Annotated in this window: 63 protein-coding genes (2 of these 63 only partly in view); 25 read left to right on the forward strand and 38 right to left on the reverse strand. The window is 64.7% G+C overall.

Going from position 1 to position 54014, the window contains the following annotated elements; translation table 11 throughout:
• On the reverse strand, positions 1 to 549 hold the 5' portion of the coding sequence (gene hemF, locus PD284_RS09530) for an oxygen-dependent coproporphyrinogen oxidase (protein WP_274627965.1). Its footprint begins 366 nt before the window's first position; only the first 549 of its 915 coding nucleotides appear in the window; the start codon lies at positions 547 to 549; the stop codon falls past the left edge of the window.
• Between the two features lie 105 nt (positions 550 to 654).
• Between hemF and PD284_RS09535 the strand changes: the two genes are divergently transcribed.
• Entirely contained in the window at positions 655 to 912 is a 258-nt protein-coding gene (locus tag PD284_RS09535; protein WP_274627966.1) for a hypothetical protein, read from the forward strand.
• A gap of 65 nt (positions 913 to 977) precedes the next feature.
• Here the strand turns inward: PD284_RS09535 and PD284_RS09540 are convergent, their stop codons facing one another.
• From PD284_RS09540 to PD284_RS09550, 3 genes are all read right to left on the reverse strand, one after another.
• Positions 978 to 1676: a L,D-transpeptidase gene (locus PD284_RS09540; protein ID WP_274627967.1), complete on the reverse strand. Its 699-nt coding sequence runs from the start codon at positions 1674 to 1676 to the stop codon at positions 978 to 980.
• A 255-nt stretch (positions 1677 to 1931) separates the two neighbouring features.
• Complete coding sequence (gene soxR, locus PD284_RS09545; protein ID WP_274627968.1) at positions 1932 to 2390, reverse strand: redox-sensitive transcriptional activator SoxR; 459 nt, start codon at positions 2388 to 2390, stop codon at positions 1932 to 1934.
• A 163-nt stretch (positions 2391 to 2553) separates the two neighbouring features.
• Positions 2554 to 3012, reverse strand: a complete 459-nt coding sequence (locus PD284_RS09550) for a tRNA (cytidine(34)-2'-O)-methyltransferase (RefSeq protein WP_274627969.1) — start codon at positions 3010 to 3012, stop codon at positions 2554 to 2556.
• Positions 3013 to 3302: 290 nt separating this feature from the next.
• Between PD284_RS09550 and PD284_RS09555 the strand changes: the two genes are divergently transcribed.
• The 4 genes from PD284_RS09555 (at position 3303) to PD284_RS09570 (ending at position 7942) form a co-directional block, all read left to right on the forward strand.
• The gene (locus PD284_RS09555; RefSeq protein WP_274627970.1) at positions 3303 to 3722 is read left to right on the forward strand and encodes a hypothetical protein; all 420 of its coding nucleotides are present in this window, start codon (positions 3303 to 3305) and stop codon (positions 3720 to 3722) included.
• 35 nt (positions 3723 to 3757) lie between these two features.
• Positions 3758 to 5641, forward strand: a complete 1884-nt coding sequence (locus PD284_RS09560; protein ID WP_274627971.1) for an ABC transporter ATP-binding protein — start codon at positions 3758 to 3760, stop codon at positions 5639 to 5641.
• A gap of 83 nt (positions 5642 to 5724) precedes the next feature.
• The gene (locus PD284_RS09565; protein ID WP_274627972.1) at positions 5725 to 7596 is read left to right on the forward strand and encodes an ABC transporter ATP-binding protein; all 1872 of its coding nucleotides are present in this window, start codon (positions 5725 to 5727) and stop codon (positions 7594 to 7596) included.
• A 34-nt stretch (positions 7597 to 7630) separates the two neighbouring features.
• The gene (locus tag PD284_RS09570; RefSeq protein ID WP_274627973.1) at positions 7631 to 7942 is read left to right on the forward strand and encodes a DUF6665 family protein; all 312 of its coding nucleotides are present in this window, start codon (positions 7631 to 7633) and stop codon (positions 7940 to 7942) included.
• Between the two features lie 48 nt (positions 7943 to 7990).
• Here PD284_RS09570 and PD284_RS09575 read toward each other — a convergent pair whose 3' ends face one another.
• Positions 7991 to 8410 (reverse strand): type II toxin-antitoxin system VapC family toxin, encoded by a 420-nt coding sequence (locus PD284_RS09575; protein ID WP_338036643.1) that lies wholly within the window; start codon positions 8408 to 8410, stop codon positions 7991 to 7993.
• Entirely contained in the window at positions 8407 to 8706 is a 300-nt protein-coding gene (locus PD284_RS09580) for a type II toxin-antitoxin system prevent-host-death family antitoxin (RefSeq protein WP_274627974.1), read from the reverse strand. The genes PD284_RS09575 and PD284_RS09580 overlap by 4 nt, the downstream gene beginning before the upstream one ends.
• 235 nt (positions 8707 to 8941) lie before the next feature.
• On the opposite strand from PD284_RS09580, the gene petA reads away from it, so the two are divergent.
• The 4 genes from petA (at position 8942) to PD284_RS09600 (ending at position 12393) form a co-directional block, all read left to right on the forward strand.
• On the forward strand, positions 8942 to 9526 hold the full coding sequence (gene petA, locus PD284_RS09585) for a ubiquinol-cytochrome c reductase iron-sulfur subunit (RefSeq protein WP_274627975.1): 585 nt from the start codon (positions 8942 to 8944) through the stop codon (positions 9524 to 9526).
• 13 nt (positions 9527 to 9539) lie between these two features.
• Positions 9540 to 10832, forward strand: coding sequence for a cytochrome b (locus tag PD284_RS09590; RefSeq protein WP_274627976.1), 1293 nt, complete (start codon positions 9540 to 9542; stop codon positions 10830 to 10832).
• A 28-nt stretch (positions 10833 to 10860) separates the two neighbouring features.
• Positions 10861 to 11721, forward strand: coding sequence for a cytochrome c1 (locus PD284_RS09595; RefSeq protein ID WP_274627977.1), 861 nt, complete (start codon positions 10861 to 10863; stop codon positions 11719 to 11721).
• Between the two features lie 126 nt (positions 11722 to 11847).
• Positions 11848 to 12393, forward strand: coding sequence for an adenine phosphoribosyltransferase (locus tag PD284_RS09600; protein WP_274627978.1), 546 nt, complete (start codon positions 11848 to 11850; stop codon positions 12391 to 12393).
• A 28-nt stretch (positions 12394 to 12421) separates the two neighbouring features.
• Here PD284_RS09600 and PD284_RS09605 read toward each other — a convergent pair whose 3' ends face one another.
• From PD284_RS09605 to PD284_RS09645, 9 genes are all read right to left on the reverse strand, one after another.
• Complete coding sequence (locus tag PD284_RS09605) at positions 12422 to 12889, reverse strand: MaoC family dehydratase (RefSeq protein ID WP_274627979.1); 468 nt, start codon at positions 12887 to 12889, stop codon at positions 12422 to 12424.
• Positions 12886 to 13344, reverse strand: a complete 459-nt coding sequence (locus tag PD284_RS09610) for a MaoC family dehydratase (RefSeq protein WP_274627980.1) — start codon at positions 13342 to 13344, stop codon at positions 12886 to 12888. The genes PD284_RS09605 and PD284_RS09610 overlap by 4 nt, the downstream gene beginning before the upstream one ends.
• A 52-nt stretch (positions 13345 to 13396) precedes the next feature.
• The gene (gene corA / locus PD284_RS09615; RefSeq protein WP_274627981.1) at positions 13397 to 14371 is read right to left on the reverse strand and encodes a magnesium/cobalt transporter CorA; all 975 of its coding nucleotides are present in this window, start codon (positions 14369 to 14371) and stop codon (positions 13397 to 13399) included.
• A gap of 209 nt (positions 14372 to 14580) precedes the next feature.
• Entirely contained in the window at positions 14581 to 15684 is a 1104-nt protein-coding gene (gene ychF, locus PD284_RS09620; RefSeq protein WP_274627982.1) for a redox-regulated ATPase YchF, read from the reverse strand.
• Between the two features lie 11 nt (positions 15685 to 15695).
• Positions 15696 to 16145: a PIN domain-containing protein gene (locus PD284_RS09625; RefSeq protein WP_274627983.1), complete on the reverse strand. Its 450-nt coding sequence runs from the start codon at positions 16143 to 16145 to the stop codon at positions 15696 to 15698.
• Entirely contained in the window at positions 16132 to 16389 is a 258-nt protein-coding gene (locus PD284_RS09630; protein WP_274627984.1) for a hypothetical protein, read from the reverse strand. Before PD284_RS09630 ends, PD284_RS09625 begins: the two co-directional genes overlap by 14 nt.
• 139 nt (positions 16390 to 16528) lie before the next feature.
• Positions 16529 to 17251 (reverse strand): aminoacyl-tRNA hydrolase, encoded by a 723-nt coding sequence (gene pth / locus PD284_RS09635; protein ID WP_274627985.1) that lies wholly within the window; start codon positions 17249 to 17251, stop codon positions 16529 to 16531.
• Positions 17252 to 17275: 24 nt separating this feature from the next.
• A complete protein-coding gene (locus PD284_RS09640; RefSeq protein ID WP_274627986.1) occupies positions 17276 to 17911 on the reverse strand; it encodes a 50S ribosomal protein L25/general stress protein Ctc in 636 nt (211 codons plus the stop codon).
• A 230-nt stretch (positions 17912 to 18141) separates the two neighbouring features.
• Positions 18142 to 19920, reverse strand: a complete 1779-nt coding sequence (locus PD284_RS09645; protein WP_274627987.1) for a DEAD/DEAH box helicase — start codon at positions 19918 to 19920, stop codon at positions 18142 to 18144.
• 238 nt (positions 19921 to 20158) lie between these two features.
• On the opposite strand from PD284_RS09645, the gene PD284_RS09650 reads away from it, so the two are divergent.
• Entirely contained in the window at positions 20159 to 20923 is a 765-nt protein-coding gene (locus tag PD284_RS09650) for a sulfite exporter TauE/SafE family protein (RefSeq protein ID WP_274627988.1), read from the forward strand.
• Between the two features lie 103 nt (positions 20924 to 21026).
• Here the strand turns inward: PD284_RS09650 and PD284_RS09655 are convergent, their stop codons facing one another.
• The 5 genes from PD284_RS09655 to PD284_RS09675 are packed head-to-tail and all read right to left on the reverse strand — an operon-like array spanning position 21027 to position 26248.
• Complete coding sequence (locus PD284_RS09655; protein ID WP_274627989.1) at positions 21027 to 21818, reverse strand: ABC transporter ATP-binding protein; 792 nt, start codon at positions 21816 to 21818, stop codon at positions 21027 to 21029.
• Positions 21815 to 22687: an ABC transporter ATP-binding protein gene (locus PD284_RS09660; RefSeq protein WP_411956189.1), complete on the reverse strand. Its 873-nt coding sequence runs from the start codon at positions 22685 to 22687 to the stop codon at positions 21815 to 21817. The genes PD284_RS09655 and PD284_RS09660 overlap by 4 nt, the downstream gene beginning before the upstream one ends.
• Positions 22684 to 23589 (reverse strand): nickel transporter permease, encoded by a 906-nt coding sequence (nikC, locus tag PD284_RS09665; protein WP_274627990.1) that lies wholly within the window; start codon positions 23587 to 23589, stop codon positions 22684 to 22686. The genes PD284_RS09660 and nikC overlap by 4 nt, the downstream gene beginning before the upstream one ends.
• Complete coding sequence (locus tag PD284_RS09670) at positions 23589 to 24653, reverse strand: ABC transporter permease (protein ID WP_274627991.1); 1065 nt, start codon at positions 24651 to 24653, stop codon at positions 23589 to 23591. The genes nikC and PD284_RS09670 overlap by 1 nt, the downstream gene beginning before the upstream one ends.
• The gene (locus tag PD284_RS09675) at positions 24650 to 26248 is read right to left on the reverse strand and encodes an ABC transporter substrate-binding protein (RefSeq protein ID WP_274627992.1); all 1599 of its coding nucleotides are present in this window, start codon (positions 26246 to 26248) and stop codon (positions 24650 to 24652) included. Before PD284_RS09675 ends, PD284_RS09670 begins: the two co-directional genes overlap by 4 nt.
• A 743-nt stretch (positions 26249 to 26991) precedes the next feature.
• Between PD284_RS09675 and PD284_RS09680 the strand changes: the two genes are divergently transcribed.
• Genes PD284_RS09680 through PD284_RS09690 form a run of 3 tightly spaced genes read left to right on the forward strand, consistent with a single transcriptional unit; the run spans position 26992 to position 29503 of the window.
• A complete protein-coding gene (locus tag PD284_RS09680; RefSeq protein WP_274630593.1) occupies positions 26992 to 28026 on the forward strand; it encodes a methionine ABC transporter ATP-binding protein in 1035 nt (344 codons plus the stop codon).
• Positions 28016 to 28684, forward strand: a complete 669-nt coding sequence (locus PD284_RS09685; protein WP_274627993.1) for a methionine ABC transporter permease — start codon at positions 28016 to 28018, stop codon at positions 28682 to 28684. The genes PD284_RS09680 and PD284_RS09685 overlap by 11 nt, the downstream gene beginning before the upstream one ends.
• 42 nt (positions 28685 to 28726) lie before the next feature.
• Positions 28727 to 29503: a MetQ/NlpA family ABC transporter substrate-binding protein gene (locus tag PD284_RS09690; protein ID WP_274627994.1), complete on the forward strand. Its 777-nt coding sequence runs from the start codon at positions 28727 to 28729 to the stop codon at positions 29501 to 29503.
• 208 nt (positions 29504 to 29711) lie between these two features.
• Here PD284_RS09690 and PD284_RS09695 read toward each other — a convergent pair whose 3' ends face one another.
• Entirely contained in the window at positions 29712 to 29945 is a 234-nt protein-coding gene (locus tag PD284_RS09695; RefSeq protein ID WP_274627995.1) for a hypothetical protein, read from the reverse strand.
• Positions 29946 to 30267: 322 nt separating this feature from the next.
• Here PD284_RS09695 and PD284_RS09700 point away from each other — a divergent pair, with 322 nt between their 5' ends.
• The 3 genes from PD284_RS09700 to PD284_RS09715 all read left to right on the forward strand — a co-directional run bounded on the left by PD284_RS09700 (position 30268) and on the right by PD284_RS09715 (position 33480).
• Complete coding sequence (locus tag PD284_RS09700) at positions 30268 to 31023, forward strand: chromate resistance protein ChrB domain-containing protein (RefSeq protein WP_274627996.1); 756 nt, start codon at positions 30268 to 30270, stop codon at positions 31021 to 31023.
• Position 31024: 1 nt separating this feature from the next.
• Positions 31025 to 32326, forward strand: a complete 1302-nt coding sequence (gene chrA / locus PD284_RS09705; protein WP_274627997.1) for a chromate efflux transporter — start codon at positions 31025 to 31027, stop codon at positions 32324 to 32326.
• Between the two features lie 467 nt (positions 32327 to 32793).
• Positions 32794 to 33480: a hypothetical protein gene (locus PD284_RS09715; RefSeq protein WP_274627998.1), complete on the forward strand. Its 687-nt coding sequence runs from the start codon at positions 32794 to 32796 to the stop codon at positions 33478 to 33480.
• A 151-nt stretch (positions 33481 to 33631) separates the two neighbouring features.
• Here PD284_RS09715 and PD284_RS09720 read toward each other — a convergent pair whose 3' ends face one another.
• The 6 genes from PD284_RS09720 to lgt form a co-directional block, all read right to left on the reverse strand.
• The gene (locus PD284_RS09720) at positions 33632 to 34564 is read right to left on the reverse strand and encodes a ribose-phosphate pyrophosphokinase (RefSeq protein ID WP_274627999.1); all 933 of its coding nucleotides are present in this window, start codon (positions 34562 to 34564) and stop codon (positions 33632 to 33634) included.
• Positions 34565 to 34668: 104 nt separating this feature from the next.
• Entirely contained in the window at positions 34669 to 35226 is a 558-nt protein-coding gene (locus PD284_RS09725; RefSeq protein ID WP_338036644.1) for a hypothetical protein, read from the reverse strand.
• Between the two features lie 76 nt (positions 35227 to 35302).
• Positions 35303 to 36454 (reverse strand): M24 family metallopeptidase, encoded by a 1152-nt coding sequence (locus PD284_RS09730; RefSeq protein WP_274628001.1) that lies wholly within the window; start codon positions 36452 to 36454, stop codon positions 35303 to 35305.
• Entirely contained in the window at positions 36454 to 37248 is a 795-nt protein-coding gene (gene pgeF, locus PD284_RS09735; protein WP_274628002.1) for a peptidoglycan editing factor PgeF, read from the reverse strand. Before pgeF ends, PD284_RS09730 begins: the two co-directional genes overlap by 1 nt.
• A gap of 102 nt (positions 37249 to 37350) precedes the next feature.
• Positions 37351 to 38442, reverse strand: a complete 1092-nt coding sequence (locus PD284_RS09740) for a class I SAM-dependent methyltransferase (protein ID WP_274628003.1) — start codon at positions 38440 to 38442, stop codon at positions 37351 to 37353.
• Complete coding sequence (lgt, locus tag PD284_RS09745) at positions 38439 to 39320, reverse strand: prolipoprotein diacylglyceryl transferase (RefSeq protein ID WP_411956190.1); 882 nt, start codon at positions 39318 to 39320, stop codon at positions 38439 to 38441. Before lgt ends, PD284_RS09740 begins: the two co-directional genes overlap by 4 nt.
• Positions 39321 to 39537: 217 nt before the next feature.
• Between lgt and PD284_RS09750 the strand changes: the two genes are divergently transcribed.
• The 4 genes from PD284_RS09750 (at position 39538) to PD284_RS09765 (ending at position 42264) form a co-directional block, all read left to right on the forward strand.
• Complete coding sequence (locus tag PD284_RS09750) at positions 39538 to 40494, forward strand: CapA family protein (protein WP_274628005.1); 957 nt, start codon at positions 39538 to 39540, stop codon at positions 40492 to 40494.
• A 360-nt stretch (positions 40495 to 40854) separates the two neighbouring features.
• Positions 40855 to 41067 carry a cold-shock protein gene (locus tag PD284_RS09755; protein WP_274628006.1) on the forward strand — a complete coding sequence of 71 codons (213 nt, stop codon included), beginning with the start codon at positions 40855 to 40857 and terminating at the stop codon, positions 41065 to 41067.
• Between the two features lie 405 nt (positions 41068 to 41472).
• Complete coding sequence (locus tag PD284_RS09760; protein ID WP_274628007.1) at positions 41473 to 41685, forward strand: cold-shock protein; 213 nt, start codon at positions 41473 to 41475, stop codon at positions 41683 to 41685.
• A gap of 171 nt (positions 41686 to 41856) precedes the next feature.
• Complete coding sequence (locus PD284_RS09765) at positions 41857 to 42264, forward strand: BA14K family protein (RefSeq protein ID WP_274628008.1); 408 nt, start codon at positions 41857 to 41859, stop codon at positions 42262 to 42264.
• A gap of 42 nt (positions 42265 to 42306) precedes the next feature.
• On the opposite strand, the gene PD284_RS09770 is transcribed toward PD284_RS09765, so the two are convergent.
• The 3 genes from PD284_RS09770 to PD284_RS09780 all read right to left on the reverse strand — a co-directional run bounded on the left by PD284_RS09770 (position 42307) and on the right by PD284_RS09780 (position 44413).
• On the reverse strand, positions 42307 to 42948 hold the full coding sequence (locus PD284_RS09770; protein WP_274628009.1) for an MBL fold metallo-hydrolase: 642 nt from the start codon (positions 42946 to 42948) through the stop codon (positions 42307 to 42309).
• 115 nt (positions 42949 to 43063) lie between these two features.
• Positions 43064 to 43378, reverse strand: a complete 315-nt coding sequence (locus PD284_RS09775) for a hypothetical protein (RefSeq protein WP_274628010.1) — start codon at positions 43376 to 43378, stop codon at positions 43064 to 43066.
• 141 nt (positions 43379 to 43519) lie between these two features.
• Positions 43520 to 44413, reverse strand: coding sequence for a branched-chain amino acid aminotransferase (locus tag PD284_RS09780; protein ID WP_274628011.1), 894 nt, complete (start codon positions 44411 to 44413; stop codon positions 43520 to 43522).
• Between the two features lie 237 nt (positions 44414 to 44650).
• Between PD284_RS09780 and PD284_RS09785 the strand changes: the two genes are divergently transcribed.
• The 3 genes from PD284_RS09785 (at position 44651) to PD284_RS09795 (ending at position 47349) form a co-directional block, all read left to right on the forward strand.
• Complete coding sequence (locus PD284_RS09785; RefSeq protein ID WP_274628012.1) at positions 44651 to 45184, forward strand: MarR family winged helix-turn-helix transcriptional regulator; 534 nt, start codon at positions 44651 to 44653, stop codon at positions 45182 to 45184.
• A complete protein-coding gene (locus PD284_RS09790; RefSeq protein ID WP_274628013.1) occupies positions 45171 to 45890 on the forward strand; it encodes a response regulator in 720 nt (239 codons plus the stop codon). Before PD284_RS09785 ends, PD284_RS09790 begins: the two co-directional genes overlap by 14 nt.
• A 127-nt stretch (positions 45891 to 46017) precedes the next feature.
• Positions 46018 to 47349, forward strand: a complete 1332-nt coding sequence (locus PD284_RS09795; protein ID WP_274630594.1) for an ATP-binding protein — start codon at positions 46018 to 46020, stop codon at positions 47347 to 47349.
• Between the two features lie 96 nt (positions 47350 to 47445).
• On the opposite strand, the gene PD284_RS09800 is transcribed toward PD284_RS09795, so the two are convergent.
• The 8 genes from PD284_RS09800 to PD284_RS09835 all read right to left on the reverse strand — a co-directional run bounded on the left by PD284_RS09800 (position 47446) and on the right by PD284_RS09835 (position 53087).
• Positions 47446 to 47730, reverse strand: coding sequence for a hypothetical protein (locus tag PD284_RS09800; protein ID WP_274628014.1), 285 nt, complete (start codon positions 47728 to 47730; stop codon positions 47446 to 47448).
• Positions 47731 to 47892: 162 nt separating this feature from the next.
• Positions 47893 to 48291 (reverse strand): (R)-mandelonitrile lyase, encoded by a 399-nt coding sequence (locus PD284_RS09805; RefSeq protein WP_274628015.1) that lies wholly within the window; start codon positions 48289 to 48291, stop codon positions 47893 to 47895.
• A gap of 382 nt (positions 48292 to 48673) precedes the next feature.
• Positions 48674 to 50560 carry an MFS transporter gene (locus tag PD284_RS09810; RefSeq protein ID WP_274628016.1) on the reverse strand — a complete coding sequence of 629 codons (1887 nt, stop codon included), beginning with the start codon at positions 50558 to 50560 and terminating at the stop codon, positions 48674 to 48676.
• A gap of 177 nt (positions 50561 to 50737) precedes the next feature.
• Positions 50738 to 50908, reverse strand: a complete 171-nt coding sequence (locus PD284_RS09815) for a hypothetical protein (protein WP_274628017.1) — start codon at positions 50906 to 50908, stop codon at positions 50738 to 50740.
• A 115-nt stretch (positions 50909 to 51023) separates the two neighbouring features.
• Entirely contained in the window at positions 51024 to 51386 is a 363-nt protein-coding gene (locus PD284_RS09820; protein WP_274628018.1) for a hypothetical protein, read from the reverse strand.
• 178 nt (positions 51387 to 51564) lie between these two features.
• Positions 51565 to 51924: a tRNA-binding protein gene (locus PD284_RS09825; RefSeq protein ID WP_274628019.1), complete on the reverse strand. Its 360-nt coding sequence runs from the start codon at positions 51922 to 51924 to the stop codon at positions 51565 to 51567.
• Positions 51925 to 51930: 6 nt separating this feature from the next.
• Complete coding sequence (locus PD284_RS09830; protein WP_274628020.1) at positions 51931 to 52431, reverse strand: type III secretion system chaperone family protein; 501 nt, start codon at positions 52429 to 52431, stop codon at positions 51931 to 51933.
• Positions 52432 to 52754: 323 nt separating this feature from the next.
• Complete coding sequence (locus PD284_RS09835) at positions 52755 to 53087, reverse strand: accessory factor UbiK family protein (RefSeq protein ID WP_274628021.1); 333 nt, start codon at positions 53085 to 53087, stop codon at positions 52755 to 52757.
• A gap of 226 nt (positions 53088 to 53313) precedes the next feature.
• Between PD284_RS09835 and PD284_RS09840 the strand changes: the two genes are divergently transcribed.
• Together PD284_RS09840 and uvrB are read left to right on the forward strand one after the other, a co-directional pair.
• Complete coding sequence (locus tag PD284_RS09840) at positions 53314 to 53847, forward strand: Kazal-type serine protease inhibitor domain-containing protein (protein WP_274628022.1); 534 nt, start codon at positions 53314 to 53316, stop codon at positions 53845 to 53847.
• A 148-nt stretch (positions 53848 to 53995) separates the two neighbouring features.
• On the forward strand, positions 53996 to 54014 hold the 5' portion of the coding sequence (gene uvrB / locus PD284_RS09845) for an excinuclease ABC subunit UvrB (protein WP_274628023.1). It continues 3155 nt past the right edge of the window; the window shows 19 of its 3174 coding nt (coding positions 1–19); the start codon lies at positions 53996 to 53998; the stop codon falls past the right edge of the window.

Genomic DNA, 54014 nt, shown 5'->3' on the forward strand with positions numbered 1-54014 from the left:
GGCAATTGCCGCGTGGCGCTCGCAGGCGAAGTGCATGGCCTTGTGGAAGTCACGGGTGTCGGCGTCCTCCTGCGTGCGCCGGCGGTCGAGCACCGGTGTCAGGTCGGCGCCGCCGCCGAACCACCAGCGCGACGTGACCACCATGCGCGTGTTCATGTGGACTGCGGGGACGTTCGGGTTCCACGGGTGCGCGATCAGCGAGATGCCGGACGCCCAGAAGCGCGGATCCTCTTCGCCGCCGGGCATCTGCTTGCGGAACTCGGGCGAGAACTCGCCGTAGACGGTGGAGGTATGGACGCCGACCTTTTCGAAGACGCGTCCGTGCATCATCGACATGAGCCCGCCGCCGCCCCGACCCTCGTCGCGCTGCCATTCGGTCTGCTCGAACCTGCCCGGGGTCCAGCTCGACTGCGGGCCGGCGAGCGAATCTTCCAGTTCCTCGAAGTTCTTGCAGATGCGGTCGCGAAGGTTCTCGAACCAGGCGCGGGCCGTCGCCTTGCGTTCCTCGATGTCTGCCGGCAATCCCGCCGGAATTTCAGGACGTTCCATTTCACTCCGCCATTTTGGCCGCCAATCTGGGCCACATACGAAAAGACTCGCTTTCCCGCGCGCGATCCCTAATCTTCAGGGGTGCAGGGTCAAGGAGTTCTTTTCGTGTCGACGCCGGCGAGACCGCCGCTGAACGCCCTCAGGAAGCGCCTCGAGCGCTCCCGCGCCCAGCGTCAGGGAAGGGGGCACGACGGATTCCTGCGGGAAACCTTCGTGCTGCCCCGGTCGGATGCGCGCAAGAAGGCGCGCGAGTGGTTCGATCGCTGGCCCAAGCAGGCCTACTGGACCGAGATCGAAAGCTGGTTCGAGCGGCCGGGCGACGTCATCGAGTTCACCATCAGGAGACTTCCGGCCGCCGACTGAGGCGACGCCGATTTGCCTTCAGGCGCCGGCGCCAGAGCGGCGCCAATGGGCAGCGGATTCCCCGCTCAGACCACCACAAGCGGCGTCTTGCTCGGAACGCGCTCGTAGAGGTGCATGACGTCCTGGTTGAACATCCGCACGCAGCCGGCGGAAGCCGACTTGCCGATCGACCTCCACTCCGGCGATCCGTGGATGCGATAGAGCGTGTCCTCGCCGTTCTGGAAGATGTAGAGCGCCCGCGAGCCGAGCGGGTTGGTCAGGCCGGGAGGCATGCCATGACGCCACTTCTCCAGCTTCGGGTCCCGCTTGATCATGGAATCGGGCGGCGTCCAGGTCGGCCACTTGCGCTTCCACTGAACGACGGCGCGTCCCTTCCAGTCGTAGCCTGCACGGCCCAGTCCGACGCCGTAGCGCATCGCCTTGCCGTTCTTCAGCACCCAGTAGAGGAACTTCTCCTGCGTGTTCACGACGATGGTGCCGGCCGGCTCGCCCGTCGGGTCGTCGACGATCTGACGCCAGAACTTCCGATCCACCTGCTGGTAGGGAACCGCCGGCAGCGCGTAGCCGCCGTCCTCGACCGCCGCGTAGCTCTCGGCGTAGTTCATCTCGTGAACTTCGGACTCCGGAGGCGGAGCAGGCCTGATGGGTTTCGGCAGGGTCCCGTTGAGGGCGGTGCTGGGGGTCTGGGTGCAGGCTGAGACTGCGGCAGCGCCGAGAAGCGACGTTCCAATCAGGAACGTACGGCGCGAAAGGACATTCGGCATTTTATGGAGTGCTTTTCCAGGAATTCTTTAAGTTCTGCGGGAGGGCGGCGGTGGCCGCTGCAGGAGGGCTTGTTCAGTCGAACTGTGACGCAGGCGCGTCTAAATTGAGGCAAAAATAAGGCTGTCCGCTCGCTGTTGCAAAAGCGTCACGCCTGCAAGTTCGGGCAGGCCGAGGCCGGTTTCAGCGCCGACACCGCAGCCGCGCTGGCTCCGGTACAGCCGGGATGAGCGGGCCCGCGGCGCCCTCACGGCAGATCACTTGTTGGTGACACCTCGGTCCTCGACGCGGAGCCGGTGTGGCCCCGCGCCTGCTTCGGCCAGGCGGTCCTGCGGATTGCGGAGGTTGCACTTGTCGATCGACAGGCAGCCGCAACCGATGCAGTCGTTCAGGCCGTCACGCAGGCGCTCGAGCTGGCTGATGCGGCGATCGAGGCTGTCGCGCCATCGCATTGAAAGCAGACTCCAATCCTTGCGGTTCGGCGTGCGACCTTCCGGCAGCGCCCGCAGCGCGTCGCCGATCTCGGCGAGCGAAATGCCCATCTCCTGCGCGACCTTGATTATCGCCACCCGCCGAAGCACGTCGCTGCCATAGCTGCGCTGGTTGCCGGCCGTCCGATCACTGCGGATCAGCCCCTTGGTTTCGTAGAAATGCAGCGTCGAAACCGCGACCCCGCTGCGGCGCGCGACATATCCCACGCTCAAACCGTGACGCATGGAGGCGACTCCGCTTGACCTCAAGATTACTTGAGGTTTTATCAATCCATCCGTTCAACTGCAATCAGGGAGCGGATCGATGAGACGTTTGGCCGGAACCAGAGTGGTGGTGCGCCCTGACGGGCTGGTGGAGATCGTCCGCGAACCTTGGCTGCGCAGCGGCTCAACCGATCTGCCTGAGCGCCTCGCCTACGACCATCGCGGCGGCGAGCGCGATGTTCAGGCTGCGGCCGCCGCCGCGCATCGGGATCAGCAGGCGCGCATCCGAAATGTCGTGGACTGCCTGCGGGACGCCTGCCGATTCGCGGCCGAGCAGCAGGACGTCGCCATCCTCGAAGCGGAAGTCGGTGTAGGGCTGCGCCGCCTTGGTCGACATGAGCACCAACCGGCGGCCTTCCGCGCGCCGTTGCTGCTCGAAGCGCGCGAAGTCGACGTGCCGGGTCAGTGCCGCCATTTCGAGATAGTCCATGCCGGCGCGCTTGAGCGATCTGTCGCTGATGTCGAAGCCCGCCGGCTCGATCAGGTCCACGGCCAGTCCCAGGCAAGCGGCCATACGGAGGATGGTGCCGGTGTTGCCGGCGATGTCGGGCTGGTACAGCGCGATTCTGATGCCAGACTGCATTCCTGGTCCCATTCCTTGGCGTTGCGCATTGGCAACATTGTCAGGAGAGTGCGACAAAGTTGCACGCTGCGGGTAGCCAAGTTCGTCGAAGCCGTCTATAGAGCGCGCCGTGTCAACTCGAACCGACGGAGGCGGATATGGAATTCATGATGACCGTAGATATCCACCGCCCCAACCAGGCCCTCTGGGCCTGACCGCGGTTTCGGTTCGACGCTTCCTCTGACAGTCTAGAGCAACCTCGTCTCGATTCCGCCGGAAAACATTTTTCCGTCTCCGAAGGAATCACGACGATGCAACACCATCAAGGATCGCGCCGCGATCCGCTTCTTATCCAGTTCGACAGGCATTCCGAGTTGAGCACGCTGCACGAGGCGAAGCTCGCCGCATGGGCTTTCGCCATCGGCGAGGGAGCTTCGCCAGCCAGCCCCGGTCGTCGCCTGCACCGCGGCATGCTGCCGGACGTGCTTCCACCGGACAAGCCGCCGGGCGCGCGGCGGCCGTCGCTCCTGATGCGGCTTGCGCGGGCGTCGGCGCGCCTCTTCGTCGCCGTCGAGGCGCCTGCGGCTCCTGTCACTGCGTTGTCAGCAGAGGCTGAGGGAGCCGCCGGTGAGCGCGCGGCAAGCATGTACAAGGGCCGGACGAACGCTGAAGAGGCCGCTGGCGTCCATGCGGCCGAGATCGAACAGCCCATCGGTTTGCGCGCGGCCTGACCGGCCGCGCGTTCCATCCTATATTGAGACCTGACATGATACTGAAATGGTTTGAAAAACGGCTGGAGCCGTTCCCTGCCGAAGAGCCGGTGGAGCCGCCGAAGACGCTCATCGCCTTCTGCATGCATTACACGCGCGGGGCCTGGCCTTACGTGGCGATGGACGCGGTGCTGGTCGCAGCGATCGCCATCACCGAGGTGTGGATGTTCGGCTTCCTGGGCTCGATCGTCGACTGGCTGTCGGCCCAGAACCGGGCGACCTTCCTGCAGACCGAGGGCTGGAAGCTCGGCGGCATGGCTGCGGTCGTCATGATCGTGCTGCCGCTGACGGTGTTCCTGCAGTCGCTGATCCACACCCAGACGCTGATGGGCAACTATCCGATGCGGATACGCTGGCAGGTGCACCGCTACCTGCTCAAGCAGTCGATGACCTTCTACCAGGACGAGTTCGCCGGACGCATCGCCACCAAGCTGATGCAGACCGCGCTCGCCGTGCGCGAATGCGTGATGAAGCTGATCGACGTGCTGAACTACGTCATTGTGTATTTTCTCGGCATGCTGTTCATCGTCGGCTCGGCGGACTGGCGGCTGGCGACGCCGCTGGTGGTGTGGCTGGTGGCCTACGCGATCCTGCTCAGCATCTTCATCCCGCGCCTGGGACGCGTTGCCGAGGAGCAGTCCGACGCCCGCTCGATGATGACCGGGCGCGTCGTCGACAGCTACACGAACATCCAGACCGTCAAGCTGTTCTCGCACGGCAAACGCGAGGCGTCCTATGCGAAGGAGGGCATGACCACCTTCATGGACACGGTCTACCGTTCCATGCGGCTGGTGACGCTTCTCTACGCATGCCTCTATCTGCTCAACTCCCTGCTTCTGCTGTCGGTCGCCGGCCTGTCGATCTGGTTCTGGATGAACGAGATCGTGACTATCGGCGCGGTCGCCGTGGTCATCGGCCTCGTGCTGCGCCTGTGGGGCATGTCGCAGTGGATAATGTGGGAGATGTCGGCGCTGTTCGAGAACATCGGCACGGTGCAGGACGGCATCAGCTCGATCTCGTTGCCGCGGCTGGTCGAGGACCGGCCTGGCGCTACAGAACTCGACGTGCCGCACGGTCAGATCGCCTTCGAGGACGTGGCCTTCCACTACGGCAAGCAGAAGGGGGTCATCGAGGAACTGTCGCTCAAGGTGAAGCCGGGCGAGAAGGTTGGCATCGTCGGACGTTCCGGCGCCGGCAAGTCGACGCTGGTCAACCTGCTGCTGCGCTTCTACGACCTGGAGAGCGGCAGAATCCTCATCGACGGGCAGGACATTTCCGCCGTGACGCAGGATTCGCTGCGGGCTCATATTGGCATGGTCACCCAGGACACGTCGCTGCTGCACCGCTCCGTGCGCGACAACATCGTCTATGGCCGCCCCGATGCCGACGACGCCATGATGATCGAGGCGGCGCGCCGGGCCGAGGCGCTCGACTTCATCGCCACGCTGGTCGATGCAAAGGGACGCAAGGGCTTTGATGCGCATGTCGGGGAGCGCGGCGTCAAACTGTCCGGCGGCCAGCGCCAGCGCATCGCGATTGCGCGGGTGATGCTGAAGGACGCCCCTATCCTGATCCTGGACGAGGCGACCTCGGCTCTGGATTCAGAGGTGGAGGCGGCGATCCAGGAGAACCTCTACCGGCTGATGGAGGGCAAGACGGTCATCGCCATCGCGCACCGGCTCTCGACCATCGCGGCGATGGACAGGCTCGTGGTCATGGACAAGGGCAGGATCGTCGAGGAAGGGTCGCACGACGAACTGGTGGCGCAGGGCGGGATCTACGCCCAGCTGTGGCAGCGCCAGTCAGGCGGCTTCCTGCTCGACGAACCGGATGCCGTGGGAGCCAACGACCAGACCATGAAGGAGCAGGCGGCGGAATGATGAGTGCCGCGCGCCGTCTGTCACGCCACTACAAGCCCGCCGCCTTGCGCAGGCCATAGAACGCCATTTCCAGAATGAAGCCGATGAACAACGACAGTTCCTTCCGCGATCGCCTCTGGCAGACCTTCGAAGGTTCGATCGATCCCTTCCAGGACACCGACCGCGCCGTGCTTCCGGACAACGCCTGGCAGTTCATCTTTTATTTCGCGCGCCAGGCGAAGTGGCCCTTCTTCCTCTTGCTGGTCGTCGGCGGCCTCGCGGGCGCCATCGACGCGGCCATGTACTGGGCCGTCGGCTGGCTCGTCGACCTGCTCGACCGCTCGAACCCGGCAACGCTCTTCCAGGAACACTGGCCGGCGCTGCTCGGTCTTGTCCTGCTGGTCCTGGTGGCGCGCACGGTGGTCATGATCGCCTCGGCCGTGCTCGAGCAGCAGATCATCGTGCCGGGCTTCTACTCGATGGTGCGCTGGCAGTCCTTCAGGCGCGTCATCGAGCAGCCCTATGGCTTCTACCAGAACGATTTCGCAGGCCGGATCGCCACCAAGATCATGCAGGGCGGCGAGGCGGTCGGCGACTTCATCGTGAACATCGTCCAGACGATGTGGTCGTTCCTGACCTTCATCGTCCTGGCCATCACCATCCTGGTGTCGCTGGACCCGCTGATGGGGGCCGTGGTCGGGCTCTGGTTCTGTGGCTATCTCGCCATCATCCGCTTCCTCTTGCCCGAAATGCGACGGGCCGGGCGCGAAACCGCCGACCAGCGCTCCATCTTCAATGGCAGGCTTGTCGACGCCTTCACCAACATCATGGCGGTAAAGCTGTTCGACAGCGGTCGGCGCGAGCACACCTACATCCGCGACGGAATGGAGAATTTCCTCCTGGCGGTGCTGCGGCTGACGCGGGCGATCACCACCGTGCGCTCGGCGGTCGCCCTGCTGAACGGCGTGATGATGAGCGCCGTCGGCGGCCTTGCCGTGCTGGCGTGGGCGAACGGCGAAATAACGACCGGCGCCATCGCGGCGGCGCTCGGGCTGGTGTTCCGCCTCAATCAGATGTCGGGCTGGATGATGTTCAACATCAACGGTCTCGTGCGCAACTACGCCACGGTGCAGGACGCCACGCGCACCATCTCGGTGACGCCGGCGATAGCCGATGCGCCGGACGCCGCCGTCATGCCGCGGGCCACGGGCGACATCCGCTTCGAGAACGTCTCCTTCAACTACGACAAGGGCAGCGGCGTCATCGACAATCTGAACCTGCACATCCGACCCGGAGAGCGCGTGGCGCTGGTCGGCCCGTCCGGGGCCGGCAAGACGACTGTCGTCAATCTGATGCTCCGCCTGTTCGACGTTGAGAAGGGGCGGATCCTCATCGACGGCCGCGACGTGCGCGAGGTGACGCAGGCTTCCCTGCGGGCGCAGTTCGGCGTCGTCAGCCAGGAGGCGATGCTGATGCATCGCTCGATCCGCGACAATATCGGCTATGGCAGGGCAGGGGCGTCGGACGCGGACATCGTCGACGCTGCAAGGCGGGCGGCGGCGCACGATTTCATCGTCGAGGTCACCGACCCACGCGGCCGCAAGGGATATGACGCGCATGTCGGCGAGCGCGGCGTAAAACTCTCGGGCGGCCAGCGCCAGCGCGTCGCCATCGCCCGCATGATGGTCAAGAACGCGCCCATCCTTATCCTCGACGAGGCGACGTCCGCCCTCGATTCGGAAGTGGAGGCCGCCATCCAGGAGAACCTCGCCCAGCTGATGGAGGGCAAGACGGTGATCGCCATCGCCCACCGCCTTTCGACCATCGCCGCGCTCGACCGGCTGATCGTCCTCGACGAAGGCAAGATCGTCGAGGAGGGCACGCATGATGAACTCATCGCGCGCGGCGGTCTCTACGCTCAGCTCTGGAAGCGTCAGTCGGGCGGCTTCCTGGCCGATCGGCTGGCGGCGGAGTAGGCTCCCATGCGGATAGCAGCGAGCAGCGTGAAGAATGTCCCTGCGCCCACCTGACCTGACCGGCGGCCGGTCCGCCGAAAGCGGTCTCGACTTGCTCGGCTACGAGATGATGGCCGAGAAGGCGTCGGCGCTCGGCCGGGCCGGCAGGCAGGTCGAGATCTGCCTGGAGAAACTGCGGGCGCATGACCGCGGCTCGGAAGGGCGCACGGCGGCCCTGAAGGATGCGGCAGAGGCGGTCTATGCCTATTTCATCCAGCGCGAGCTTTGTGGCCTGCGCCGGCACCAGGACGTGATTCGCGACTACGGAATTCCAAATGAGGTTCTGGCACGGCTCGGTGCGAAGTGAGCTCAGCCGAATCTGTTCGCGCCGCCCATCCGCTCGTCAACGCTATGCTTACGTTTCCACCCAGGGGTTGAGCAGTTTCACGCCCGTGCCTTCGAAATCGCGGGTGTTGCGGGTGACGACGGTCAGGTCGTGTGCCAGGGCCGTAGCGGCGATGTAGGCGTCACGGTCGGAGCGGGGATTGGGGACATGCAGCGCCGCGCATCGGAGTGCAACGCGCACGTCTATCGGTATGACCCTGCCTTCGAAGCCCGGCAGTACGCGTTCGTCAATCCATGTGCGCAGCATGTGGCCCTGCAGCTTGTCGTGCCGCAGCGCTCGCAAGACGCCAATTTCGAGCTCGAGGACCGACACGCAGGAGCAAGCCAGCAGGGCTTCGTCCTGACCGTCTATCCATTGCGATACGTTCTCGTTGGCGCGCTCCGGCCGACGCAGTTCCGATATGACGTTCGTGTCGAGCAGGAACATCATTCGGAATCGGGAACTTTCAGAGAGAAACCACTCAGCCTCGGAGGTTCCCAGTCGAAGTCTGCCTCCGGCCGGAGGTCCGCCAGCGCCCGCGCCAAGCTCTTGCGCTTCGGCGCTTCAGCCGGCGCCTGCAACGCCTCAAGCCGGTCATACTCATCCTTGGTCAGAAGAACATGACTGGGTTTGCCGCGATCGGTGATGAAGACCGGACCCTGCTTGGCCGCGCGCTTGGCCCGAGCCGTGTCCTGATTGAACTCGCGGCTGGACATGGTCGTGACCGGTGCGCGGACGACGTTCATTGCACAGTCTCGCTTCTCAACAATGTAGACACGTTGCTACATTTTCGGGAAGCCGTCAAATCACAAACCCTTGCACATCCCCCGCGACAATCTGCCCACGCCGATCCTGCCGTCTGGACAAGCATAGGCTTCCTGCATAGAAACCACACGCAATGCCGGTAATTTCGCCAGCCTGATCGCCAGCGTGTCGGGACGGGGTATGTGAGCGGGGACAATGCTCGTGGCCGGCGATCGCATGAGGAAGGATCGACGTTCCGTGAGCGCAGACGATACGATTGAACCCAACCGCCGGGACTTCCTGTACGTGACGACCGGCATGGCTGCCGTCGTCGGTGCAGGAGCCGTGGCTTGGCCCTTTATCGACCAGATGCGCCCAGACGCGTCGACGCTCGCCGCGTCCTCGATCGAGGTCGACGTGGCGGCGCTCGAGCCGGGCATGTCCATGGTCGTCAAGTGGCGCGGCAAGCCCGTGTTCATCCGCAACCGCACGCCGCAGGAAGTCGAGGCCGCCAAGCAGGTCCCGATGTCCGAACTCAAGGACCCTCTGGCGCGTAACGCCAACCTTCCATCCGACGCCGAGGCGACCGACACCGACCGTTCGGCTGGCGAGGGCAAGGAAAACTACATCGTGATGGTGGGCGTGTGCACGCATCTGGGCTGCGTGCCGCTCGGCCAGCAAGGCGACTTCGGCGGCTGGTTCTGCCCGTGCCACGGCTCGCACTACGATACCGCTGGACGCATCCGCAAAGGACCCGCGCCCGAAAACCTGCCGGTGCCGACGCTGACGTTCCTGTCGGACACCAAGATCAAGATCGGCTGAGGGGGACAGACTTATGGCCGGTGGACATTCTACCTACACCCCGAAGACCGGAATCGAACGCTGGTTCGACGCGCGCCTGCCGCTGCCGCGGCTGGTGTACGACTCCTTCGTCGCCTATCCGGTGCCGCGCAACCTGAACTACGCCTACACCTTCGGCGGCATCCTCGCGATCATGCTTGTGTTGCAGATGCTGACCGGCATCGTGCTGGCGATGCACTATGCGTCCGACACGACGCTGGCCTTCACGTCGGTCGAGAAGATCATGCGTGACGTCAACTCCGGCTGGCTGCTGCGCTACCTGCATTCCAACGGCGCATCGTTCTTCTTCATCGCCGTCTACATCCACATCTTCCGCGGTCTCTACTACGGCTCCTACAAGGCGCCGCGCGAGCTGCTCTGGATCCTCGGCTGCATCATCTACCTGCTGATGATGGCGACCGGCTTCATGGGCTACGTGCTGCCGTGGGGCCAGATGTCCGGCTGGGGCGCGACCGTCATCACCGGGTTCTTCACCGCGATCCCGCTGGTGGGCACCTGGATCCAGGAGCTTCTGCTCGGTGGCTTCGCCGTCGACAACCCGACGCTCAACCGCTTCTTCTCGCTGCACTACCTGCTGCCGTTCATGATCGCCGGCGTCGTCGTGCTGCACGTCTGGGCGCTGCACGTGACCGGCCAGACCAACCCGACCGGCATCGAAGTGAAGTCGAAGACCGACACGCTGCCCTTCACGCCCTATGCGACCATCAAGGACGCGTTCGGCATGATCGTGTTCCTGGCCGTGTTCGCCTACTTCGTCTTCTACATCCCGAACTTCCTGGGTCACCCGGACAACTACATCCAGTTCGACTCGCTGAAGACGCCAGCACACATCGTTCCGGAATGGTACTTCCTGCCGTTCTACGCGATCCTGCGCGCGATCACCTTCAACATCGGGCCGATCGACTCGAAGCTGGGCGGCGTGCTCGCCATGTTCGGCGCCATCGCAGTCCTCTTCGTCGTGCCGTGGCTCGACACGTCGAAGGTGCGCTCGGCGGTCTATCGCCCCTGGTTCAAGTTGGCCTTCTGGCTGTTCGCCGCGAACGCGATCTTCCTCGGATGGCTTGGCTCGAAGCCGGCGGAAGGCCTCTACATTCCGCTGATGCAGATTTCGACGATCTACTATTTCGCGTTCTTCCTGGTCGTGATGCCGCTGCTTGGTCTGATCGAGACCCCGCGCCGCATTCCCAATTCGATCACCGAGGCGGTTCTCGAAAAGAACAAGGGCGCTTCGGCCGCACTGGGCGCGACCGAAGAAGCCAGGGTCTAGGCGGGCGAGACTCGGAGAGGGCATTTTAATGAACAAGATTCTCACCGCTCTGGTTGCGGCCGGTGCACTGCTCACGGGCGTAGCGGGTTATGCGCTCGCCCAGGAAGCGCACAGCGAGGCCGAGCCGACCCACTTCCCCATCCACGCTCCGAAGGAGCAGGGCTGGAGCTTCGCGGGCCCGTTCGGCACCTATGACAAGGGCCAGCTGCAGCGCGGCCTCAAGGTCTACAAGGAAGTCTGCGCGGCTTGCCATTCGATGGAGATGGTTCCGTTCCGCGCCATGAGCGGCCTCGGCTACTCCGAGGAGCAGATCAAGGCGCTCGCGGCCGAGTACACGGTCGAGGACGGTCCCAACGACGCGGGCGACATGTTCGAGCGCCCCGGCTTGCCGTCTGACCATTTCCCGTCGCCGTTCCCGAACACGGCCGCCGCAGCGGCTTCCAACAACGGCGCGGCTCCGCCCGACTTCTCGCTCATCGCGAAGGCGCGCGGCGTCACCCGCGGATTCCCGACCTTTGTCTTCGACATCTTCACGCAGTATCAGGAGAGCGGGCCCGACTACATCTACTCGCTGCTGACCGGCTACGACGAGCAGCCGCCGGCCGGCATGGAGATCGCCGAGGGCACGCACTACAACCCGTACTTCATCGCCGGCAAGTCGCTGGCCATGGCCAAGCCCCTGTCGGACGACCAGGTCACCTATGACGACGGCGCGCCGCAGACGGTCGACCAGTACGCGAAGGACGTTTCCGCGTTCCTCATGTATGTGGCCGAGCCGCATATGGAGAGCCGCAAGCAGACCGGCTTCCAGGTCCTGATCTTCATGCTTCTCTTCGGCGGGCTGGTTTACCTGACGAAGCGCAAGGTCTGGTCCAGCGTGGCGCACTGAGCGCGGACCGCAAGCCATTTGGGGAAGGGCGCCGAGAGCGCCCTTTTTCATGTCGACAACGCGCTATCCGATTGCCACCCAACGCCGACAGCGCATAAGAATAGATAGACCGCGCGGACAAGCCGAATGCGACAGACCCTCGAAGACACGCTGCTTTCGGCCATCCGAACGATTCCGGACTATCCGAAACCGGGCATCCTGTTCCGCGACATCACCACCCTGCTCGGCAATGCGCGCGCCTTCCGCCGCGCCGTCGACGAACTGGTGCATCCCTACGCCGGCATGAAGATCGACAAGATCGCTGGTATCGAGGCGCGGGGCTTCATCCTCGGCGGCGCCATTGCCCACCAACTTTCGGCGGGCTTCATCCCCATCCGCAAGAAGGGCAAGCTACCCCACGACACCGTGCGCGTGGCCTACAGCCTCGAATACGGCCTGGACGAGATGGAGATGCACAGGGATGCGGTCAATCCGGGCGAGAAGGTCATCCTGGTGGATGATCTCATCGCCACCGGCGGTACTGCGGAAGGCGCCACGAGACTGCTCAGGCAGATGGGCGCCGAGATCGTCTCTGCCTGCTTCGTCATCGACCTCCCGGACCTCGGGGGGCGCGCGAAGCTGGAGGCGCTGGACGTGCCCGTCCGGACGCTGGTCGCGTTCGAGGGGCATTGAGCGAGGGCATTGAGCCCCGGCCGATTGATCAGCCGGTCTGCACCAGCACGGCGCTGTCGAACTCGAGCACCTTGTCGCCCGTGGAATCGTATCCTGCCGCTGTCATCGACAGGATACGCCAGCCCGGCCGCGATGCCATCGCGCGATGGCTGACGTTGACGCGGGTGTAGGTAACCGTTTCGCCTGCGTAGACAGGCTTTAGCCATTTCAGGTTTTGGAAGCCGGGGGAGGGGCCGAACACGGGCTCCGGTCCTTCGCCGGTCCACGGGCGCTTGTCGCGCTCGATCGACAGGAGATTGTGCCGCATCCACATCGCCGCCGTGTGCCAGCCCGACGCGCAGAGCCTGCCGAACACGCTGCGTTCGGCGGCCGCTTCGTCGAGATGGAACGGCTGCGGATCGTACTTGGCGGCGAACGCCTTGATCTCGTCTGCCTGGAAGGTGTGCGAGCCGAGCGTCCTGGTGACGCCGATGTCGAGAAAATCGTCCAGCGTCATGCTGCGCTCCTGGCCAGGAACATTCCGGTGTTTTGAAGTTCCAGCACGACCTCGCCACGCTGGTTGACGAGCTCGCTGCGGACGGTGACGAAGCCCAGGCCGGGCTTCGACTTGGACGCCCGCTTTCCGAGCACCGTGCTGTGGCCGGTCAGCGTATCGCCGGCAAGCACGGGCTTCTTCCACCGTGTGAACTCGATCCCGGGAGATCCCTGGGACGTCGAATCGAGCAGGAACCCGTCGCACAGCATGCGCATGAACATGCAGCAGGTGTGCCAGCCCGAAGCTGACAAGCCTCCAAGGATGCTGGCCTTGCCCGCCTCCTCATCGAGGTGCATCGGCTGGAAGTCGAACTGCTCAGCGAACTCGATGATCTCGGCGGCAGTTACCGTCCGGGTTCCGAGGGCGATCGATACGCCCTCCTCGAGATCTTCGAAGGCCCATTTCGCAGACGCCATCAATCAAACCTGCTCAAAGTTGAACATCCGGGGCTTTAGCGCGCGAGCCGCGTCAAAGCCAGCCACGCCGGCGAAAATACCAGAAGGGAAGAATCGCCGAGACGATCATCAGCCCGAGCGCGATCGGATATCCGTACTGCCACTTCAGTTCGGGCATGACGTCGAAGTTCATGCCGTAGACGGATGCGACCAGGGTGGGCGGCAGGAACACGACCGCCGCGACGGAAACGATCTTGATGATCGCGTTCTGCTGGATGTTGATCATGCCGAGCGTGGCGTCGAGCAGGAAGGTGATCTTTTGCGACAGGAACGAAGCATGGTCGCTCAGCGAGGCCACGTCCCGGGACAGGGTTTTTACGCGGGCGCGGGCTTCCTTGCCGTCCTTCGTGTGGCCGACCGCATTGGCGAGGAAGCCCGACAGGCGCTGCAGCGTGGTCAGGCTGTCGCGCATGTTGGAGGTCAGCGATTCCTTGCGGCCCAGTCCCTTTAGGACGAGCTGGAAGTCGCGGTCGCGCTTGGATGCCTTCTTCTCCGTCGGATTGAAGATGTCCTTCGACAGGGCCTCCACGTCGCGCGAGGCGCGCTCCAGCACGTCGGCAAGGCGGTCGACGATCGCCTCCAGCAGTCCGATGAGAACCGTCTCGCCGGTGGTGCAGCCGGTCGCCGCCTTTTCGGCGCGCTGCGGAAAGGTCTGGAAGGCGCGCGGCTCGTGATAGCGGATAGTGACGAGGTGGTTGCCGGACAGCACGAAGGTCACAGGCGACATGACCGGCTCGTCTCCTTCGGCCTGCGCCGGCAGGATCGCGGTCATCACATGGGCGCCGTTCTCGACATAGAGGCGGCTGGAGATCTCGATCTCCTCCATCTCCTCCCGGGTCGGTACGCCCACGTCGAGCCACCGCTCGATGGCCGCTTCCTCTTCCTTGTCGGGATTGACCATGTCGATCCAGACGACGCGGTCCTCGTTGCCGGCCAGGCCCTCGACGAGGCGAAGGCGATCCTTGTCCACGACGAATGCCTTGATCATCGCCGTCTCCCTTGATTCGAGCCAGGAGGTCCGCCGCGCGGACACGTTTTTGAAGGGAACGCAGGCGGCGGGCGCGTCCCGGGGGAAGGCCGCTCGCGCCGAGCCGCCTTAGCCCCGGAACTCCGGGTGGTCAAGGTTGAACGATTTTCCGGCCGCCTGGCGCGGACGGGCAATTGAGTTAGCCCGCCGGCCGCAGCGCCACGGCATTTCTATGTATTGAACTTGAACAGCAGCACGTCGCCGTCCTGGACGACGTATTCCTTGCCCTCGTCGCGCGCCTTGCCGGCTTCCTTGGCCGCGACCTCGCCGCCGAGCGTAACGTAGTCCTCATAGGCGATGGTCTGGGCGCGGATGAAGCCGCGCTCGAAATCGGTGTGGATCACGCCGGCCGCCTGCGGCGCCTTGGTGCCCCGCTCGATGGTCCAGGCCCGCGTCTCCTTCGGGCCTGCCGTGAAGTAGGTGATCAGGTGCAGCAGCTCGTAGCCGGCGCGGATCAGCCGGTCGAGGCCCGGCTCCTCGAGGCCCATGGCCTCAAGATATTCCTTCGCCTCTTCGTCAGGCAGCTGCGCGACCTCCGCTTCGATGGCGGCCGAGATGATGACCGTGCCGGCGCCCTGCGTGGCGGCCATCTGCTCGACGGCCTTGGTATGCGCGTTGCCGGTGGCCGCATCGGTCTCGGCGACGTTGCAGACATAGAGCACCGGGTGCGCGGTGAGCAGGTTGAGCCCCTGCAGGATCTTGAGGTCTTCGTGGGCGATGCCTTTCAGCATGACGCGGGCGGGCTTGCCGTCCTGCAGCAGCGCCAGCGCCTGTTCCATGACCGGCAGCACCGTGATGGATTCCTTTTCCTTGCCCTGCGCGCGCTTGCGGGTGTTGACGATGCGGCGCTCGAGGCTTTCCAGGTCGGAAAGCATCAGTTCCGTCTCGACGGTGTCGGCGTCGGCGACGGGATCGATCTTGCCTTCGACATGGGTGATGTCGTCGTTCTCGAAGCAGCGCAGCACATGCACGATCGCGTCGACCTCGCGGATGTTGGCGAGGAACTGGTTGCCCAGCCCTTCGCCCTTGGAGGCGCCGCGCACGAGACCGGCGATGTCGACGAAGGAGATGCGGGTCGGGATGATCTCCTTCGACTTCGCGACGTCTGCGATCTTCTGCAGGCGCGGGTCAGGGACGGCGACCTCGCCGGTGTTCGGCTCGATGGTGCAGAACGGATAGTTCGCCGCCTGCGCGGCGGCCGTCCGCGTCAGTGCGTTGAAAAGCGTCGACTTGCCAACGTTGGGCAGGCCAACGATGCCGCATTTGAAACCCATGTTCGGTCGTCCTAGCGGGGAGAGAGAATGTCCTCGGGCGTATGGGCGAAAGGATCCACGATCGTCAAGCCCTCGATGCGTTGCCCGTCCTGCAAGTCCTCGGAGAGGAAGTGCGTGCAGCCGAGTTCCGTGGCAGAGGCAAGCAATAGGCAGTCCCACCAGGAAACCCCATAGCGGAGGTGCAATTGGCGTGCTTCGTACACCTCTCGGACAGTGAGTGGGCTGTCGCCAAGTTCGGAGAAGCTGGCCATCGTTTCGAAAACCTGTTCCGGGTTCTCGAACCACTTCTTCCGTAAAAGGACGTAGGTGCACTCGTTCAGCACCTGAAGATTGGTGATGGCTGCACGGCGTGTTGCCAACGCCGTCAGCCAGCGTTTCGCCTTGGAGGCTTTTTCGGGATCTCTCCTGTCGTGCGAATAAAGCAGGACGTTGGTGTCGATGAAGACCCTATCGTCTGGCATTTCGCTCGTCGGCGGTGGGCATGCGACCGTTTTCAGTCACATTCCATTTTGGGCCAGCGAAGATGCGCTCAAGCGCCTCAAGCTGACGATTGCGTTCCTGATCCGCTGCTGCGCGCTCGTCGGCTTCAATCCTCTCCCGCGTGGCTTCCGCCAGGTATTTGGAAACACTCTTTCCGGCTCGCGCTGCGGCCACCCGAGCGCGGTGCGCAAGATCCTCATCCATGGAGATGGTTATGTTCTTCATTGCGGAGCTCCACGAGAACACGGATTTCGTGTATTCGTGAAGATAACACTCTGCGGTCGGAAGCTCAAGAAACGGGCCGGGAGGCAAAAATGGTGCCGAAGGACGCCTGCTGACTTCCAACGGCAGCAAGCCGGTCCAATTACTCCTTGCCCAGCAGCTTCTTCAGCATGGCCGCCATCGGGCCGGTCTCGGGCATCTTGACGGCGGGTTGGTTGGGCCGGGCCTGGCGGATGTGGCTTTGCCGCTTCGGCGTCTTCGGCGGAGGGCGGTCGTCGTCGCCGGTCGGCCCCAACCTGTCGCGCAGGGCCACCGTCACCCGATTCATGAAGCCGCTGTCGTCGCCCTTCGCCAGCTTGTCAGCGCTGTCGGCGATCGTCTCCAGCAGCGGCTCCAGCCACTCGCCGTCGGCCTTGGCGAAGTCGCCCAGCACATGGTTGTGGACCAGCGCCTTGACGCCCGGATGTCCGATGCCGATGCGCACGCGGCGATAGTTCTGGCCGATGTGCTGATCGAGCGAGCGGATGCCGTTGTGGCCGCCGGCGCCGCCGCCGACCTTCACGCGTACCTTGCCCGCCACCAGATCGAGTTCGTCGTAGAAGACGGTCACGTCCGACGGCTGCAGCTTGTAGAAGCGCATCGCGTCGCCGACCGACTGGCCGGAAAGGTTCATGAATGTCTGCGGCTTGAGCAGGAGTACCTTTTCGCCGGCAAGCTTGCCCTCAGCGACAAGGCCCTGGAACTTCTTCGACCAGGGCGAAAAATCATGGCGGCGGGCAATCGCGTCCGCCGCCATGAACCCGACATTGTGCCGGTTGTTCTCGTACTTCGAACCCGGATTTCCGAGGCCTGCGAAGAGCAGCATCGTGGTGTCTCCGGGTGGAGAGGATTACTCCTCGGTGGCCTCGGCCTCGGCTTCAGCCTCGGCGGCAGGCGCCTCGATTTCCGGCTTCATCGCCGCAGAACCGGCAATGGTCGCGATCGTGAAGTCACGGTCGGCGATCACGGGCTTCACGCCGGCCGGCAGCTTCACAGCCGAGATGTGGATCGAGTCGCCGATGTTGGCGCCGGTGAGATCGATCGTGATGAACTCGGGGATCGCGTTGGCCGGGCAGTGGAACTCGACCTCGTGGCGGACGATGTTCAGCACGCCGCCGCGCTTGATGCCGGGCGACAGCTCTTCGTTGATGAAGTGCACCGGAACCTGGACATTGACCTCGGTGTTCTTGCCGACGCGCAGGAAGTCGACGTGGAGGGGCGTGTCCTTGACCGGATCCAGCTGGTAGTCCTTCGGCAGGACCTGGATCTTCTTGCCGCCGACGTCGATCGTCGCAACGGTGGTCAGGAAGCCGCCGCCGTGGATCTTGTAGTAGATCTCCTTGTAGGAGAGGGCGATCGCCAGGGGAGGCTGCTTGTCGCCGTAAATGACTGCAGGCACTTTGCCGTCGCGGCGAACTGCACGGGCGGACCCCTTACCGACCTGTTCGCGCGCTTCGGCCTTGAGCTCGTACGCTTCGTGGCTCATGGCATTTCCTTTCGCGTTGTTGGAGCGTTTGCGGCGGCGTCGAAGCGCCGGTCCGTAAACGTCGAAAGCCGCCGGCGAGGGCGGCCTTCCTCCGCGCTGCCTCCAAGGGTGTCTACGCGGGTGGCGGTTCTATAGCGGAAGGGGGTTGGCGACGCAAGGATTTGCGGCGGTTGTCGAGAATCTCCGCGCCGGTACTTTCGACCGAACCGCCACGGGTTCCGGGGCCGCTGTCAGGCCCCCTTCGACTTCTTCCAGCGCGGCTTGGTCTTGGGCTTCTTCGGCGCGCTGTCGGGCTTGGGTTTGCCCTTCTTCGGGCTCCACGACGTCTGCTGCGCTTCCTCTGCGCGACGCTGCTCCCCGCCATGCGGCGGCTTTCCGTCGGCGGGCTGGATGCTGACGCCCTTTTCTCCGGTGCCGTTTTCCTTGATCGCCGCCTTGAAGGCTTCGGCCTTGTCGCCAGCGATCTCGAACAGGGTGAAAGCGTCCTGGATCTTGATCGAGCCGACGGCGCGCTTGGTGACGTGGCCTGCCTTGCAGATCATCGGCAGCAGCCATTTCGGATCGGCGCGATGCTTGCGGCCGACCGAGACGCGGAACCAGACGCCGTCGGTGAAATCGCTGCGTTCGCGCGGCGCAGCGTCGCCACGCTCTTTGCGCTCGCCACGCGGCTCGCGCTGGCCGCGTTCAGGGAATGCCGGCGCGTCGAGCAGTTCTTCCGGGGCAGGGCGCGCCGCAAGCTGCAGCCTCAGATAGGCGGCCGCGATGTTCTCGGCGCTGTGCATCTTCATCAGTTCGCCGACCAGCGCCAGTTCGTCCTCGCCCGGCGCTTGGCTGAGGCCCGGATCGTCGAGGATGCGCTCGTGGTTGTGTCGCTCGATGTCGGCGGCGGTCGGCGCCGGAACGGTCGCCGCGGTCAGCCTGGCCATGCGCAGCACGCGCGCCGCGACCCCACGCCGGTGATAGGGCACAATCAGCGTGCAGATGCCCTTGCGGCCGGCGCGGCCGGTACGGCCGCTGCGATGCAGGAGCGTGTCCGGGTTGGTCGGCAGGTCGGCGTGGATGACAAGCCCAAGGTTGGGCAGGTCGATGCCACGCGCGGCCACGTCGGTCGCCACGCAGACGCGGGCGCGGCCGTCGCGCATCGATTGCAGCGCGTTGGTGCGTTCGGCCTGGCTGAGCTCGCCCGACAGCGCGACCACGGCGAAACCGCGGTTGGCCAGCCGGGCGGCGAGGTGTTTTACCGCCTCGCGGGTGTGGCAGAAGATGATGGTGTTGTCGGAATCGAAGAACAGCAGCGTGTTGATGATGGCGTTCTCGCGGTCGGCGGGGGCGACCAGGATCTGCTGGTATTCGATGTCGCTGTGCTGGGCGCTTTCGCCGGCGACCGTGATGCGCTGCGCGTCGCGCTGGAAGCGCTTCGCCAGTTGCGCGATCTGCGGCGGAACGGTCGCCGAGAACATCAGCGTGCGGCGTTCCTCCGGAGCGGCCGCGAGGATGAATTCGAGATCGTCGCGGAAGCCGAGGTCGAGCATCTCGTCGGCCTCGTCCAGCACGATGGCGCGGATCTCCGACATGTCGAGCGAGCCGCGCGTGATGTGGTCGCGCAGGCGGCCGGGCGTACCGACCACGATATGCGCGCCGTCGGCCAGCGCGCGCCGTTCGCTGCGCATGTCCATGCCGCCGACGCAGGAGCCGATGCGCGCGCCCGTCTCGCGGTAGAGCCATTCCAGCTCGCGCTTTACCTGCATCGCCAGTTCACGTGTCGGCGCGACGATCAGGCCGAGCGGCAATCCGGCGTGGCCCAGCCGCTCGGCCGTTCCGAGCAGCGTCGGCGCGATGGCGATGCCGAAGGCCACCGTCTTGCCCGAGCCGGTCTGCGCCGAGACCAGCAGGTCCGATTGCTGCACGTCCGGCGCCAGCATAGCCTGCTGCACCGGGGTCAATGTTTCGTAGCCACGAGCCACGAGCGCCGCCGCGAGCGGCTTGGCCATAGTATCAAAGTCGGTCATGGGTGCTTTCATAGGCATCGCGCCGTTACGTTTCACGGAGCCGTCGCCACATGTTTCTGTTTGGCGGTTCCGTAAGCGGTCCGGACGCCATCCGCAACCCGTCATGCCGGACGGTTGCGCCTTATGCCGGGTGGAAAAGGGGCTGGCTGTCCACAATCCGCCCGGTGGCGCTTACCGCGGCAGGCGGCACCAGCTATCAACGGCGCATGTTTTGCATCTCTTTCGTCGCATTCATTTCATGCTGAGCTGGAATTTTTCTGCGCTGGGATCTGGCGAGCTCGTCTTCCTGCTCTTTTCAGCGGCTCTTGGCGGGCTGACGCGCGGTTTCTCGGGATTTGGCGGCGCCCTGATCTTCATGCCGCTCGCCAGTTCGGTCGTCGGCCCCAAGCTCGCAGTGCCGCTTTTGCTGATCGTCGATCTCGTGCTGACGCCCAGCCTGCTGCCGCATGCCTGGCGCAATGCCGACAGGCGCGAGGTGGGGTTGATGGCGATAGGCGCAATCATAGGCGTTCCGCTCGGCACCTACGTCCTACTGCATACGGATCCGATCAGCATACGCTGGGCGATCGTCGTGCTCGTCGGCCTGCTGCTTGTCCTTCTGATGTCGGGCTGGCGCTATCACGGCCGGCCAAAAACGCCCCTGACGATAGCGGTCGGCCTCGCCTCCGGCATCTGCTCGGGCACGGCGCAGGTGGGTGGTCCGCCGGTTGTCGCCTACTGGCTCGGACAGTTCATTCCGCCGTTGACGGTGCGGGCCAACATCGTGCTCTTCCTGGCGGGCTCCAGTTGCCTGTCAATCATCAGCTATACGCTCGGCGGGCTGCTGACCTGGCAGTCGATCCAGTTGTCGCTCATCATCGGGCCGGCCTTTGCCGCCGGGTTGTTTGTCGGTTGGAGACTGTTCGGCCTTGCCACCGAACGCACCTTCCGCTGGGTCTGCCATGCGCTGATCGCTGGCGCGGCGATCGTGGGAATGCCGGCGCTGGACGGACTCCTGCGCTAATCCGCTTCAGCAGGCGTCGCCGGGCCGATCTTGTAGCGCGCCAAGCGACCACCGCGATGCGGTCGGAAACCCAGCACACGAGCAGCCCGGAAATCGTCCCGCGTCAGCCCCAAGCTTTCGTTGTGGTGACCCTGGTGGTCGCGTGGAGGAGTTCCTGCGTGTAAGGCTCGCTGGCCTTGCCCGAATAGATCTGCTCGCGCGTCAGGGTCTCGATCAGTTCGCCCCTGTTGAGGACAATGATGCGCGCGCACATATGCGCAATCACGCCGAGATCGTGGCCGACGAACAGCATGGTAAGGCCGCGCTCGCGATGGAGGCTCGCAAGCAGGTTGAGGATTTCAGCCTGGACCGACACGTCGAGCGCGGACGTAGGCTCGTCGAGAAGCAACACCTCGGGTTCAAGGATGAGCGCACGCGCAATCGCCACGCGCTGCCGTTGCCCGCCGGAAAGCTGGTGCGGATAGCGGAAGCGGAAGCTGAGCGGCAAGCCTACGGAGGCGAGGCTGGCGCGAATCTTCGCCTCACGGTCGCCGATCCCCTGGATCGCCAGCGGTTCCTCCAGGATGCGCTCAACCGGATGGCGCGGGTGAAGCGCCGCGTAGGGATCCTGGAACACCATCTGGACCTGTCGCGCGTGATGTCGACTCGACTGTCTTTGTGACAGCGACTTGCCGAGGACGTTCAAGGTTCCGGTGGTCTCGACGGTGCCGGTCAGCGCCTTCAGGACCGTGCTCTTGCCCGAGCCCGATTCGCCGATGAGACCGAGGCATTCGCCGCGCGCGGCCGTGAAGCTCACGTCGCGCACCACATGCGCGGCGCCGAAGGCCACATTCAGGCGGTCGACCTCGATTGCGGGCGCTTCGGCGTGAAGCACGTGGGTGGATGGTGCGTTCATGTCAGCCATGCTGGATCACGCTTCAGGACCGGCAGAGTGTCGACCTTGCGGTCGAGCGGGGGACGGCAGCCGATGAGGCCGCGCGTATAGGGATGTTGGGCGCGGCGAAGCTCGGAAGCGGCCAGCGTTTCCAGGACGCGACCCGCATACATCACCACGACGCGGTCGCTGTAGGCGCCGACGAGGTCGAGGTCATGGCTGATCAGGATCAGCCCCATGCCGCGCTCGACCACGAGGCTCTCGATTAGGTCCAGTACTTCGGCGCGCACCGACACGTCGAGCGCGGAGGTGGGTTCGTCGGCGATCAGCAGATCCGGCTCCGCCGCCAGCATCATCGCGATCATGATGCGCTGGCCCATGCCGCCGGATACCTCGTGCGGGTAGAGCTGGGCGACGCGGCGCGGATCGTGGATGCGAACCTTGCGCAGCAGGTCCAGCGCACGCTCGCGGGCTGCGCGGTGCGAGTCCCCGAGGTGCAGTCGGCAGCTTTCCGCGATCTGCGCGCCGGCGGTCATCGTCGGATTGAGGGACTGTTTCGGGTCCTGCAGGATCATCGCCATGCGCTTGCCGCGAAACCTGGCGAAATCCTTTTCGCCCATGCCGCGCAGGTCGGACCCTTGCAGGCTCAGACGATCGGCTGTCACACGCGCGCTTTCGGGCAACAGGCCCATGATGGTGCGCGCGGTGAGCGATTTGCCCGAGCCGCTTTCGCCCACGATGGCGAGCTTTTCGCGCCCCATCGAGAAGCTGACACCGGCGACGGCCGCGACGGGGCCTCTCCTGCCGGGGAAATGCACGAAGAGGTTTTCAACCGCGACGAGCGGCTCCTCGACGCTCTTGTTTGCTGATGGTCGGGATTGGCTGGTCACGCCGTTCTCCTGTCGAAGACATCGCGCAGGCCGTCGCCCAGCAGGTTGAAGCCGAGGCTGACGACGAAGATAGCGAGGCCGGGCAGCGTTGCGACCCACCATTTGTCGATGAGATAGTCGCGCCCCGCGGCCACCATCGCGCCCCACTCGGCCATGGGGGGCTGTGCGCCGAGGCCGAGGAAACCCAGCCCGGCCGCGATCAGGATGATGCCCGCCATGTCGAGGGTGAGCCGGATGATGACCGAGGGCACACAGAACGGAGCAATGTAGCGCACGAGGATTCGTCCGGCGGATGCACCCTGCAACTGCGCCGCAATCACGAATTCGCGCTGCCGCAGCGACAGAGTTTCGGCCCGCGCAAGCCGGGCATAGGCCGGCCACCCGGTGATGGCGATGGCGATGACGGCGTTCTCGAGGCCGGGACCAAGCACTGCGACGAAGGCGAGCGCGAGGATGAGGCGCGGAAACGCCATCACCACGTCGGTCACGCCCATCAGCGTGCGGTCGAGCTTGCCGCCGAAATAGCCGGCGACGATGCCGATCGACATGCCGATCGGCCCGATCAGGATGGCGACCAGGATGACGATCGCGAGCGTCGCGCGGCTGCCGGCGATCACGCGCGACAGGATGTCCCGTCCGAGATGGTCGGTGCCGAACCAGTGCTCAGCCGACGGCGGCAGAAGGCGGCTGCCGAGGTTGGTCGCGAGCGGATCGTAGGGCGCGAACCATGGCGCCAGTGCGGCGACCGTGACCAGCGCGAGCATGATTGCGAGGCCGACCATGGCGAGCGGATTGCGGGCGAAACGGGTGATTGTCTGGTAAGACTGCGCCAATCGACCTTGGAGGCGGTTTTCCGGCGTTTCGGTGGTCAGCCATTCGATCCATGTGGAAGCGGCGCGCATCAGCGGATCCTCGGGTCGAATATGCGGTAGAGAAGCTCGACGCCGCGATTGATGAGCACGAAGCAGACGCCGATGACGAGGGTGCCGCCCAAAACGGCGTTGAGATCGGCGGAAAACAGCGCCTGGGTGATGTAGAGGCCGAGGCCGGGCCAGGCGAACACGGTTTCCGTCAGCACCGCGCCCTCGAGCAGATAGGCGAAGGTCAGCGTGATGACCGTGATGACCTGGACGAGGACGTTGCCAAACGCATGGCGCCAGATGACGGTTCGCGCTGGCAATCCCTTGGCGCGCGCCGCAAGCACATATTCCTGCGACAGTTGCTCGATCATGAGCGACCGCGTCATGCGCGCGATGAAGGCCATCGAGACGTAGCCCAGGATCGAGGCTGGCAGGATCAGGTGCGACAAGGCGTTGCCTGCTGCCGCCCACTCCCCGGCCAGAAGCGCGTCGAGCATGACGAAACCGGTCATCGCCGGAACGCTGTACTGATAGGCGATGTCGATGCGGCCAGGTCCTGCCACCCAGCCGAGACGGGCGTAGAAGACAAGGAGCGCGACGAGGCCCAGCCAGAACACCGGCAGCGAATAGCCGATCAGCGAGACCAACCGCACGACGTGGTCGCTGAGGCGACCCCGCCGCACCGCCGCGAGCACGCCGGCAGGGACGCCGAGCAGGCTCCCGATCAGGGTTGCGGCGAGCGCCAATTCGAGCGTCGCGGGAAATGCACGCATCGTGTCGGCGAGCACCTCTCGGCCGGTCATCACCGACTGGCCGAGATCGCCGATTGCGACGCTGCCCACATATTCGAGGAACTGCCAGTAGAGGGGATTGTCGAGCCCCATCGACCGGCGGGCCTGTTCGTAGGCTTCGGGCGTGGCCCGGTCGCCGACCATGACGAGGACCGGATCGATCGGCACGACCCGGGCGATCAGGAAGGTGACGAGGATGAGGCCGAGCAGCGTCAGCACGAGGCTGACCGCGAACCACCCCGCCGCCGTCGCGCGGGAAGCCAGTGCACGGCTTCCCTCGCGCTCCGTCCCGTCAATGGCCGGCTGCATGCTCATTTGGTGATGCCGTGGAAGACATAGGTGTCGAAGGCCGGGCCGGAGACCCAGTTCTCGACATTGTTGCGCATCGCCACCGGTTCGGTCTGCTGGAACATCACGACGAACGGGCTGTCGGTCTGCAGGGACTGCTGGAGACGGGTGTACATCTCCTTGCGCGCGGCGGAATCGGATTCCAGGATTGCCGCATCCGCAAGGCCCTTCAGCTCCGCATCGAACCACGCATTGCGCCAGGCTGCAGTCTTGGCTTTGCCCTCGTCGGAATTGTCAGGGTTGGTCAGGAAGAAGTCGATCGTGGAGTGCGGATCGCCATAGTCGGGTGACCACACCATAAGCACCGCCTGGTGGTTTCGCGCGCGGTACTTCGTCAGCGTCTGGCGCCGATCCGACGCGACCAGCGACACGTTGATGCCCGCTTCGGCGAAGTTCGCCTGCAGCGCTTCGCCGACATCGCGGAAGGGCGCGGCGGCGAAGACGTCGAGCTCAAGGTTGAAGCCTTTCGAAAAGCCGGCTTCTGCCAGCAGCGCCTTCGCCTTCTCCACGTCGCGGGCATGCGGCTGTTCCTCCAGCGCGGCAAAGCCGCCCTTGGCCAGCACCGATTGATGGACCTGGTACTGGCGCTTGAGGATCGTGCCGGCGATGCCCTGATAGTCGACCAGCAGCCGGATCGCCTCCTGAACCTTGGGATCCGCCAGTTCCGGAACTTTCTCGTTGAGGCCGAGATAGAGCACGGTGGCTTTCTGCGCGATATCGATCTTGATGTCGGGGTTCGATTCCAGCGCGTCGAGCTGTTCGGCGCCAAGCGCACGGGCCATGTCGACGTCGCCGCGCTCGAGCATCAGGCGCTGCGCGGTCGCTTCCGGGACATGGCGGTAGACGATCCGCTTGAGCTTCGGCGCGCCGCGATAGAAGTTGTCGTTGGATTCCAGCACGATCGCCTCGTTGGGCTGCCACGCCCGAAGAACGAATGCGCCGGCGCCGGCGGAGTTCGAGCGCAGCCAATCGTGGCCGAGATCGCCGTCCTTCTCGTTGGCCAGCACGACCGCCTTCTCGACCACCGCGCCTACGCCCGCCGACAGGGCATTCAGCACCAGCGTCGGTGCGAACGGTTGGGAGATCTTCAGCTCCAGCGTGCGCGCATCGATCGCGCGCACGTTTTCCTCGACATTCTCCGCGCTCCAGCCGAACTGGGTAAGGATGAAAGCCGGGCTCTTGCCGAGCTTCACCACGCGCTGCAGGGAAAACGCGGCGTCTTCGGCCGTCACCGCCGCGCCGGAGGCGAAGGTGAGCCCGTCGCGGATCTTGAAGGTGAAGGTGAGCCCGTCCTGAGACACTTCCCAGCTTTCGGCCACGCCGCCGGCAACCTCGGCGAAGTTGGTCTCGTCGCGCACGATGAGGCGCAGATAGACGTTGTTGCTGATCTCACCGCCAACGAATTCGAACACCTCGGCGGGGTCGAAGCTGGTCACGCCGTCGATGGCGTTGGCCATGATCAGCGTATCCGCCGGTGTCTCGGCGTAGGCGGGCGGAATGATGCTCACCAAGCCGAACATGACGGCCGCGGTGGTCATGCGAAGAACCGATCTGAATTTCAAAATTCCCTCCTCCTGTGCTCGCCGACGGGCAAGCTTCATCGACAACGCAACAAACCCGCCGGTTGCGGGCGTGCAAATGGACGGAATGCACGTCCCGTTCTCCGGCTGGACGCCGGGGCGGGAATTGCAGCTCTGTGGTGTCCTCCCCAAACCCTTTCGGGAGAAACGGCGCTCAAAGAGTTCTATATGTTGGAATGCCGTTCCATATATCGATAGCACCATCAGTGGAGAGGGATGTCAAGGGGTTCGACCAAGAGCAGTTCAAAATCCCCCGCCAAGCCCGAGCGAAGGCTCGGATGCAACATCCGGAAGATGGTCCCCGAGACAGGGAAAGGAGGCGGCTCGACCGACAGACGCAGAAGCGCCGGAGCGCGTCCGAAAGAGCCCTGCGCGCTGGCGCCGGGTCTCGCCGACGCCTCCTGGAAACGTCCAGAGCCGACATCTGGCGGTCCCGGGTTGGCGCTTTTGCAAGGGTATTTCCCTGCAGGGCCGGTTTGGTGGAATTCCGTTCCTGTTGTATTCCGTCAAATCCGGGCAATGGTGCGCTTGCTGGAACCAAGACTGTCGAGACCAAGTCCGATACGTGCTACGGAAAGTCACCTGTCATGGACTGCGCAGCGTCTTTAGATGACGCGTCGGCGATGAACGCGCCGGGATGACCTGACTGATACCGTGAGCTGAAAATGATACCCCCAACTGTCGCGGCCGATGCCGTCGGGCATGAGCCCGCGGAAACCACCCCCATGGTGACATTCGACCGCGTGACCAAGCGCTACGGCGCCGACGCGAAATCCTTTACTGCACTCGATGGCGTGGACCTGACCGTCGGCCGCGGAGAGATCACCGGCATCATCGGCCGCTCCGGCGCCGGCAAGTCCACGCTCATCCGGCTTGTCAACGGCCTGGAGAAGGCGAGTTCGGGAAGGGTGGTGGTCGACGGCACCGAGGTTGGCGGGCTGAACGAGGCGGGCCTGCGCGGCCTGCGGCGCGAGGTCGGGATGATCTTCCAGCATTTCAACCTGCTGTCCTCGCGCACGGCCTTCGACAACGTCGCATTGCCGCTGGAGATCGCCGGTCTCGACCGCGCGGCGATCAAGCAGAAGGTCGACCCGCTTCTCGATCTCGTCGGTCTCGCCGACAAGGCGGCGCGCTATCCCTCCGAACTGTCGGGCGGGCAGAAGCAGCGCGTCGGCATCGCCCGGGCGCTGGCCACCTCGCCGAAGCTGCTGCTCTCCGACGAGGCCACCTCCGCGCTCGATCCGGAAACGACCCAGTCGATCCTGGCGCTCCTGAAGCAGATCAATGCCGACCTCGGCCTGACGGTCTTGCTGATCACGCATGAGATGGAGGTGGTCAAGACCATCGCCTCCCACGTCGCGGTCATCGATCACGGACGCATCGTCGAGCAGGGACGCACCTTCGACGTCTTCACCGCCCCGCAGCACGAGACGACGCGGATCCTGCTGTCGTCCACATCGGGCGCAAGCCTGCCGGAATGGCTGCGCTCCGGCCTGAAGCCCGAGCCTTCCGCCGGCGACCGCATTCTCGTGCGGCTGACCTTCTTCGGCGCCACGGCGTTCCAGCCGCTGACGGCGCGGCTGGTCACAGAGATCGGCGGCGACATCAACATTCTCGCCGGGGCGATCGAGGAGATCGCCGGCGAGCCTTTCGGCACCCTCGTCGTCGCCTATCCCGCCGCGCCCGAAATCCTCGAGCGCGCCAACCGATTCTATGCCGAGACCGGCTTGTCCACGGAGGTGCTCGGCTATGTCGCCTGAGATGCTTGTCGGCCTGCTCTGGAAGTCGCTGCTGCAGACGCTGCACATGGTGGCCGTGTCCGGCCTGGTCGGATCGTTGATCGGCCTGCCGATCGGCGTGTTCCTCGCCACCAGCGGCAAGGACGAGCTTTTCCCGGCGCCGAAGCTCAACTACGTGATCGGCCTCGTCGTCAATGCGGCCCGTTCCACCCCGTTCATCATCCTGGTCGTGGCGATCATCCCGTTCACGCGCCTCTTGACCGGCACGTCTATCGGCACGACGGCCGCCATCGTGCCGTTGACGATCGCCACCATTCCCTTCTTCGCCCGCCTGGTGGAGGCGGCGATCCGGGAGATCGACAAGGGGCTGATCGAGGCCGCCCGCGCCATGGGCGCGACGCCCATGCAGATCGTCCTCAAGGTGCTTCTGGCCGAGGCCCGGCCGGCCATCCTGCTGGCCTTCACCATGACCATCGTCAGCCTGATCGGCTATTCGGCGATGGTCGGCGCGGTCGGGGGCGGCGGTCTCGGCGATCTCGGCATCCGCTACGGCTACCAGCGCTTCATGCCGGACGTAATGCTGGCCGTGGTGATCGTGCTGATCGTTCTCGTGCAACTGGTGCAGAGCGCTGGCGATGCGCTTGCCCGGCGCTTCGACAAGCGCAACCGCAAGAGCTGATTTCAACCCCTCCCAAGCAGTCTCATCATCAAGGAGTAAGACATGATGAAGTTCCTCGTCTCGGCGGCCCTTGCCGCCCTCATCAGCGTCCCGGCGCTCGCCGAAGACATCAAGGTCGGCGTCACGCCCGGCGAGCACGCGCAGATCATGGAGAAGGTGAAGGAAGTCGCCGCCACGAAGGGTCTCAATATCGAGATCCTGGAGTTCTCCGATTATGTGGTGCCTAACCAGGCGCTGGCCGATGGCGACCTCAACGCCAACTCCTTCCAGCACCAGCCCTATCTCGACAACCAGATCGCCGATCGCGGTTTCGATCTCGTCAGCGTCGGCAAGACCATAACCACGCCGATGGGCGTCTATTCGAAGAAGGTGAAAAACCTCGCCGAGCTCGCCGACGGCGCGACCGTCGCCATCCCGAACGACCCGACCAATGGCGGCCGCGCGCTCCTGGTTCTGGCCAAGGAAGGCCTGATCAAGGTCAACCCGGAAGCCGGTCTGAAGGCGGGTCCCGCCGACGTCACCGAAAACCCGAAGAACATCCAGTTCTCCGAACTCGACGCTGCCCAGCTTCCCCGCTCGCTCGACGACGTCGATGCGGCGGTCATCAACACCAACTACGCGCTGGAAGCCGGCCTGCATCCGAACACCGACGCCATCGCCATCGAAGGCAGCGAGTCGCCCTACGCCAACCTGATCGTCGTGCGCAGCGCCGACAAGGACGCGCCGTGGGTCAAGACGCTGGTCGAGTCGTACCACGACGACAGCATCAAGGCGTTCATCAACGACGAGTTCAAGGGCGCGCTGATCCCGTCCTGGTAAACCGCGCTCGGGCTTTCGGCCCGATGCTCCGGAACTTGCCCGGCGGCGCGCCCGCCGGGCATCGCCGCGTTAGCGGCCAACCGGTTTCGCCGCACGGAAGGACGCGCGTATCAATACGCGTCCGAGGGCGAGAGCTTGCCGCCAGGCCCCATCGAAGGTGCTCTGGTCAGCGGCCGTCGGCCGGCCTTGTCGGCGTCATAGGAAGGCTTCACGAAGCTGAGTATTTCACCGTCACGCCGCGCTGCCGAAAGTAGGCCTGCATCAACTTCCTGCCTGAACGGTTGTTCTGCGCGAGCTTGGCTGGGTCGAACACGGCCTCTTTCAAACCAGCCCGGATCAACGCTGCCTTGAGGGTCGCGATGTGCTTGTCGATGTCGGCATTGTCCGCCTGGAGCGATTCATAGATGCGGTCTGTTGCATCTGCCACGGTCGGTTCGCTCACTTGTCCACTCCTTGGTGTTGTCTGGCTGGCGCTTACCACATTTTTCGACTTGGTCCCCCACTGTGGTGAAAAATGTGCGCGTCCGGAACGAAGCGCCCACGTTCGACGCTGCGGCACCGGAAGCCGACCAGCGGCAACCGGCCAATCGGGACGGTCATGCGCTACCGGACGTCCGCACCGGCGTGAAATGGAAGCGGGTCAGCATATCCTGTTGATGCGGGGGCGACTGTCTTCTATTCTTCACAGTACCGGGGGCATGGTGGACTCCCCGTGAGGCTGATGCCCAAGTTCCGCCTTCGCAGATTTGTGCGGAGGAAAAACCATGCCCAGACATATCTCTCCCCATGAACTGATTGCCCGGGTCGGGCTCGGAAAATACCCGCTGCTCATTGACGTCCGCCGGCCGGATGCGCTCGCGTCGTCGCCCGTGCGCCTGCCCGCCGCCATCTGGCGCAGTCATATGCAGGTTTCGGAATGGCTGCCCGGCCTGCCGCCCGGAAAACCCATCATCGTCTACTGCACCCACGGCCACAATGTCAGCGAGATTGCCGCTGCCGGGATTGCCGCGCGCGGCGCCAACGTGACGATCCTCGAGGGAGGTCTGGAGGGCTGGATCGGTGCGGGCGGACCGGTGGTCGGCCGCTCCGCGCCGGGACTTGAGGATGGTCTGCCATCGCCAAGCGTCTGGGTCACGCGCGAAAGGCCCAAGATCGACCGGATCGCGTGCCCGTGGCTGTTGCGACGCTTCGTTGATCCTTTCGCGATCGTCCACTTCGTGGCCCCTCAATGGGTGGCCGACATCGCCGGTGAGACCGGCTGGATCCCGTTCGACGTCGAAAACGTGCACTATTCGCATCGCGGCGACCAATGCACCTTCGACACCATGATCGCCGAATTCGGCATTTCGGACCCTGCTTTGCTTCACCTCGCGAGAATCGTCCGCGGTGCCGACACGGCGCGTCCCGAACTCGAGCCGCAGGCGGCCGGGCTGCTCGCCGTCTCGCTTGGCCTGTCGGCGATCGAACCGGACGACCGGGTCCAGCTCGAGGCCCACAACTGGCCGGCAAGGACCGCCTGAGATGGATCTCGCCGCAAGCAATCGCGTCACCTTCGGCGAAGCCGTCCGCGTCTTCGCCAAGGTCGGCCTGCTCTCCTTCGGCGGGCCGGCCGGGCAGATCAGCCTCATGCACCGCATCCTCGTCGACGAGAAGCGCTGGATCGACGATGCCCGCTTCCTGCATGCGCTCAACTACTGCATGCTGTTGCCCGGTCCTGAGGCGATGCAACTCGCCACCTATGTCGGCTGGCTGCTTCACGGCGTGCGCGGCGGGCTGGTCGCCGGCCTGCTTTTCGTGCTGCCCGGGGCTGTCGTCATCACCCTCCTGTCCGCGGTCTATCTCCTGCTCGGAGACGTGCCGGTCGTGGACGGTCTGCTGTTCGGCATGAAGGCCGCGGTGCTGGCCATCGTGCTCGATGCGCTGATCCGTATCTCCAGCCGGGCGCTCCAGGATGGCGCTGCCGTTGCCATCGCCGTGGCTGCCTTCGCGGCGATCGCCTTCCTCAAACTGCCGTTTCCCGTGATCATCGCGGTGGCCGCCCTGTACGGGGCGGTCGCCGGGCATCGTCAGCCCGCGAATCTACGGGGTGCGATGCCCGACGCCGGGGCGAGGCCGGGTATCGCGAGTTTCCTCTCGACCGTCGCGGTCTGGACCGTCATCTGGTTCGCGCCGCTTGCCTTCATTGCACTGCTGCTGGGACCAGAACACGTCTATGCAGCCGAGGCCGGCTTTTTCTCGAAGGTCGCCATGGTGACCTTCGGCGGCGCCTATGCGGTGCTCGCCTATGTCGCGCAGCAGGCGGTGGACATCCACCACTGGCTCAAGCCCGACGAGATGCTGACGGGGATCGGGCTTGCCGAAACCACGCCGGGCCCGCTGATCCTGGTGCTGGTGTTCGTCGGATTCCTCGGCGGCGCGCGCCTGTCGGGTTTCGATCCGCTTGTCGGCGGGCTGGGCGGGGCGCTGGTGACGCTCTGGTTCACCTTCGTCCCGTGCTTCCTGTGGATTTTTGCAGGCGCGCCCTATGTCGAGACGGTGCGCAACATACGCTGGCTCGCAAGCGCGCTCGCGGCGGTGACTGCGGCAGTCGTCGGCGTCATCGCAAATCTGGCGATCTGGTTCGGCCTGCACGTGCTGTTCGCGACGGTAGGGGAGGTGAGCGTAGGCCCGTTGGCGCTGCCGCTGCCGGAGTGGGGCAGCATCGACCTGGCCGCCGTGGCCATCGCGCTGGCTGCCGCCGTCGCGCTGGTCCGGTTCAAGGCGAACATGCTGGCGGTGCTCGGCGCGGCGATGGTCGCGGGAATGGTTCTGTCGGGATTTTAGAACGGTCCGGCTTGCGCGCGATCAGGGAGAACTTGGCGTCCAGCCTGAAATTGTGCTGGCGGCCGCTCAAGCGTCGAAAAGCTGCGCGTGCGCGCAACGATGGCGGGTCGAGGCTTTCCCGAACGTTCCGTCGGCCAGCCGGTGAGGCGGCCGACGATAGTTCCCGAGCCTAGAGCCTCTTTGATGGACGTGGAGTCGGTTTGAGGATTCCGGCGCCGGGCGTTGTCTGATTCACTGGTCCTGGTGATTTGCAAGGAGGTGGAGATGACGAGAAGCTTGAGCGCGGACCTTCGTGGGCGGGTGACTGCGGCGATTGAAAATGGGATTTCGACACGGGAAGCGGCACGGCGCTTCCCGATCGGGATCTCGACGGCGGGAGCCTGGCATCGCCGCTATCGCGAGACCGGTGAGACGGAAGCCCGCAAGCCGGGCCAGTCGTCGCGTTCATCAGGTGCCAGAAGCTCGACATGATGCAGCGGGTTTTGGCACTAATTCTGGCAATGATCCTGGCGGCGTGCGGTCCACCCATTCCAGAAGTCCCAGAGGCCGAATTTGCCGCAAGCGATGCCCACTTCCTGATCGGATCAGAACGGGTGATCCTGCCTTTCGTGGCCGTACGGGGGGCGTCAGGCCCGAAGCCATATAGGAATGATGCCTTCCACGAGAAGGACGGCGACGATGAGAGCCGCACCAAGCGTATGCGGGAAGCGGCTGGAAATCCCCACAGCCCTATGCCAATCGGCATGCTGGAGGTTTCTATCCGGCACTATGCGGGGGAAATGTTTCGTGTCGAAGAGCTTTGCCCACTGCTCAGGCGTCAATGGGCGAAAGCGTTGTGCCGAGGCGAACGTGTTGGCATCATCGCCGAACTGCCTCAGCGTTTCTATCTTGTCGGCTTACGTTACCTCTCCCAGTTGGAGATGGGCGATCAAATAGCAGCGACGGGGAAACCACCAGTTGGCAGTCCCAAGCTGGTGTGCGATCGGAAATCTGAATTCTGCAAGGCAGCGGTGGCCGTCTCACCCGATATGTTGGCGGTCTGGACCGTTTGGTCGAACGGCCGCGAAGGAGTAGAGCAGATGGCCGAGCGCCAAGGTTCTGCAATTTCCAAGTTCGTTAGAGACGAACTTGGAAAGCAAGAAGTGTCCGATTAATTGAGGTTGCCGATACCGCCCGACAGTGGCCGCTAAGAAAATCTACTTCCGACCCAGAGTGGAGGTTTGTGTCGGATATCAAGTGCTGGATTTTCACGCCAATGCCTGCCGGGCTTCGGCAGGCTATGACGTCGAATAAGTCGAATGCGCTCTAGTCGAACAGGCTCGAAACCGATTCCTCGGTCGCCGTGCGCGAGATCGCCTCGCCGATGAGGTCGCTGATCGGCAGGACGCGGATGTTGGGGGCGTCGATCACGCTCTGGGTCGGCTGGATGGAGTCGGTGATGACCAGCTCCTTCAGCTTGGACGAGGTGATGCGCTGGACAGCGCCGCCCGAAAGCACGCCGTGGGTGATGTATGCGGTGACGCTGGTGGCGCCGTTGGCGAGCAGCGCCTCGGCCGCATTGCAGAGCGTGCCGCCCGAATCGACGATGTCGTCGATCATCATGCAGTCCTTGCCGTGCACGTCGCCGATGATGTTCATGACCTCCGACTCGCCCGGCCGCTCGCGCCGCTTGTCGACGATGGCGAGCTGCGCATCGATGCGCTTGGCGACCGCACGCGCGCGGACCACGCCGCCGACGTCGGGCGAGACCACCATGACGTTGGAGGTGTTGTACTTCGCCTTGATGTCACGGGTGATGACAGGGGCGGCGAACAGGTTGTCGGTCGGGATGTCGAAGAAGCCCTGAATCTGGCCGGCGTGCAGGTCGAGCGTCAGCACGCGGTGGGCGCCGGCATGCGCGATCAGGTTGGCGACCAGCTTGGCCGAGATCGGGGTGCGGCCCGAGGCGCGGCGGTCCTGCCGGGCATAGCCGAAATAGGGGATCACCGCCGTGACGCGTCGTGCCGAGGACCGCATGAAGGCGTCCATCATGATCAGCAGTTCCATCAGGTGGTCGTTCGCCGGGAAGGACGTGGACTGCAGGACGAAGACGTCCTCGCCGCGCACGTTCTCCTGGATCTCGACAAAAATCTCCTGGTCGGCGAAGCGCCGAACGCTAGCCTTTCCGAGAGGGATGTTGAGATAGCGGGCGACCGCTTCAGCCAGCACCCGGTTGGAATTGCCTGCGAAGAGTTTCATATTCAAGCCTTGGCGGAGGATTTGAGCGGGCTTTTAGCGCCCTGTCCCGGTATTGCAAGCGTCGAACCGGCTTTTTCGACTCATGTCGTCAAGTTGCCGCGGCCTCAGCCGGCGCGTCCGCCCATCCAGACGCCCAGTTTCTCCATCGTCTCGTCGGCGATTTCCTGCATGGTCGCCGGCGTCACCGACTGCCAGCCATCGCCGCCGCTGACCGTCTGCTGGCCCTGGATGCGGTGCAGGCGGTTGCCGGATGGATCGAGCACGTCCCAGACGTAGACGATCGTAGTCTGCCTGCCCTCCGGCAGCGCGGACAGGTAACCCTTGAGGATGTGGCTGGTGGTCTCGTCGGCGCGGGCGATGGTGATGCCCTTCTGGCGCGCCCGCTGCGCAAGCCGTTCGCTCAAGGGGCCTGCCGCCTCCACCGACGCGCCGACGATGGGCGCGAACTGCAGCCGTGTCACCGCCGGGAGCGCCGCGGTTTGGGTCGAGGACGTCTGCGAGGAATTGGACGGAGCGGATGCGGCGCCGAGATCCTGTGCGGCCGTCTGCGCGCCTGAGGCTGCGGCCGCCTGTCCCTCAGGCGCGATGGCCGAGGGTTCAAGCACGTCAGTCGTGCTGCAGGCCGACAGGATTGCCATCGCCACGATCAAGAAAACTGGCAAAAGCCGCGCGGGTCTCATCCCCACAAACGTTCCCCTGTACAGCCCCACGCCCCGCACACCGATCGACATTCGCGACTCACTGCACGATCAAGTCGAGATCATGACGGGAGAGCGGCCGGGGTTGCGATTCCGTTGTCAGATAGGTGCGGCCCAGCGTCATCGCCGTTTCCGTCTCGGAGTCCATGATGATCATGTGCGCGAAGAGCGTCATGTCGGGGGCGATCGGCTCCGGATTGGCCTGGTAGAACATCGGCATGTCCATCCACGACGGCGTGAAGCGGGCACCGAGCGAATAGCCGCAGGCGTTCAGCCGGTGCTTGGTCAGGCCGTTCGCCTCCATGCTTCGCGCATGGGCCTCGAAGACGTCGCCGAAGGTGTTGCCCGGCGTCATCGCCGCCTCCACCGCGAGCAGTGCGTCCTTCGCCGCGTCGAACAGTTCCTGATGGCGTTTCGAGGCCTTGCCGGTCAGCACGGTGCGCATCATGGCGGCGTGATAGTGGTGATAGACGCCCGCCCATTCCAGCGTCAGCTGGTCGTTCTTGTTGAGCTTGCGACGTCCCGCCTTGTAGCGGCACAGCAGCGCGTCGGGACCGGAGCCGATGATGAACTCGTTGGCCGGATAGTCGCCGCCGCCGGCGAAGATCGCGCCCTGCATGGCTGCCAGTATGGCGCCTTCGTCGCCGCCCTGCTTGATCAGAGGCAGCGCCGCGTCGAAGGCCTCGTCGGCCAGCGCGGCGGCCTTCTCGACCTTCTTGATCTCGGCCGGGCTCTTGAAGAGGCGCAGATGGCCGACGATGCCCGAAGCGTCGATGATCTGGGCGAAGGTCTGCAACTGCTCGTCGAGCCTGCGGCCGTTGAAGGCGGTCAGGCCGTGCGTGTCGTATTCGACGCCGATGCGCCGGCCCAGGAGATCAAGATCGTTGAGCAGATTGCGCAGGTCCACCGTCGGGTTCGCGTCGGCGCGATCCGTCCAGACGACGATGTTGTCGATGATCGAGGTATGGCGCGCCTGGCGCAGGTCGGCCGAGCGCGTCAGCAGCACCATCGAGCCGTCCGCCTTCAGCACCAGCGCCTGGAAGAAGCAGAAACCGAACGTGTCGTAGCCGGTCAGCCAGTACATGCTCTCCTGGGCGAACAGCACGATGGCGTCGAGCTTGCGCTCGATCATCTCCAGGATCAGGCGGTCGCGCCGAGCGTCGTATTCGGTGCGTTCGAAATGCAGCGCCATCAAGCATCCTCCAGGGCAATCGCGGAAATCTGACGGCCGTAATCGGCCTCGCCGCGATGGGTCATGCGACGGTAGGAATAGAAGAGGTCCTCTTCGGCATAGGTGCAGCGACCGAGCTGCGCCGCAGTCACCCCCGCCCGCTTGAGGCGGTCGACGGTGTAGCCGTTGAGGTCGAACATCAGGCGCCCGGCATTGGCGGAGGCGCTGAAATAGCGCTCGTTCTCAGGGTCGGCCTGCACGAAACGTGCGACGAACTCCGGACCCACCTCGTAGTTCTTCTGGCTGATGGAGGGGCCGAGCACGGCGACGATGCGGTCGCGCTGCGCGCCGAGGCCCTCCATGGCCGCGATGGTGTTTTCGAGGACGCCCCCGAACGCGCCCTTCCACCCGGCGTGGGCGGCTCCGACCACGCGCGCCGCCGGGTCGGCGAAGAGAACGGGGCCGCAGTCGGCGGTGGAGGCGGCTACGGCGATGCCGGGGCGGTCGGTCACGACCGCGTCCGCCTTCGGGCGCTCGCCGGGGAAGGGAGCGCGGACGACGATCACGTCCGGTGAATGGATCTGATAGGCGGTGATCAGCGCCTCGGCGGGCACCCTCATCCAGGCAGCCACCCGGCGGCGATTCTCGCTCACCAGATCCTGGTCGTCATTGGAGCCGGTGCCGATGTTGAGGCCGCCGTAGATGCCGGAGGAGACACCCCCCATGCGCGTGAAGAAGCCGTGTCTGATGCCGGATTTTGCTGCGCTTTCAAGCAATTGCGAGCGCAAGGGGTCGGGTCTGGAAGAATCAAGCATGTGCCGCTTTCTCGTTCGCCCGCGCGAATTCGTCAAGCCGACGCTGCCGTCCCGCCCCACGCTCTCGCTGGGCGCGGAGAGTGATCCAGCGTTTCGGGCAAGTCAATTGGCCGCCGGGAAGCCGGGCGCGGCGACGCCGGGCGGCATGATGGCGAGCACCTTGAACAGCTGTCCCATCTGGTCCGGCGCGGCCAGGCGCTCCACCTCGCCGGTCAGCCGGTCGCGGACCTCCTGCGACGCATTCGCGCCGAGCTTTCCGGCCCGCTCGAGCAGGCCCATGCGCAGGAGGAAGTCGCCCTGCGCAAGCAGATGCGCCTGAAGCCCCGCATGCCGGGCCGCCTGCGCAAGCGCGGCGAAGTCCACATGGGTCGTGAGATCGGCTTCGCCGGGATGGGCGAGGGGATCGTCATAGGCGTGCTTCAGCAGCGCCTGGAGCGTGTCGCCGACGGCAGACGTGGCGTGGCCGTAGTCGATGAAAAGCCCCGCGCCGCCGTGGCCGGCGATGCGCTCGGCTACCTTCTGCATCAGCGCGCTGCGCGCCGGGGCTAGCTCGACGATTGCTCCCTCGGGTGCTGCGGCCGCGTCCGGCGGCAGCAGGCTGGCGTCAACAGAACCGGCCCCCGCGACGAACTGCAGGTTTCCCGCGCCGTCAGCGCCTACCGCGCGCTCGCGCCATCCTCCGGCGGTCTTCACGTATTGCCGCACCGGGATCGCATCGAAGAGCTCATTGCCGACGATGATCATCGGTTTTGCAGGCAGCTCATCGATGTCCTTGTGCCACTCGAAGCGTTGGCGGGCGGCTTGCCCCAATGTCGCCGCCTGAGTCGCCGCCAGCCTTTCGCTGGTCTCGATCAGCCTGAAGCCTCCGCTTTCGCCCAGGTCGGGGGCGATCTTGCCGAGGGTCCGCGCGATGTCCTTCATCAGCGTCCCCCGGCCCGGGCCGATCTCAACCACCATCGTCTGTTCCGGCGCGCCGATGGCCTGCCAGGTGGCGGCAATCCATGCGCCGATCAGCTCGCCGAACATCTGGCTGATTTCGGGAGCGGTGGTGAAATCCCCTTCGCGGCCGAATGGGGGGCGCGTCATGTAGTATCCGTCCTGCGGATCGGAGAGGCAGAGCGCCATGTATTCCGAAACCGGGAGCGGCCCGAGCGCCTCGATGAGGCCGACGATGCGCGACTTCAGGCGGCTCATGCCGGCGCCGGGGAGCCCGCCGGACGTGCGCGCCACATGAGCCACAGGCCGAGCAGCACCATCGGCGTCGACAGCACCATCCCCATCGTGAGCCAGTCGCCAGCCAGGTAGCCAAGCTGTGCGTCGGGTTCGCGGAAGAACTCCACGAAGATGCGCGCCGCTGCGTAGCCCGCTACGAAGGCGCCGGCGATGAAGCCGGGCGACCTCAGCTTCCTGCCCGCCCACACGAGGGCGAACAGAACGACGAACAGCACGAAACCCTCGAGCAGGGCTTCGTAGAGCTGGCTTGGATGCCGGGGGAAAGGGCCGCCGTTGGGGAAAACGAAAGCCCATGGCGCGTCGGTGACGCGGCCCCATAGCTCCGAATTGATGAAGTTGGTGACGCGAACGAGGCCAAGCCCGATCGGCGCGCCTGCCGCGATCACGTCGAACAGCGACAGGACGCTGAAGCCGCGCGACTTGGCGAAGAGGATCATGGCGAGCGTCGTTCCCGCAAATCCTCCATGGAACGACATGCCGCCTTGCCAGATCTTCAGGATATCCAGCGGATTCTCAAGATAACGGGCGAAGTCGTAGAAGAGGATGTAGCCGATGCGCCCGCCGAGCACGACGCCGACGGCCGCCCAGACGAGGAAATCGTCGATGTCGATCGGCCTGATCGGCGAAGGTCCGGCCCACAGGCGATCGGTGGTGACCAGCTTCTTGGCATACCACCAGGCAAACAGGATGCCGATGATGTAGCCCAGGCCGTACCAGTGGATGGCGAGGGGGCCGACCTGGACGATGACCGGATCGATGTGGGGAAACGGCAGGGCGGAGAGCGGAATCAGCAGATATTCGGTCAAGGCGGGCTCGGTTCGCTTGGAAGGCCGGAACATGTGCCAGCGTCCACGCATGGTCAAGGCGGCTGCCCGCGCCTGGGTCAGAACTAGTGGATGACATTTCCGCGATCCTTGTTCACAATCCGGCTGCTTGGTTATCCTTTTGTGGGGGCGGGGGAGGTCCACACATGCCCGGATGCGTCTGACGTTTCGGCGGCCAGGAGGGGCAGCCGAACGGACGGCTGTCAGCCACCTCGATCGTGAGCCTGCGCCCATGGCGGCGGCGCTGACGGCGGAGCCTCCGGCCGAATTTGCGCGACTCGTGTTCCTGGGCGATGTCTATGCAGGAAGCAGGCAGCGTGCGCCGGCCATCGATCCCATGCTCGTCGCCGCGCTCCAATCGGCGGACCTCGTCGTCGCCAATTGCGCCGGTCCAGTGGTGCGCAGGCCCCATCTGCCGGTGCGAAGCTGGCTCAAACAGCGCCGTCACATGGATGCCGGCGCGTTGCTCGGCGTCATCTCGGCGATGGGCGTGGAGACGGAACGGCTCGCACTCTCCGTCGCGAACAGCCACGCTCTGGACCAGTCGGTCGCGGGCTTCGAGGAAACGGTGGACACCCTCAAGGCGCTCCAGGTGCGGGTCATCGGCGCGGCGCAGCGCGGCCTGGTCCAGACCGTCCGCGCCGGTTCGCTTCATGTGGGATTGCTCGCCTTTGCGGAACCCGAGCGCCACGCGCGCCGCTTGCGCAGGCATGTAGTCACGGCTGGGGACCTCGCTGCCTCGCACTGGCTGACGGGAGAGGACCGGCAGCCCGACCTGGTTTGCGCGTTTCCGCATTGGGACCGGTGGAAAGCGCGCCGCCCCGGATTGCGCGCCTTGGACCGCGCAGGGCGGCTTGCGGAACGAGGCATAAGCCTTGTCGCCGGACACCATCCGTCGCGACTGCAACCCCTCGAACGCGTCGGGAATGCCTATGTGGCCTATGGGCTTGGCGTGTTCCACGGGCGCGGGGCCGCGAGGAGTCTCGCCGACCGCGTGGGTGCGATGCTCGTCGTCGACGTCAGCACGGCCCGGCGCGAGCGCGGCCGCATTGCGGCATACGAGCTGTTCCCGTTCGTCCGGCTCGCAGAAGCCAGCCGCGACCGCATCGTGCCGCTCGAATACGCGCCGCCCGAGTTGCGCAGTCAGGCCGAAGCGACATTTGCCCATCTTGCTTCCGTCCGCTGCTGACGCCAGCAGTTCTACTGCCGAGGCGAAATCCCTTTCAGATCAAAGAGATTGACCGGTCTGCGCGGGCATATGGCGCAGCGAGACGCTAATTTTTTGGAGATGAAACCGAAGATCACAGCGCCGACACACCTTGCAAGGATCGTTGATACATGCGATATGTTGACGCGTTCGGGCATTTGCTGACCCGGAGACTGGAACGTTTTGGACGACCCTTTCCCCGACATTGTGAATCTCTGACGACCCGCCCTTGGCACGGGTGTGTTCGCGCGCCGGCGCGGCACGGCCAAGAACTGACCGACCTTCCGAATGGCGCCCGATGAGGAGGGTTTTCGATTTGATGGGTGAAGGAGAGACCCCAGAATGTCCCAGACAGGCACTGTGAAGTTCTTTAACGCAACCAAAGGCTTTGGCTTCATCACGCCGGATGGCGGCGCGAAGGACGTCTTCGTGCACATCTCGGCGATCGAGAAGTCCGGCCTGCGCACGCTGGTCGACGGCCAGAAGGTTTCCTTCGACGTCGAGCCCGACCGCATGGGCAAGGGCCCGAAGGCAGTCAACCTGCGCGTCGAATAAAGCGGCCTATCTCCTAGGGGATACGACCGATACTTGGGGCATGGCGGTAACGCGCCATGCCCCTTTTGTTTTGGCTGCGGCCACGACTTGCTTTGCTTGGCGTCGGGACTTGACGTTCTTCGCCGGTCCGCCGCGTGAATTCTCTCCATTGCGCCACATGTAAAGTTTCACTTGCTCGTGATCGAAAAATGGAGGAAAAACCGGTGTTCGGGCATTTGCCGGCCCGGAGACTGGAATGGCATGCCCCGGAAGCTCGACATAAAGGGGGCCGGGGTGGTTCGTGATAAAGAAGGCATCAATGCCTCAAGGGGAACTGTCCGTTTCTTCTCCTCCTGTGAACGGCCCAATAACGGTTGGAGCCATTCTCCGGCTGTCGAACCCGTCCTGGGATAAGAGGAGCATCTCATGCCGCAGACCGGCACAGTAAAATTCTTCAATCATGCCAAAGGCTTTGGCTTCATCACACCGGATGACGGCCAGAAGGACGTCTTCGTCCACATTTCGGCCGTGCAGTCGTCCGGGCTTCCCGGTCTCGAGGACGGGCAGAAGGTGCGCTTCGAAACCGAACCGGACAAGCGCGGCAAGGGTCCGAAGGCCGTCAACCTGAGCGTCATCTGACGCCAGGGTTCGACTTCCGCCGCGCAAGCGACGAAAATCCTCCCGGCCTGACGGACGGGGGGCGTTTCGGTTTCGCGGCATGAGCAGACGTTCAGCCTGCGTTCAGGAGACGCAGCCTAGAATTCCTGCAGTTCGGGTTCACGTCTCAACGGACCCGTGCAGGAGACAAAAATGAGCTTGCTGAAGAAGACCATTCTCTCGGTGGCCGTCGCTGCGACGACCTTTGCCGCCATTCCGGCGGAAGCCGGTGAGCGTTGGCGCCATCATGGCGGCTACCATTCTCATGGCAGTTCCGACGGCGACCTGGTTGCGGCCGGCATCGTTGGGCTGGCGCTCGGGGCGCTGGCCGTGGGGGCGCTCAACACGAACCGACAGCCGGTCTACGCAGACCGCTACTATCGCAACCCGCCGCCGCGGCCGAGCCGCTACTACTACGAGGGTGCCGTCGCGCGCGGCGGCGTCGAGCCGTGGTCGCGCTCCTGGTACCGCTACTGCAGCAACCGCTATCGCAGTTTCGATCCGCAGACCGGCACCTATGTCGGCTATGACGGCCGCGAGCGCTTCTGTAACGCGAATTGATCCCGCAGCGCGCGTCCGGGCGCCCGAGCCTGGACGCGATGCTTACCTGAGAAACGGGTTTTCCAGGCGTTCCTCGCCGAAGCGCCCGCCCGGGCCGTGGCCGCAGACAAAGCCCACCTGGTCGCCAAGCGGCAGCAGCTTCTCCTTGATCGAGCGGATGAGCGCCTCGTGGTCGCCGCCGGGAAGGTCAGTGCGGCCGACGGAGCCGCGGAAGAGGACGTCGCCGACATGGGCGAAGTTCGCCGCGCGGTTGAAGTAGACCACGTGTCCCGGCGCGTGGCCCGGGCAGTGCAGCACCTCGAACACATGGTCGCCGAAGCTGACCGTCTCGCCCTCGGAGAGATACCGGTCGGGCGTGCAGTTGCGCACGCTGCCGGCCATCCCGTACATCTGCGCCTGCTTCTCGACATTGGCGAGCAGCCCTTTGTCAGCCTCGTGCGGACCGACGATGTCGACGCCCAGCGCCTCCTTCAGCTCCATCGCGCCGCCGACATGGTCGATGTGTCCGTGGGTGATCCAGATCTGCTCGATCTTGACGCCCTGGTCGTCGATCGCGGCGCGGATTTGGTCGACGTCGCCGCCCGGATCGATGACCACGCCTGTCTTGGTGTCCATGTCGAAGAGGATGGTGCAATTCTGCTGGAACGGCGTGACCGGGACGATGATTCCGTTGAGCTGACCCATTTGCATTCCTTCCTGACGTCGGGGCGGATGTATGGGGTCGATGCCCGAACGTCCACCGAAAAGAAGCGGGCGGCATCGCTGCCGCCCGCCGCCTGGCTGTGAAGAACCGATCCGCTCAGGCCTTCTTCATCGATCCCATGACTGCGCCGACGATGGCGGTCAGGAGGGCGCCGCCTCCAGCGCCGCCGATGACGTCGCCCAGCAGCCCGCCCATCGATCCGCCTGCTGCCGCTCCGGCGGCCGGATCACCGGCTGCGCCGCCGAGCAGGCCGCCCAGAACCTGGCCGCCGACGACGCCGCCAACCGCGCCGCTGAGCAGTCTGGGAAGTTGGCCCATTGCAGCCTGCTTGAACGCAGCGCCGACCGCCTGGCCGGCAATGATGCCGGTGACCGCCTGCACCACGATCTGAAGAAGCACATTTGTATCCATCAAATGATCCCTCCATGTCCACTCAAGGTCTTACAGGGCGGCAACATCAGATGCTGATTCGTGCAAAAGTCAAATACTCGCGCAAACGAGAACGGGCGGCCTTTCGACCGCCCGCCTGTACTTCAAAGCGACTATTCTATCTTACTCGGCGGCGATCGCCTGCTTCGGCTGCACCTCGGCCGAATAGTCGTTCATGAGCGTCTTGGCGATCTCGCCGACCTGGAAGTTGTACGACCCGATCTCGGAGACCGGGGTCACCTCGGCCGCCGTGCCTGTCAGGAAGCACTGCTCGAAGCCCGCCAGTTCCTCCGGCATGATGGCGCGCTCGATCACCTCGATGTTGCGGCGCTTGGCTAGGTCGATGACGGTCCGGCGCGTGATGCCGTCCAGGAAGCAGTCCGGCTTCGGCGTATGGATCTTGCCGTCCTTGACGAAGAAGATGTTGGCGCCGGTCGCTTCGGCGACCTGGCCGCGCCAGTCGAGCATCATGGCGTCGGCATAGCCGCGATCCTCGGCCCGGTGCTTCGACAGCGTGCAGATCATGTAGAGGCCGGCCGCCTTGGACTTGGAGGGCGCCGTCTGCGGATCGGGGCGGCGGTACTCGGCGACGTCGAGGCGGATGCCCTTCAGCTTCTGGGCCGGGTCGAAGTAGCTCGGCCACTGCCAGATGGCGATCGCGCAGTTGATGCGGTTGGCCTGGGCCGAAACGCCCATCTGCTCGCTGCCGCGCCAGGCGATCGGACGGACATAGGCGTCGGCGAAACCCTGCTTTTTCAACAGGGTGTCGCAGGCAGCGTCGATTTCCGCCACGCTGTATGGGATGGTGAAGCCGAGGATCTTGGCCGAATCATGCAGGCGCTGGGTGTGTTCCGTCAGCTTGAAAATCTTGCCGCCATAGGCGCGCTCGCCTTCGAACACGGCGCTGGCGTAGTGCAGCCCGTGCGTCAAGACGTGGATCTTGGCGTCCGCCCATTTGACGAACTCGCCATTCATCCAGATGAAACCCTCCAGTTGGTCGAAGGGAACGGATGCCATTTCATACCTCCCAAGGCGCAAAGCCTTTGAATGCCTTAATATCTGGTCGGCCGAACGCCGGGCCCAGTTGAGCCAAGCGTAGGGCGGTCGCGGTGATATGGCAAATCCAATGAAATTGCCATTAACGCCGCAAACACATGCCTTTTCGTTCGCAATCGATCGAAAAGATTGGCAAAAATTACCACCGAACCTAAAATACGTCAACACTGCTGACGTATTTTAAATCACGAGAATTTCATGTCCGATCGTTCAAGTTCTCCCGCGAAACCCATCCGGAGCGCCCTGTCGCGCGACGATGGAATCGACCTCGCGATCATCGAGCTTCTGTTCTTCGCCTATCGCGACTTCACCTCCGATCCGGACCAGATCCTCGAGAAATACGGCTTCGGCCGGGCCCATCACCGCATCCTGCATTTCGTCAACCGCATGCCGGGCCTGACTGTCGCCGAGCTGCTCGACGTGTTGAAGATCACCAAGCAGAGCCTCGCGCGCGTGCTGAAGCAGCTGATCGACACCGGCCACATCGTGCAGATCCAGGGTCCGAAGGACCGGCGCCAGCGCGAGCTCTATCCAACGGCAAAGGGCCGCGCGCTCGCCCTCGACCTGGCGCGGCCACAGTCCAGCCGTATCGCGGAGGCACTGAAGGATGCTGCGCCGACCGATCGGCAGGCCGTGGAGCATTTCCTCAAGGCCATGGTCAATCCGGAACTGAGGGCGCAGATTGACAACCTGCCCGGCAACGACCCAGGAAACACCAATGGACACGCCTGAGCTTCCCGACCGCAGCGGCATACCAGGCGACGACGCGCCGCATCTGCTCGTCGTCGACGACGACACGCGCATCCGCAATCTGCTGAAGCAGTACCTCACCGAGAACGGATTTCGCGTGACCGTGGCCGCCGCCGCGGCCGAGGCGCGGCGCAAGCTGGCGGGGCTCGATTTCGACCTGCTGATCCTCGACGTCATGATGCCGGGCGAATCGGGGGTCGAGCTGACGCGCTCGCTGAGGGCGCAGAAGGACGTGCCGATCCTGATGCTGACCGCCCTTTCGGAGACCGATAGCCGCATCGCCGGCCTGGAGGCGGGGGCCGACGACTACCTGCCAAAGCCTTTCGATCCGCGCGAGTTGATCCTCAGGATCAACAACATCCTGCGGCGCGGCGGTCCGCAGCAGACGCCCAAGGTGGAGCAACTGGTGTTCGGTCCCTACACCTTCCAGATCGCCCGCCGCGAACTCAAGAAGAGCGGCGACGTCGTCAAGCTCACCGACCGCGAGCAGGACATCCTGACGATCTTCGCGGAGCGGGCCGGGGAGACGATCGCAAGGCACGAGCTGGTCGCCGGCGAATCCGAGGTCGGCGAGCGCACGATCGACGTGCAGATCAACCGGCTGCGCCGCAAGATCGAGCGTGACCCGTCCAATCCGGTCTGGCTGCAGACCGTGCGCGGTATTGGGTATCGACTGAACGTGGAATAAGCTTCCGCCCGGGCCCATATTCGCATGTGACCCCGGAACGAGGAGCATGAGCGCAACCGACACCGTCCGCCGGCAGACGACCGCCATCCAGGAGCGCCTGGCGGGCAGCGTGCGGCCGTTGCGCCGGATGTGGCACCGCTTCTGGCGTCTCGTTTCCTTCTACATGCCGAAGCGCCTCTACGCGCGCTCACTGATCATCGTGATCGCCCCGATGATCCTGCTGCAGTCGGTGATCGCCTTCGTCTTCATGGAGCGACACTGGCAGACGGTCACGCAGCGCCTCTCGGAGGCGGTGACGCGCGACATCGCCGCGGTCGTCGACATGATCGATACCCTGCCGCCCGGCAGCGACTACTCGAACGTCATCCGGCTCGCCGGCGACCGGCTCGCGCTGAAGGTCGACATCCTGCCGGCCGACCCGTTGCCGGCGCCGGGGCCTAAACCGTTCTTCTCGATCCTCGACCGGGCGCTGTCGGCGGAGATCACCAAGCAGATCAACCGTCCGTTCTGGATCGACACGGTCGGCAACTCGAACATCATCGAGATCAGGGTGCAGATGGAGGGCAAGGTGCTGCGCGTCTTCGCGCGCCGCAGCCACGCCTACGCCCCGAACACCTACATCTTCCTCACCTGGATGGTTGGCACGTCGCTGGTGTTGCTGATGATCGCCATCCCCTTCCTGCGCAACCAGATCAAGCCGATCCTGCAGCTTGCCGAAGCCGCCGAGAGTTTTGGCAAGGGGCGACCGACGCCGCCGGATTTCCGTCCGCGCGGCGCCGAGGAGGTGAAGCGCGCCGGCCTCGCCTTCATCCAGATGCGCGAGCGGATCGAGCGGCAGATCGAGCAGCGCACCGCCATGCTCACCGGCGTCAGCCACGATCTCAGGACCATCCTGACCCGCTTTCGGCTGCAGCTTGCGCTGGGCGGGAAGAAGGTGGACACGGCCGCGCTCAACGAAGACATCGACGACATGGAGTCCATGCTGGAAGGCTACCTGGCCTTCGCGCGCGGCGAGGCCCTGGAAGACACCGGCAGCCTGGACCTCGGGCTCCACTTCGACCGTCTCGCCGAAGAAGCGAAGCTGCGGGGACGCAGCCTGACCACGAGCATCGTCGGCGAGCCGGAAATCATCGTCAGGCCGCACGCGTTCGGCAGGCTTCTGGCCAACGTCACCGGCAACGCCTTCCGCTATGCGAAGACGGTCGCCGTTGCCGCGGTCCACAAGCGCGGCTGGCTGACGGTCACCATCGACGACGATGGCCCCGGCATTCCCGCGGAGCGTCGCGAAGACGTCTTCAAGCCCTTCGTACGGCTGGACGAGGCGCGCAACCAGGACGAAAGCGGCACCGGTCTCGGCCTCGCCATCGCCCGCGACATCGCCCGCAGCCATGGCGGCGACATCGCGCTGGACAACAGCCCGCTGGGTGGATTGCGCGCGGTGATCAGGGTGCCGGCGTAAGGGGAGCGGTCGTCGGTCGTTCCTGCCGAGGATGGTTGTCGGCGGTCTCGAACCGCCATTGAATGAAGTATGCGTTCCCGGTTCGGCTTCCCGAACTCAGAACACGCCGACGGCCAGGTGCCCCCAGGTTGCAAGCATGGCGAAGACGATCCCGGCCGCCGCGATCAGCCGTCCGGTCGTTGCGGGTAGCACCCTCCATGCAAGTTCCAGCGCTGCCCAGGCCCCGCCCAGCAGCAGAGCTGCGGCGACGAAGTCTTCCGGTCCCCATGCCACTTCGTCGGTGAATTGCATGGCGACCAGGGGCGCCAACAGCACGGCCGCGCCAATTGTCAGGAGGATACGCCGCCGGGAACGGGACGGATTTCCATGCATGCGCGTCACGGGCTCCGCTTCCACCGATGCGTGGAATGAGCCGCCAGTCTGGCGATTGTGTGTCGGCGCGGGTAGGCGAGGGCACTCTGCAAGATGCCCTGGAAGCTCAACGCGGCCCGCAGGGCGCCGCCCGCGGCGGAGGCAAACCAGTCCAAGGGTGGATGCGGGCGCTCAGCTTCCCGCGTACTGCTCGTCGCTGACCTTCTCCATCCAGTCCGCGGTGACCCCATCAAGCGCCTCCTGCATCGCCAGATGCGTCATGGCCGTCTTGGGTCCGGCGCCGTGCCAGTGCTTTTCGCCCGGAGCGAAGGAGACGACGTCTCCCGCCCTGATCTCCCGGATCGGCTCGCCGGCGGTCTGGACGAGACCTGCGCCGGACATGACATAGAGCGTCTGGCCGAGCGGGTGCGTGTGCCAGGCCGTGCGCGCGCCGGGCTCGAAGCTGACCATGACGGCGCGCAGCCGGGCAGGGGCTTCCTTCTCGATCACGGGCGTCTGCAGGACGCGTCCCGTAAAATAGTTTTCCGGGGCCTGGATCGTGGCGACGCTGCCGCAGGGGATGATCTTCATCGGGATGTCCTCGGAGTGGGTTGGACGTTCGCCCACCTTACCGCAGCCGCTGCGATGCGGCATCCCCGTTTGCCGCTTCCGCTGCTGGAAGAACATCGCGGTCGCGATCGCCCAACGCAGATGCGCGTCAGTCGCTAATGGAATTACCCCCACCCCTAACCCCTCCTCACAAGGGGGAGGCGACTCGGTTGCATCGCGCCCGGCGTCAATCGTCGACGGGCATGCGCGGCCACAAGATCCCCTCCCCCTTGTGGGGAGGGGTAGGGGTGGGGGTAAATGCCGTCCAAATCGCTTGCCGATTGCCCTGCACGCGAATGCCGCCCTGCGACGCAAAACGCCCGGCGGTTTCCCGCCGGGCGCAACGTTTCGGATGACGGTCCTGCTACTCCTTGGCGTGCAGATCCGTGCCCAGCGTGTCCTTCACGAAGAGCATGCCGATGATGAGCGACATGGCCGCGATCGCGATCGGGTACCAGAGGCCGTAGTAGATGTCGCCGCGGGCCGCGCTCATGGCGAACACGGTTGCCGGAAGCAGGCCGCCGAACCAGCCGTTGCCGATGTGGTAGGGCAGCGACATGCCGGTGTAGCGGATGCGGGTCGGGAACATCTCGACCAGGATCGCCGCGATCGGCCCGTAGACCATGGTCACGTAGACGACCAGGATGAACAGGATGGCGATGATCATCGTCCAGTTCACTTGGGCCGGGTCGGCCACCATCTTGAACGCGCCGGCGCCCGGAACCGTAAAGACAGCGATCTCGGTCGCGCCGGCGGCTTCCTCGGCCGTGATCAGCTTGTCCTTGATCGCCTGCTCGACGGGGACCATCGTCTTATCGCCGCCACGGATCGCCGCGGCGTCGAGTGCGAGCTTCGGATTGGCCGCGACGAGTGCGTCGAGCTTCTGATCGGCAACCTTCACCGGATCGCGGACGAGCGGATAGCCGCCGTCCTGAAGCGCGATGTTCACCGCCTTCGCGAAGGCCGCCTCCTTGGCCTTGGCGTCGTCGCCGGCGGCGACGGCGTCGAAGGACTCGACCGTCTCGTTGCCGATCGTGACCGTGGCCGGTGTGCCCGGCGCCGCCGTGGCGACGACGTCATAGGGAACCGAGTTGCGGGTCAGGAACGAGGTTGCGATGTCGCACGAGGTGGTGAACTTGGCGGTGCCGGTCGGGTTGAACTGGAACCGGCAGTCGCCTGGAGCGGCAGTAACGGTCGCCCGCACGTTCTCCTGCGCGGTGGCAAGGGCCGGATTGGCAGCCCAGGTCAGCGCCTTGAACAGCGGGAAGTAGGTGACGATCGCGAGCGCCAGGCCGGCCATGATGATCGGCTTGCGTCCGACCTTGTCGGACAGCCAACCGAATATCACGAAGAAGATCGTGCCGAGCGCGAGCGAGATCGCGATCATGATGTTGACCGACACGGCGTCGACCTTCAGCACGTTCTGCAGGAAGAACAGCGCGTAGAACTGGCCGGAGTACCACACCACGGCCTGGCCGGCGGTCAGGCCGAACAGCGCCAGCAGCGCGATCCTGGCGTTCTTCCACTGGCCGAAGGCTTCCGTCAGCGGCGCCTTGGAGCCCTTGCCCTCTTCCTTCATGCGCTGGAAGGTCGGCGACTCGTTGAGCGACAGCCGGATCCAGACCGAGATGCCGAGCAGCACGACAGACACCAGGAACGGGATGCGCCAGCCCCAGGCCGCGAAGTCCTCCTTCGACATCATGCCCTGGATGAGCAGGATGACGACCAGCGACAGGAACAGGCCGAGCGTCGCTGTCGTCTGGATCCACGACGTGTAGTAGCCGCGGCGGTCGTCGGGCGCGTGCTCGGCGACATAGGTCGCAGCGCCGCCATACTCGCCGCCGAGCGCCAGGCCCTGCAGCATGCGAAGCACGATCAGGATGATCGGCGCGGCGATGCCCCAGGTCGCGGAGCCGGGCAGCAGGCCGACCAGGAATGTCGACAGACCCATGATCATGATGGTGACGAGGAAGGTGTACTTGCGGCCGACGAGGTCGCCGATGCGGCCGAAGACGAGCGCGCCGAACGGGCGCACCAGGAAGCCCGCGGCGAAGGCGAGCAGCGCGAAGATGTTGCGCGTCGCTTCAGGGTAGGAGCTGAAGAAGGCCGCGCCGATGAAGGCGGCCAACGAGCCGTAGAGATAGAAGTCGTACCACTCGAAGACTGTGCCGAGCGAGGAGGCGAAGATGACCTTCTTCTCCTCCCGCGTCATGCCGCGGCGGGTCTGGCCTGCGGCGGTTGCAATTGACATTTTCTGTCCTCCCCAGATTTGCCATGCATTCGGCGCGCGACGAGCGCAGCCGATGCTTAGGTGCACCCGGCCAGCCTAGCGATTCTCGGGAAGAACAAATATCGATGCTTTGGGATTATGACCTTAGTCTAATGAGGCCGCGCGGGCGCGGCCTCATTCATCTGCGGGACCGCGATCTCAGGCGGCTTTATCCTTGATATCATGGAGATAGCCGTGCTCGCGCAGCCAGCGCGCGAGCACCAGTTCGACCAGCGACGAGACCGAGCGATGGTCCTCCTTCGCCGCCTTGACAAGCGCCTCCTTGATGTCGCGCTCGATGCGGAAGCCGAGGGGATGTGTCTTGGACATGGTGTCCTCCGATAGTGACGTCATCTGCCATCGTGGCGGAACATTCCGCGGCAAATGAAGAGATTCCAATCAGGTTGGGGCAGTCTGGAAGCGGCTTCCGCTTCGGCGGGCCGCGTCAGGCGACGATTGGTGGCGCGCGAGAGTTGAACCCGGCCTGCGGTTGCTCGTCCAGGCACTGCCAAACCCAAATGCAGCCGGCATTTGCAGCCTTGCCGGCATCCTTGATGCCGCAGGCGGCGCCGTCCTCGTCCCCGTCGAGGCAAGGCTCGATCTCGGCGACGGCCAGGCTCGGCGCCACATCCGGCTCGGAGGCGACGACCTGGACCTGGGACGTAGAGCAGTTCTCCGCATTCTTGGCGAAGCAATCGGCCTGGGCCAGTCCAAGCTTGGCGAAGCGGGAGAACTCCCCGAATGCGGGGGCGAACTCGGCCAGCGACAGCGCAGCGAACAGCCACAGCGCCACGCGCATGAGCGACATCGAGCCGGCTCTGCTCCTCGGGGCTGGTTGTGGGTCCATCAAACCTTCGGTGCTCTCATGGCCTGCCGAAGTCTAGTCTGCACTTTCCAGTCAAATCAATACGGATAATGAGATTGTCGTAATGCGCGTCCGGGCGACGTCGCCCGGCGACACGTTCGCGCCAAGCGCGGATGGCCTTCTAGAACAGCCGCCCGCCGTCCGGAACCCTGCGCTCGATGGCGCCCAGGACGACTTCGCCGTCCTCGTCGGGAAATCCCAGGGTCAGCACCTCCGACATGAACTTGCCGATCTGGCGCGGCGGAAAGTTCACCACGGCGAACACCTGCCGGCCGATCAGGGCCTCTGGCTCGTAATGTCTGGTGATCTGCGCCGAGGAGCGCTTGACGCCGATCGCCGGGCCGAAGTCGATCTTCAGCTTGAACGCCGGCTTGCGGGCTTCCGGATAAGGCTCGGCTTCCACGATCGTGCCGGCGCGGATGTCGACCTTGTCGAAATCGGCAAACGAGATCTCCGGCTTGCGTTCGGTCGAGATGCCCATGCCGTGTCAGGCGCTGCCGTGGGTTTCAAACAGTGCGCTGGCGAGCGCATCCTTGGCCGACGTGCCCGACCACACCACGAACTGGAAAGCCTGGAAGTAGCATTCGCAGGCTTCGAGCGCGTTGGTGAGCAGGCCCTCGACCTGCTTGCTCGTCGGCTCGGCGCCGCCTGCCAGGAGAAGCGACTGGCGGAACATGATCGCGCCCTCCTGTTCCCAGAGATCGAAATGCCCGAACAGCATCTGCTCGTTGATCATCGAGAGCAGCCGCATCACTTCCAGCGCGCGCCCGTCGGGCACCTTGAGGTCGAAGGCGCAGGCCAGATGAAGCGCCTCGAAGTCCTCCATCCAGGAGAACGACACCTCGTATTCCGTCCACAGCCCGGTCACGGTGATCGATATCTCGTCGTCGCCGCTGCGCTCGAACGACCAGTCGTTCGTGTTGGCGACCTGCTCGATTACGTCGACCGGATGAATTTCTCGCGACGCTTCGAGTTCCAGCAGTTCCATGATCCCGATCCCTGTCGTTCTGGAATCGCAAATTGCGACTCCGAAGCAAGACGCCTCACAAACGCGCACCCCACCCATTGAGTTGGCGGGAGGCCTTTTGTGTCCCCGGGCCTGCCCGTTGCCTCCGCACCTGATCCGTTTCCGAATCATGCAGCAAATTCAGTGTATTGATGCAGAGTCGGCTGACCAGCCCCTTTTTCGGAAAGGGCTGCCGGACATGTGGAAATCGGACCCCGGCTAAAAGCCCGACTGGCATGTAAGGGATTCACGTCACAGGGTTTTCGGGATCGGCGCCCTGTGGACAACACGGTTAAGATTTTTAACTATTTCTTGGGAGCGGCCCGGCTGGATCGCTTCGCGGCGGCCTCCGGCGCGTCCGCACCCGGGGCTTGCGCGCTTCCCTGCTGCGCCGCGAGTTGCGCCTCGAGCGCATCGATGCGCGCGGCGAGCTTCTGGTTTTCCGCACGGGCCTTGGCAGCCATCTCGCGAACCGCCTCGAACTCTTCCCGCTGGACGATGTCCATCGAGTTGAGCATGCGCTCCGCCTGCGCCCGGAAGGCCGTCTCCACCTCACGGCGGACGCCCTGGGCCGCGCCGGCGGCGTCGGTCATCAGTTTCGCGAATTCGTCGAGAATGCGGTTGGGTCCGTTCGACATGGGGCGTACTCCGAAAGCTCACTTCGAGGTAGGCAAGCAGGCGGCGGAATGCAAGCGGAAACCGGCCGCTGCGACCCGCGCCGGAAGCGCGCTCGCCGATGGCGGAACCAGCGTGCGCCGATGTCGGTTGTGGGCAGAAGCTTGCAACGGCTGGTATTGATTCTGCAGCGGGAATCGCGAGGATCGAGCCAGGGACGAGCCGAGCTTTCGCGGAGAGAAGGGTCACATGGGATTCCTGCCATCGATACGGGCGCGCACGCGCGCGCTGCTCCTGTTCTTCGTCGTCGCCTTGTCCGCCTGTACGGTGGTCGTGGACGATGACGCCGGCCCGATCCGGCCCGGCCCCGGACCCATCTGCACCCGCGAATACGACCCGGTCTGCGCACAGCGCGGCGGCGATCGCCAGACCTTCGCCAATGCCTGCATGGCCGACCGGTCTGGCTACCGAGTCGTCAGCCGCGGCGAATGCCGGCGCGGCGGCGGCGTTGGGGGCGGGCGGTTCTGCACCCAGCAATACGATCCGGTCTGCGCGGAACGTCGCGGCAATCGCCAGACGTTCGGCAATTCCTGCCTAGCCGAGCAGGCCGGCTACCGCATCGTCAGCGACGGCGAGTGCCGGCGCGGTGGCGATCGCGATCGCTTCTGCACCCGCGAGTATGCGCCGGTCTGCGCGCGCCGCGGCGGCCAGATAAGAACGTTCCCGAACTCCTGCGAGGCGGATGTGGCCGGCTTCAGGATCCTCCGCGACGGACCCTGCTGACGGTTGGGCTCGGACCGGCGACCGAGGCGGCGGGGCGGCTCTGCACAACGCTGCTCCTGCCAGCCTGTTGTCAGGAGCCGCCGCGCGTGCGCCGCCGATCGCGCGCCCCGCCCTTTCCATTCGCGTCGGCTGTGACCATATTCGGCCCATGGCCGACTCCGACAAGA

This window comes from Mesorhizobium shangrilense, from assembly GCF_028826155.1.
GTDB classification, from domain to species: Bacteria; Pseudomonadota; Alphaproteobacteria; order Rhizobiales; family Rhizobiaceae; genus Arvimicrobium; species Arvimicrobium flavum.

Coding starts and splice junctions, on each gene's coding strand:
- PD284_RS09540 (WP_274627967.1), bottom strand. CDS start 1,676: ATGCCGAATGTCCTTTCGCGCCGTACGTTCCTGATTGGAACGTCGCTT.
- soxR (WP_274627968.1), bottom strand. CDS start 2,390: ATGCGTCACGGTTTGAGCGTGGGATATGTCGCGCGCCGCAGCGGGGTC.
- PD284_RS09550 (WP_274627969.1), bottom strand. CDS start 3,012: ATGCAGTCTGGCATCAGAATCGCGCTGTACCAGCCCGACATCGCCGGC.
- PD284_RS09555 (WP_274627970.1), top strand. CDS start 3,303: ATGCAACACCATCAAGGATCGCGCCGCGATCCGCTTCTTATCCAGTTC.
- PD284_RS09560 (WP_274627971.1), top strand. CDS start 3,758: ATGATACTGAAATGGTTTGAAAAACGGCTGGAGCCGTTCCCTGCCGAA.
- PD284_RS09565 (WP_274627972.1), top strand. CDS start 5,725: ATGAACAACGACAGTTCCTTCCGCGATCGCCTCTGGCAGACCTTCGAA.
- PD284_RS09570 (WP_274627973.1), top strand. CDS start 7,631: ATGTCCCTGCGCCCACCTGACCTGACCGGCGGCCGGTCCGCCGAAAGC.
- PD284_RS09575 (WP_338036643.1), bottom strand. CDS start 8,410: ATGATGTTCCTGCTCGACACGAACGTCATATCGGAACTGCGTCGGCCG.
- PD284_RS09580 (WP_274627974.1), bottom strand. CDS start 8,706: ATGAACGTCGTCCGCGCACCGGTCACGACCATGTCCAGCCGCGAGTTC.
- petA (WP_274627975.1), top strand. CDS start 8,942: ATGAGGAAGGATCGACGTTCCGTGAGCGCAGACGATACGATTGAACCC.
- PD284_RS09590 (WP_274627976.1), top strand. CDS start 9,540: ATGGCCGGTGGACATTCTACCTACACCCCGAAGACCGGAATCGAACGC.
- PD284_RS09595 (WP_274627977.1), top strand. CDS start 10,861: ATGAACAAGATTCTCACCGCTCTGGTTGCGGCCGGTGCACTGCTCACG.
- PD284_RS09600 (WP_274627978.1), top strand. CDS start 11,848: ATGCGACAGACCCTCGAAGACACGCTGCTTTCGGCCATCCGAACGATT.
- PD284_RS09605 (WP_274627979.1), bottom strand. CDS start 12,889: ATGACGCTGGACGATTTTCTCGACATCGGCGTCACCAGGACGCTCGGC.
- PD284_RS09610 (WP_274627980.1), bottom strand. CDS start 13,344: ATGGCGTCTGCGAAATGGGCCTTCGAAGATCTCGAGGAGGGCGTATCG.
- corA (WP_274627981.1), bottom strand. CDS start 14,371: ATGATCAAGGCATTCGTCGTGGACAAGGATCGCCTTCGCCTCGTCGAG.
- ychF (WP_274627982.1), bottom strand. CDS start 15,684: ATGGGTTTCAAATGCGGCATCGTTGGCCTGCCCAACGTTGGCAAGTCG.
- PD284_RS09625 (WP_274627983.1), bottom strand. CDS start 16,145: ATGCCAGACGATAGGGTCTTCATCGACACCAACGTCCTGCTTTATTCG.
- PD284_RS09630 (WP_274627984.1), bottom strand. CDS start 16,389: ATGAAGAACATAACCATCTCCATGGATGAGGATCTTGCGCACCGCGCT.
- pth (WP_274627985.1), bottom strand. CDS start 17,251: ATGCTGCTCTTCGCAGGCCTCGGAAATCCGGGTTCGAAGTACGAGAAC.
- PD284_RS09640 (WP_274627986.1), bottom strand. CDS start 17,911: ATGAGCCACGAAGCGTACGAGCTCAAGGCCGAAGCGCGCGAACAGGTC.
- PD284_RS09645 (WP_274627987.1), bottom strand. CDS start 19,920: ATGACCGACTTTGATACTATGGCCAAGCCGCTCGCGGCGGCGCTCGTG.
- PD284_RS09650 (WP_274627988.1), top strand. CDS start 20,159: ATGCTGAGCTGGAATTTTTCTGCGCTGGGATCTGGCGAGCTCGTCTTC.
- PD284_RS09655 (WP_274627989.1), bottom strand. CDS start 21,818: ATGAACGCACCATCCACCCACGTGCTTCACGCCGAAGCGCCCGCAATC.
- nikC (WP_274627990.1), bottom strand. CDS start 23,589: ATGCGCGCCGCTTCCACATGGATCGAATGGCTGACCACCGAAACGCCG.
- PD284_RS09670 (WP_274627991.1), bottom strand. CDS start 24,653: ATGAGCATGCAGCCGGCCATTGACGGGACGGAGCGCGAGGGAAGCCGT.
- PD284_RS09680 (WP_274630593.1), top strand. CDS start 26,992: ATGGTGACATTCGACCGCGTGACCAAGCGCTACGGCGCCGACGCGAAA.
- PD284_RS09685 (WP_274627993.1), top strand. CDS start 28,016: ATGTCGCCTGAGATGCTTGTCGGCCTGCTCTGGAAGTCGCTGCTGCAG.
- PD284_RS09690 (WP_274627994.1), top strand. CDS start 28,727: ATGATGAAGTTCCTCGTCTCGGCGGCCCTTGCCGCCCTCATCAGCGTC.
- PD284_RS09700 (WP_274627996.1), top strand. CDS start 30,268: ATGCCCAGACATATCTCTCCCCATGAACTGATTGCCCGGGTCGGGCTC.
- chrA (WP_274627997.1), top strand. CDS start 31,025: ATGGATCTCGCCGCAAGCAATCGCGTCACCTTCGGCGAAGCCGTCCGC.
- PD284_RS09715 (WP_274627998.1), top strand. CDS start 32,794: ATGATGCAGCGGGTTTTGGCACTAATTCTGGCAATGATCCTGGCGGCG.
- PD284_RS09720 (WP_274627999.1), bottom strand. CDS start 34,564: ATGAAACTCTTCGCAGGCAATTCCAACCGGGTGCTGGCTGAAGCGGTC.
- PD284_RS09730 (WP_274628001.1), bottom strand. CDS start 36,454: ATGGCGCTGCATTTCGAACGCACCGAATACGACGCTCGGCGCGACCGC.
- pgeF (WP_274628002.1), bottom strand. CDS start 37,248: ATGCTTGATTCTTCCAGACCCGACCCCTTGCGCTCGCAATTGCTTGAA.
- PD284_RS09740 (WP_274628003.1), bottom strand. CDS start 38,442: ATGAGCCGCCTGAAGTCGCGCATCGTCGGCCTCATCGAGGCGCTCGGG.
- lgt (WP_411956190.1), bottom strand. CDS start 39,320: ATGTTCCGGCCTTCCAAGCGAACCGAGCCCGCCTTGACCGAATATCTG.
- PD284_RS09750 (WP_274628005.1), top strand. CDS start 39,538: ATGGCGGCGGCGCTGACGGCGGAGCCTCCGGCCGAATTTGCGCGACTC.
- PD284_RS09755 (WP_274628006.1), top strand. CDS start 40,855: ATGTCCCAGACAGGCACTGTGAAGTTCTTTAACGCAACCAAAGGCTTT.
- PD284_RS09760 (WP_274628007.1), top strand. CDS start 41,473: ATGCCGCAGACCGGCACAGTAAAATTCTTCAATCATGCCAAAGGCTTT.
- PD284_RS09765 (WP_274628008.1), top strand. CDS start 41,857: ATGAGCTTGCTGAAGAAGACCATTCTCTCGGTGGCCGTCGCTGCGACG.
- PD284_RS09770 (WP_274628009.1), bottom strand. CDS start 42,948: ATGGGTCAGCTCAACGGAATCATCGTCCCGGTCACGCCGTTCCAGCAG.
- PD284_RS09775 (WP_274628010.1), bottom strand. CDS start 43,378: ATGGATACAAATGTGCTTCTTCAGATCGTGGTGCAGGCGGTCACCGGC.
- PD284_RS09780 (WP_274628011.1), bottom strand. CDS start 44,413: ATGGCATCCGTTCCCTTCGACCAACTGGAGGGTTTCATCTGGATGAAT.
- PD284_RS09785 (WP_274628012.1), top strand. CDS start 44,651: ATGTCCGATCGTTCAAGTTCTCCCGCGAAACCCATCCGGAGCGCCCTG.
- PD284_RS09790 (WP_274628013.1), top strand. CDS start 45,171: ATGGACACGCCTGAGCTTCCCGACCGCAGCGGCATACCAGGCGACGAC.
- PD284_RS09795 (WP_274630594.1), top strand. CDS start 46,018: ATGTGGCACCGCTTCTGGCGTCTCGTTTCCTTCTACATGCCGAAGCGC.
- PD284_RS09805 (WP_274628015.1), bottom strand. CDS start 48,291: ATGAAGATCATCCCCTGCGGCAGCGTCGCCACGATCCAGGCCCCGGAA.
- PD284_RS09810 (WP_274628016.1), bottom strand. CDS start 50,560: ATGTCAATTGCAACCGCCGCAGGCCAGACCCGCCGCGGCATGACGCGG.
- PD284_RS09815 (WP_274628017.1), bottom strand. CDS start 50,908: ATGTCCAAGACACATCCCCTCGGCTTCCGCATCGAGCGCGACATCAAG.
- PD284_RS09820 (WP_274628018.1), bottom strand. CDS start 51,386: ATGTCGCTCATGCGCGTGGCGCTGTGGCTGTTCGCTGCGCTGTCGCTG.
- PD284_RS09825 (WP_274628019.1), bottom strand. CDS start 51,924: ATGGGCATCTCGACCGAACGCAAGCCGGAGATCTCGTTTGCCGATTTC.
- PD284_RS09830 (WP_274628020.1), bottom strand. CDS start 52,431: ATGGAACTGCTGGAACTCGAAGCGTCGCGAGAAATTCATCCGGTCGAC.
- PD284_RS09835 (WP_274628021.1), bottom strand. CDS start 53,087: ATGTCGAACGGACCCAACCGCATTCTCGACGAATTCGCGAAACTGATG.
- PD284_RS09840 (WP_274628022.1), top strand. CDS start 53,314: ATGGGATTCCTGCCATCGATACGGGCGCGCACGCGCGCGCTGCTCCTG.